The following is a 57671-nucleotide window of genomic DNA, read 5'->3' as shown; positions in this document are numbered from 1 at the left end:
CGCGGGTGTGGGGCTGCGCAGTGCAGGCCCGGGAGGGGCGCCTCGCGCGCAATTAGCGGATCAGGTCCTTGACCTTGCCTGGCTTGCCATTCCACTCGTCGGCGTCGGGCAGGGCGGGCTTGCGCTTGGTAATGCTCTTCCAGCCGTCAGCAAAAGAAAGGTCGGCGTTGAGCTTGATGAACGCGAGCTGGTCTGCCGGCAGGTCTTCTTCGGCAAAGATGGCGTTGGCCGGGCACTCGGGGATGCACACGGCGCAGTCAATGCACTCGTCGGGATCGATGACGAGCATGTTCGGGCCTTCGCGGAAGCAGTCCACGGGGCACACGTCCACACAATCGGTGTACTTGCACTTGATGCAGTTTTCGGAAACGACGTGGGTCATGGCAGGAATTGTGTGGGTCGGTGAAAACCCTTGATTTTAGAAGCTTTCACCGACGAGATTAAAGGGGCCTTGCGGTCAGTGTGGGTTCAGGGGATTGATGCAGGTCAGTTGACCAGCACGGCCCCAGCGGTTTTGTGGCTGGCAGTGTCCACCAGTATCAGTGATCCGAGCACGCGCGCTGTGCCAAATGCAGCCGCGGGAATGGCCTCTTGCAGCAGCAGATCCACATGGCCGATGGCATTGGGATCGAGTTGCGTGGCGGGCTCTTCGGCCAGCGTGTTGATGTTGAGCCGGTGCACCACGGCTTTCACCTTGGCCTTGACCCAGCGGTGGCCATGCAGCGCCCAGTAAACACGGCCCGCCACCAGGGGCTCGTCGTCCATCCAGGCCACGGTGGTGCGCAGCTCGCGGCGGGCGGGCCAGGCGGGCACAGCGGCGGGCGTGTCGAAATCGTCTTCGGCCGGGGCTGCCTCGGTGGGCGCAGCCACGATCCAGTCGCCGCGCGATACATCGACCTCGCGGTCCAGGATGATGCCGGCGCTGGTGCCCGCAGGCACGTCGCCGGGGCGGCGGGCATGGTCGAGCACCTGGGCCACGGTGGCCAACTGGCCGCTGGGGAAAATTTGCACCGGCGTGCCAGGCGCTACGTTGCCTGCTGCCACACGGCCCCAGAACACGCGGCGGCCCTGAGAGGTGTCAGAGGACGAGGACGAGGATTTTTCGACCCACTGCACCGGGAAAGCCAGCGGCAGTGCCGTGTCGGCAGGCGTGTTGGGCAATGCTTCAAGCACCTGCAGCAGCGTGGGGCCTTCGTAGCCGCACCAGCCAGAGTGGGCGTCCACCACGTTCCAGCCCTTGAGGGCAGACACAGGCACAGTGGCGCACACGTCAATGCCTGCGGCTTGGGCAAAACGGGCCAAAGCGCCCTGGATGTGCTTCCAGGCCAGCACCGGGTCTTGCACCGCGTCGAGCTTGTTCACAGCGAACACCAGCGCGTTTACGCGCAGCAAATGGGCCAGCAGGCTGTGGCGGCGGGTTTGCGGCAGCAGGGCGAGGTCGGGGTTTTGCCAGTCGAGCTTGGTGGCATCGACCAGCACCACGGCGGCATCGGCGCTGCTGGCGGCGGTGACCATGTTGCGCGTGTACTGCTCGTGGCCCGGCGCGTCGCCAATGATGAACTTGCGCGTTTCGGTGGCGAAGTAGCGGTAGGCCACGTCGATGGTGATGCCTTGCTCGCGCTCGGCTGAGAGGCCATCAGTCAGCAGGGCCAAGTCGGTCTCGCCGCCGCGCTGCACGCCGGCCAGGTGGTCTTGCAGCACGGCCTTGCTGTCCACCAGCAGGCGGCCAATCAGCGTGCTCTTGCCGTCGTCCACGCTGCCGCAGGTAATGAACTTCAGCGCGGAAATAGGGTCATTTGTGCCGTTTGCGCTTACTGGTATTGCGCCAGCAGCTATTGAATTCATAGTAGTCATCAGAAGTACCCGTCTTTCTTGCGCTTTTCCATCGAGGCGTCGGAGGTCTTGTCGTCCATGCGGGTGGCGCCGCGCTCGCTCACGTCGGCGGCCAGGGTCTCGATCACGATGTCGGCGGCTGTGGCGGCAGGGCTTTCCACCGGGCAGGTGCAGGTGATGTCGCCCACGGTACGAAAGCGCACCTGGCGCGTTTCCACCACTTCACCGTCGCGCGGTGGCGTGAGTTCGGTCACGGGCACGAGCAGGCCCTTGCGTTCGACCACCTGGCGCTGGTGGGTGTAGTAGAGCGACGGCAGGGCAATCTGCTCGCGGTCGATGTATTGCCACACGTCCAGCTCGGTCCAGTTGCTGATGGGGAACACGCGAAAGTGCTCGCCGGGCTGCAGGCGGGTATTGAACAGCGTCCACAGCTCGGGGCGCTGGGCCTTGGGCTGCCATTGGCCGAAGCTGTCGCGGTGGCTGAAGATGCGCTCCTTGGCGCGTGCCTTTTCCTCGTCGCGGCGGGCGCCGCCGATCAACGCGTCAAAGCGGAATTCTTCAATCGCTTCGAGCAACGTGACCGACTGGTGCACGTTGCGCGACTCGCCCGGGTGCGCCAGGCGCACGGTGCCGCGCGCCATCGAATCCTCGACGCTGCGCACGATGAGTTCGGCGCCCAGTTCCTTGGCGCGGAAGTCGCGAAAGTCCGTCACCTCGGGGAAGTTGTGGCCCGTGTCGATCATGAGCAGCGGGTACGGAATGCCGCCGCCGCTGGCTTTGGTGCCAAAGGCCTTTTCGGCGCACTTGAGCATGACCAGCGAATCCTTGCCGCCCGAGAACAGCAGGGCGGGGCGCTCGAAAGCGGCAGCCACCTCGCGCAGGATGAAGATGGTTTCTTCTTCCAGCGCGTCGAGGTGGCGGTTGCTGAGGTGGCTCAGCGTGGAGGTGTCGATACGGGCGTTCATGGGTGAATGTGCTCAGTGGTTCGGTTCAATGTCCGGGACGTATGCAACTGGCGCAGTCCAGGCGAGGGCAGCCGCGCAAGGGCCGCCCCCGCTGCGTTGGCTGCGTCCCCCTGCCCGCATGGCGCAGCCATGCGAGAGCGGGGCGAAGGCGCGAAGCGACTCAGGAGGGTGGTAATTTCAATGCGCCAGGTGCAGGCCGCACTCGCGGTTGTCTTCGCCCTTGGTCGGATCCACGTAGTCGAAGTTGTTGGGCAGGCCGTGCTTCACGCAGTATTCGTGCAGGTCTTTGGATGACCAGTGCAGCAGCGGGGCGACCTTGATCAGGCCATCGGGGTTGATGCTGACGGGGTCCATCTGTGCGCGCACGGCGGTGTCGGTGGCGCGCAGGGCGGTGAACCAGACTTGCGGTGCGGTCTCGCGCAGGGCGCGGGCAAAGGGTTCGAGCTTCACCTCGGCGGTGAAGGCGGCGTGGCGTGGATCATGAAGCGCAGGCGTTGCGCCCTCCACCGCCTCGCGGTGCGCGCGGGAGCGGCGTGGCAGGTAGATCTTGAGGTTCAGCCCCAGCTGTTTCGTCACCTCGTCGGCGAAGCGGTAGGTGGCTTCAGTGTTGTAGCCGTTGTCCATCCAGACCACGGGAACCTGGGGGTTGACGCGCGTCACCAGGTGCAGGATCACGGCCTCGAACGGGCGAAAATTCGTGGTGACGATGGTGGGCTGGCCCAGGCCCACGGCCCACTCCACCAGGGCCGGCGCATCGCGGCCCCAGCGGGCATTGACCTGCGCCAGGTCGAGCTCGCGCACCGCACTCATGCCGCCTCCCGTGCGAAGAGCGGGCGCGGCTCCAGCGCATCGCCCTGGTAGAAGGCGCTGTAGCGCGCAAACTGGCGCTCGGCGGCCGCCAGGTTCTGGCCCTCGGCCAGCACTGCGCTCGTGAAGCCGCTGCGCGCCATCTGCACCAGCTGGTCGATCAGCACATCGCCCGTGGCGCGGAGGTCGCCCGCAAAGCCATGGCGGCGGCGCAGCAGCACGGCCTGGCTGAACGCGCGGCCGTCGGTGAACTTGGGAAAGTGCAGCTCGATGCGCTCCACGCCCTGCAGCGCGCCGCTGGCGACGATGTCCGTCAGTTCGGCGTCGTTGGCGATCTGCAAGGTTTTTTCGGTTTCAGCGCTTGTGGGTAAAGTGCTGGCAGCTATTATTTTCATAGTGATCTGGATTTATTCGGTGATGGCTTCTTCTTGCGCCTGCTTGGGGTGGCGCGCGCCGTTGGCGGCGTCCTTGAACGGGTCGTGGCCGATGCGGCGCAGCGCATCAATGAAGAACTCGCCAGGCTTGCGCAGCGCGCGGAAGGTGGTGAGCACGGCCTCGATCACGTCGGGCACTTCGGAGGCCGTGAACGAGGGTCCGACCACCTTGCCCGCCAGGGCCGGGCCCGACAGGCGCGTGCCGTCGGCACCGCCCAGCGTGATCTGGTACCACTCCTTGCCGTCCTTGTCGACCCCGAGGATGCCGATGTGCCCGCTGTGGTGGTGGCCGCAGCTGTTGATGCAGCCACTCATGTGCAGGTCGATGGGTCCCAGGTCGAAGACTTCGTCGAGGTCCTGGTAACGCTCAGTGATGGCCGCGGCAATGGGCAGGCTGCGCGCATTGGCCAGCGAGCAGAAGTCGCCGCCGGGGCAGGCGATCATGTCGGTCAGCAGGCCGATGTTGGGCTGGGCCAGGTCCAGTTTGCGCGCGGCTTCGTACAGGGCGGGCAGGTCGCTTTCGAACACCCAGGGCAGCAGCAGGTTCTGCTTGTGCGTCAGGCGCGCCTCGCCCGCGCTGAACTGGTCGGCCAGCTGTGCCAGCGCGCCCATCGTGTCGGCGTCGGCATCGCCGGGTGCAAAGCCCACGCGCTTGAACGACAGCGTCACGGCGCGCATGCCGGGCAGGCGGTGGCCGGTGACGTTTTGCTGGAGCCAGCGCTGGTAGAGCTGGCCGTCGGTCTTGACGCTGCTGGGCAGGTTGGCGGGTTTCAACTCGGGAACCACAAAGTTGGCTTGCACGCGGTCCAGTTCGGCCTGGGTGATGGTGTGCGGGGCGCCGTCCTGCTCCACGATAGCCTTGTACTCGGCCTCCACTGCGTCGATGAATTGCTGGCCCTCGGCCTTCACCAGGATCTTGATGCGCGCCTTCCACTTGTTGTCGCGGCGGCCGTAGCCGTTGTAGACGCGGATCACGGCCTCGATGTAGTTGAGCAGCTGGTTCCAGGGCAGAAACTCGCGCACCACGGCGCCGATGATGGGCGTGCGGCCCATGCCACCGCCCACCTTGACGGTAAAGCCCACTTCGCCCGCACTGTTCTTGAGCGCCTGCACGCCGATGTCGTACCAGCCGGTGGCGGCGCGGTCTTCGGCGGAGCCGTTGAACGCGATCTTGAACTTGCGCGGCAGGAACGCGAACTCGGGGTGCAGCGTGCTCCACTGGCGTGCGATCTCGGCGAAGGGGCGCGTATCAACGATGCCGTCTTCCGCAATACCTTCATACGCCTCGGTGGTGATGTTGCGGATGGTGTTGCCGCTGGTCTGGATGCCATGCATGCCCACGCTGGCGAGCAGGTCCATCACGTCGGCGGCCTTGGTGATGGGGATCCAGTTGAACTGCACGTTGGTGCGCGTGGTGAAGTGCCCGTAGCCGTATTGGAGTGGCGCTGCGTGCAGTGTCAGGCCGGGCTGGGCGGCCTGCAGTTCGTCCTGCGTGGCCTGGGCATGGGCCAGCAGCTCGGGTGTGGGCTTGTCGTAGTCACGGGCGATGCGGGCCAGCATGCGCAATTGCGTGCTGCTGATTTCGCCGTAGGGCACGGCAATGCGGGCCATGGGGGCGTAGCGCTGGATGTACCAGCCGTTTTGCAGGCGCAGCGGCAAAAGCTGTTCGTCGGTCAGCTCGCCGCGCTGCCAGCGCTCGAGCTGGTCGCGGAACTGCTGGGCGCGCAGTTGGACGAATTGCTTGTCGAAGTGGGTGTATTGGTACATGGGGCAATGAGCCTCTTAAATCAAAACAAGTTTGGCGCCCGCCCAGGCGAGCAGCACGGAAAGGGCCGAGCGGATCAGGCGCTCGGGGGTGCGGGAAACCAGGCGCGAGCCCAGCCAGATGCCGGGCAGCGAACCGGCCAGCAGTTGCAGCAGCAGCGGCCAATCGACGGAGCCCAGCGACGCATGGCCGAGGCCCGCTACCAGCGTCAGCGGCACGGCGTAGGCAATATCGGCAGCAATGATGCGCGGCAGCGGCAGGTGCGGAAACACCAGCAGCAGCACGGTGACGCCAATGGCCCCCGCGCCCACCGAGGTGAAGGTGACCAGCGTGCCAATCACCGCGCCCAGCAGCACCGGCAGGCTCCAGTGGCGTGGCTCGGCGGCGTTGGCCGCATTGGCGCGGCGGGCAGCCACCTCGGCAGCCTGGCGCTGGGGCGAAAACGCCAGCACCTTGTAGGCCGTGGCTGCGGCCGTGAGCAGCAGGGCAATGCCCAGCGTGCTCGTCATGAGGTGCTGGGCCTGTTCGGTGGCTGGCCCCATGCGGTGCAGCAGCCACAGCGCAGCCAGTGCCGCCGGAATGCTGCCCGCACACAGCAGGCCCACCACGCGCCACGGCACCAGGCGCTGGCGCGCCATGCTCACGGTGCCGCCCATCTTGGTGAAAGCGGCAAACAGCAGGTCGGTGCCAATGGCCAGGTGGGGCTTGACGCCAAAGAAGAAGATGAGCACGGGCGTCATGAGCGAGCCGCCGCCCACACCGGTCAAGCCCACGATGAGCCCGACGGCAAAGCCCGCAAAAACAAACGCCAAATCATGCATGGCTGCGAATGTAGAGGCCCGGCTTATGAAAACAAACGATTGTTTAGTGCTGCCCTTATGCGAATAAGCTTATGCACGAGCTGTGGCGCGGGTTGCGCGGGGTTTGGTGGGGTTTTGTGCCTTGTTCTTTTGCGTCCCAGGCGAGCCGCTACCGTGCAAGCGCCACCCGCTGAACTGGTGGCGTCCCGCTTTCCGCGCGCAGCGCGAAGAAAGGCGGAAAGGCGCGAAACGCCACGGGAGGTTATTTCTCCAGCCGCGCCGTGCCCATGGCGCGCGCCAGACGCGCATCCAGTGGCAGCGGCTCGGCATTCACCAGCGCGGCCAGCAGTTCGCCGCACAGCACGGCCCGCGTGAGCCCGCGCGCGCCCATGGCGGTGCAGACCCACAGGCCGGGCAGGGCCTGGGCATCGACAGGGCCGACGATGGGCAGGCGGTCGGTTGCGGTGCAGCGCACGCTGGCCCAGGCGCGCACTGCGGCAGTATCCGAGGGCGATGTGCTGGCAAACGCCGCCTGCAGCGTGGGCGCCGCGTTGGGCAGCAATTCCTGCAAGCGCCGCCAGTTGGTGGCATGGGCAGCCGCCACTTCGGCGGAGGTGAGCGGCAAGGCGTCCACATCCCGTTCAAAGGTGGAACCCATGTGCCAGGCAAGGCCCGCGTCTCGCTGAACATGGGCGACCAGGCCGCCATTTCCGTTGACCGGAAAAGGGGGCAGGGCAGCAGCCCCCGTGTCTTGCCGACCCCACGACAACTGACCGCGCACGGACTGGAGTGGCAGGGTGGGTGCTGATGAGGCTGCAAGCAACGCATTGCAGGCCGGGCCTGCGGCCAGCACCACGCATTCAGCCTCGGCAATGGTGTGGCCGTGGTCATCCAGTGCCTGCCATATTCCGGTGGCGGTGCTGTCCCCGGTGGCGGCGCTGTCGGTCGCCGGGCTGCGCTGCAGCCGCGCTACCGATTTGCGGGGGCACCACTCGATGCCGGGCTGCGCCAGCAATGCGCGGACCAGGCGCGCGGGTTGCACCCAGCCCGCTTTCGCATGCCAGCAGGCGGGGGTGTCTTGCGCCAGCCCGGCGGCTTGTAGGGTGGGCGCGCTGGCTGCCTGGCTCCAGTCGGCACCAGGGCTTTGTTCCCAGCCTGCGGGCAGGCCCAGGTTCTGCTCGGGCCGACGTTCCAGCACGCCGCAAGGGTTCCAGTCCACACCCTGCTGTAACAGCACCTTCGACTGCTGCAGCATGGCGCGCACGCCACTGCGCGACACGCGCGAGAAAACGTTGTCGTCCGGGGAGAGATGGGGGGCGAACAGACCCACCGGCAGTCCGGAGGCCCCCGCCGCCGGTGCATCGCCCATGTCTAGCACCTGCACCTGCCAGCCGCGCCGCGCCAGGCTGGCTGCCGTGGCGGCGCCCGCCAGACCTGCGCCAATCACCAGGCAGCGGGCAGGTGCAGCGCGCACGGGGCGGGTAGGGGGCGTGCGCGAAGTGCGCGGCTCCCACCGAGGATCGAAGGTGGCTTGCAGGTTGTCGCGCTTGGGCGGCACGCCCGGCACCTTCTCTACATGGAAGCCGCATTGCGTGAGCGCATCGCGCACTGCGCGCGCAATGGTCCAGGTGGCCAGGCGCGTGCCCCGGCGGCAGCAGCGCGCCACGGCCTTGAGCGTGTGCAGGTTCCACAGATCAGGGTTGTGCTGGGGGCTGAATCCGTCCAGGTAAACCGAATCCACGGTCCATTCCTGCTGGCGCAGCACCGTTTGGGCGTCGCCAATGCACAGTGTCAACAGCACGCGCCCGCCATCAAAGGTGAGGCGGTGCACGCCCGGCAACAGCCCCCAGAACTGGTCGTGCAGTTCCTGGGCCAAGGGCGCAAGTTCCGGGTGGGCCGAGGCAGCGCGCAGCAGGTCAGCGGCACTTACAGGCCAGGCCTCTGTCGAGATGAAATGCAGCAGGCGGGGGCGCTGCGCATCGGCCCGCCACGCCGCCCAGGTGACCAGAAAATTCAGCCCGAAGCCGAACCCGGTTTCGAGAATGCGCCACTGGGCACTCCCAGCCCAAGCTGCAGGCAGGCCGCAGCCGTGCAGGAAAACCTGGTGCGCCTGATCCAGCCCACCGTTTTCACTGTGATAACGGTCGCCGAAGCGGGGGCTGTACGGGGTGCCGTCCGGGAGCCAGTCAATGGGTTCGGACATGGGGAGTGATGAAAAAAGACGCAGGTGTCCTGTGGCTCGCAGGCCGAGGCCTGACCGGCACCGTTACCCCATTACCGTTGTGAACGAAACAGCTTATTGCAGCACTCGACTGCATTACGCGCTGGGCGGCACGTAGCCTGCAGCGGCGTGTGCGCCACCGCCAAAGAAATGGTTTTGACGAACCCACTTTTTGCAGCGCTGCACTGCGTTACGCGCTGGGCGGGACGTATCCCGCTGCGGCGTCTGCGCCGCCACCAAAAAAGTGGTTTTCCATCTGTCGGGCGAGGTATTGGCGGGCGCGGGCGTCGGCCAGGTTCAGGCGGTTTTCATTGACCAGCATGGTCTGGTGCTTGATCCAGTCCGCCCACGCCTGCTTGCTCACGTTTTCCCAGATGCGTTTACCCAGTTCGCCAGGGTAGGGAGGAAAGTCGAGACCTTCGGCTTCCTTGCCGAGCTTGATGCATTGAACGGTGCGTGCCATGGGATTTCCTTGTGTGATGTGCGAGCAAAAGGGTTGCTCAGATGATTTGGGTATAAAGAACTGAAATCTTAGTCGTTCCAGTTTTGAAGATGGCCTTCCAGAATGCGTTTCATCGGTGTTTTGCACCGCAACCCATTCATAAAAGAGGCTTTCAATGAACTTTCGCCGCAACTTTATCAAGTTTCCCTTCGCCGTCGCCCTGGCTGGCAGTTTGGCCCTGACAGCATTGCCGTCGTTTGCACAGTCTGTGACGCTGCTCAATGTGTCATACGACCCCACCCGGGAGTTGTATGTGGAATTCAACCAGGCCTTTGCCAAATATTGGAAGGGCAAGACCGGCCAGGACGTGACCATCAAGCAAAGCCACGGCGGCTCGGGCAAGCAGGCGCGCTCCATCATCGACGGGCTGGACGCCGATGTGGCCACCCTGGCGCTGGCGGGCGACACCGATGCACTGCACAACAATGGCGGCTGGGTTCCGAAAGACTGGCAAAAGCGTCTGCCGCACAACAGCTCGCCCTACACCTCCACCATCGTGCTGGTGGTGCGCCAGGGCAACCCAAAGGGCATTAAGGACTGGGATGACCTGGTGCGCGCCGATGTGAAAGTGATCACCCCCAACCCCAAGACTTCGGGCGGTGCGCGCTGGAACTACCTTGCGGCGTGGGAATTCGCCAAGCGCAAGTTCGGCAGCGATGCACAGGCCAAGGATTTTGTTGCCGAGCTGTACGGCAACGTGCCCGTGCTCGACACCGGCGCGCGCGGCTCCACCATTACCTTTGCACAGCGCAACCAGGGCGACGTGCTGATCGCCTGGGAAAACGAGGCCTACCTGCTCGAAAAGGAATTTGGCACCAAGTTCGATGTGATTGCGCCCTCGATTTCCATCCTCGCCGAGCCTGCCGTCACGGTGGTGGACAAGAACGTGGACAAGAAGGGCACGCGCGCCGTGGCCGAGGAGTACCTGAAGTTCCTCTACACCGAAGAGGGCCAGGACATCGCCGGCAAGAATTTCTACCGTCCGGCCGTGTCCGATAAGGCCAAGGCCAAGTACGCCAAACAGTTCCCCAAGCTGAACCTGTTCACTATTGATGCCGCTTTTGGTGGCTGGAACAAGGCGGCCAAGGACCACTTTGCGGACAACGCGAGCTTCGACCAGATCTATTCGCGCAAGTAAGCCGCCGCCCCATGACTCCCCGGTCGGCCTGGCCGCAGGTGCCACGGCTGGGCACGGCGCTGTGGTGCGAACGAGTTGAGGATATTAAGCGAAAAAGGCCTTTAGCCCTTGTCGGTAAAGCGGTAGAAGCTATAAAAATAATAGCAATTCGTAGCGCTGATCAATGGCTGCGCGCAAAACGCCTCTGCATCCAGTTGCTTCGTATTAAACGGCCAAGTCCGTAACGCGGCCGGGCGCGCGAGGCGCCGCTCAGAGTTTCATACCTGGCGGGTTGGCTGGTGGGTGCGGGGGGGCAAAGAGGTCCCAGCTGGCGATGAACAAGGCGGCAATCGCCGGGCCGATGACAAAACCGGTCAGCCCGAACATGGCCATGCCGCCCAGCGTGGAAATCAGCACCACGTAGTCCGGCATCTTGGTGTCCTTGCCTACGAGTATGGGCCGCAGGACGTTGTCCACGAGTCCGATCACGCCAACGCCATACAGCGTGAGCACCACGCTCTGCCACACGGCGCCGGTGGCCAGAAAGTAGAGTGCCACCGGCCCCCACACCAGTCCGGCGCCCACTGCGGGCAGCAGCGACAAAAACGCCATGGCCACACCCCAGAGTACGGGGCCCTGAATGCCCAGAATCCAGAAAATCAGGCCCCCCAGCGCACCCTGTGAGGCCGCCACCACGATGTTGCCCTTGACGGTCGCGCGGATGACGGTGGTGAACTTGCTGGACAGCTGGTGCTTGTGTTCTTGGGCCAGGGGGATCGCGTTTCCGATGCGTGTTGCCAGCGCCGCGCCGTCGCGCAGCAAAAAGAACAGCAGGTACAGCATGATGCCAAAGCTCACCACGAACTCCAGGGTGTTTTGCCCGATGTTCAATGCCTTGGTGGCGACAAACTGGCTGGCCTGTACCGCCACAGACGACAGCTTTTGCTGCAGCTCGTCCAGGGTTGTGAGGTGAAAGCGGTCCAGCAGGCTGGCGGCCCAGGCCGGCAGGGCGGCAATGATCTGCTGCAGATACTGGCCAAAGTTCAGCTCGCCTGATTTCATGCGGTCGTAGATGCCTGTGGCTTCCTGTGCCAGGGACAGCATGATCAGGGTCATGGGCAAAATGACGATCAGCATGCACAGCGCCAAAGTGGCAAGGGCCGCGCGGTTGGGGCTGCGTGGCATGCGGTGCAGCAGCCTGCGGTGCAGGGGCGCAAACAGGATGGCCAGCACCAGTCCCCAGAACACCGCGCCATGAAACTGCCAAAGGATGGCCCCGAAGGCGACTGTGACCAGCGTCAAGAGAATCAGGAACACGCGGTTCTGAAAGGGTGAGGGTGGCATGGAGGTGCAGTGGCAGTGGAATGCCCGGACTGTACGCGAGTGAATAGCCTCCAACCCGCTGCGGTGTCTGCGGGTGGGTAACCCCGGGGGGCGCCGGCTGGAGCGTCTGACGGTTCGATGGCACAATACCGCTCGTACAAAGGCCCTTCCCCAGCCACAGTCGCATCCGCAAATCGGTCCAGCCGTGTCGCGGAAGGTTTCTCAACCAGCTAATGCTTCCCCAAGGGAAGCGGAGGTCAGCGGAATATGAGCGATACGACATCCGTCTATCAAGCCTACCAAGGCAACACCTACCTCTTCGGCGGCAATGCGCCCTATGTCGAAGAGATGTATGAAAACTATCTTGCCAACCCTGGCAGCGTGCCCGACACGTGGCGCGATTATTTTGATGCGTTGCAGCATGTTCCCGCTGTCGACGGATCCAATGCCAAGGACGTTCCGCACCTTCCCGTGATCAATGCCTTTGCCGAGCGCGCAAAGCAAGGCGGCACCAAGGTGGTGGTTGCCAGCAACGATGCCGAGATGGGCCGCAAGCGCACCGCCGTGCAGCAGCTGATTGCCGCCTACCGCAACGTGGGCCAGCGCTGGGCCGATCTGGACCCCCTCAAGCGCACCGAGCGCCCCGCCATTCCCGAGCTGGAGCCCTCGTTTTACGACTTCACCGATGCAGACCAGGAAACGGTCTTCAACATCAGCAACACCTTCTTCGGCAAGGACACCATGTCCCTGCGCGAATTGCTCAACGCACTGCGTGAAACCTACTGCGGCACCCTCGGTGCCGAGTTCATGTACACCAGTGACCAGGCGCAAAAGCGCTGGTGGCAGCAAAAGCTGGAAAGCATTCGCAGCAAGCCCCAGTTCAATGCCGACAAGAAACGCCAGATCCTTGACCGCCTGACGGCCGCCGAAGGCCTGGAGCGCTTTCTGCACACCAAGTACGTTGGCCAAAAGCGCTTCTCGCTGGAAGGCGGTGAGAGTTTCATCGCCGCGATGGACGAGTTGATCCAGTCGGCCGGCGCCAAGGGCGTGCAGGAAATCGTCATCGGCATGGCCCACCGCGGCCGCCTGAACGTGCTGGTGAACTCGCTGGGCAAGATGCCCAAGGATCTGTTTGCCGAATTCGACCACACGGCGCCTGAAGACCTGCCCGCCGGCGATGTGAAGTACCACCAGGGTTTCAGTTCTGACGTGTCCACTGCGGGCGGCCCCGTGCATTTGTCGCTGGCCTTCAATCCCTCGCACCTTGAAATCGTGAACCCGGTGGTGGAAGGCTCGGTGCGCGCCCGCATGGACCGCCGTGACGACCCCAAGGGCAGCCAGGTGCTGCCGGTGCTGGTGCATGGCGATGCGGCCTTTGGTGGCCAGGGCGTCAACCAGGAAACCCTGGCGCTGGCCCAGACCCGTGGCTACACCACGGGCGGCACGGTGCACATCATCATCAACAACCAGATCGGCTTCACCACATCGGATCCGCGCGACATGCGCTCCACCGTGTATTGCACCGACATCGTGAAGATGGTCGAAGCCCCGGTGCTGCACGTCAACGGTGACGATCCTGAAGCCGTCGTGCTGGCCACTCAACTGGCGCTGGAATTCCGCATGGAGTTCCGCCAGGACGTGGTGGTGGACATCACCTGTTTCCGCAAGCTGGGCCACAACGAGCAGGACACTCCCATGCTCACGCAGCCTCTGATGTACAAGAAGATCGCCGCCCACCCCGGCACGCGCAAGCTGTACGCCGACAAGCTGGCCGCGCAAGGCCTGGGCGAAACGCTGGGCGATGACATGGTCAAGGCCTACCGTGCCGCCATGGATGCCGGCAAGCACACGGTTGATCCTGTGCTGACCAACTTCAAGAGCAAGTACGCCGTGGACTGGAGCCCGTTCCTGGGCAAGAAGTGGACCGACGCTGGCGACACCGCGATCCCGCTGACCGAATGGAAGCGCCTGTCCGAAAAGCTCACCACCATTCCCGAAACCGTCACGCCGCACCAGCTCGTCAAGAAGGTCTATGACGACCGCGCTGCCATGGGCCGTGGCGACACCCCCGTGGACTGGGGCATGGGTGAGCACATGGCTTTTGCGTCGCTGGTGGCCAGCGGCTACCCGGTGCGTCTGTCGGGCGAGGACTGCGGCCGTGGCACGTTTACGCACCGCCATGCCGTGATTCATGACCAGAAACGTGAGAAGTGGGACACCGGAACCTACGTGCCGCTGCAGAACGTTGCAGAAAACCAGGCACCGTTCGTCGTGATTGACTCCATCCTTTCCGAAGAAGCCGTACTGGGCTTCGAGTATGGCTATGCGGGCTCCGACCCCAACACGCTCGTCATCTGGGAAGCCCAGTTTGGCGACTTCGCCAACGGCGCACAGGTCGTGATCGACCAGTTCATCGCCTCCGGTGAGGTGAAGTGGGGCCGTGCCAATGGCCTGACGCTCATGCTGCCGCACGGCTACGAAGGCCAGGGCCCAGAGCACAGCTCTGCCCGCCTGGAGCGCTTCATGCAGCTGGCGGCAGATGCCAACATGCAGATCGTGCAGCCCACCACGGCCAGCCAGATCTTCCATGTGCTGCGCCGCCAGATGGTGCGTGACCTGCGCAAGCCGCTGATCATCTTCACCCCCAAGTCGCTGCTGCGCAACAAGGATGCCACCTCGCCGCTGTCCGAGTTCACCAAGGGCAACTTCCAGACGGTGATTCCCGAGCAGAACGAGGCCATCGACAAGAAGGCCGACAAGGTCAAGCGCGTGATTGCCTGCTCTGGCAAGGTCTATTACGACCTGGTGAAGAAGCGCACCGAGAACGAGGCCAACGACGTGGCGATCATCCGTGTCGAGCAGGTCTATCCGTTCCCGCACAAGGCATTTGCCGCCGCGATCAAGAAGTACCCCAACGCCGTGGACATCGTCTGGTGCCAGGATGAGCCGCAAAACCAGGGCGCATGGTTCTTCATCCAGCACAACATCCACGAAAACATGCTCGATGGCCAGAAGCTGGGCTACTCCGGCCGCGCGGCGTCTGCTTCGCCTGCCGTGGGTTATTCGCACCTGCACCAGGAACAGCAAAAGGCGCTGGTGGACGGCGCGTTTGCCAAGCTCAAGGGTTTTGTCCTGACCAAGTAAGGCCGGCAATCCCCCTCCAGAACAAAACCCCATTCCGAAAGAATTGATATGGCTATCGTAGAAGTCAAAGTACCGCAACTGTCCGAATCCGTGGCCGAGGCCACCATGCTGACCTGGAAAAAGAAGGCCGGTGAGGCAGTGGCCGTGGACGAAATCCTGATCGAAATCGAAACCGACAAGGTTGTGCTGGAAGTGCCCGCACCTGCTGCCGGCGTGCTGGCAGAAATCGTCCAGGGTGATGGCGCCACCGTGGTGGCCGAGCAGTTGATCGCCAAGATCGACACCGAAGGCACAGCCGGTGTCGCCGCTCCTGCCGCTGCGCCTGCTGCTGCAGTTGCCGCGCCTGCAGCTGCTGTGGCCGTGGCCGCTGCTGCAACGGGTGGCTCAAAGGCCGATGTCGCCATGCCCGCAGCGGCCAAGCTGCTGGCCGACAACAACCTGTCGGTCTCGGCTGTGGCCGGCACGGGCAAGGATGGCCGTGTGACCAAGGGCGACGTGCTCGGCGCGGTGGCGGCTGGTGCGGCCAAGGCCGTGGCGCCCAGCGCCATTCCCACCGGTGTGCCCACCAAGGCATTGCCGCAAGTGGCTGCTCCGTCGGCTGCACAGAACCTGGGCGATCGTCCCGAGCAGCGCGTGCCCATGAGCCGCCTGCGCGCCCGTGTGGCCGAGCGTCTGCTGCAGTCGCAATCGACCAACGCCATCCTGACCACGTTCAACGAAGTGAACATGGCCCCTGTGATGGATATGCGCAAGAAGTTCCAGGACGCGTTCACCAAGGAACACGGCGTGAAGATCGGCTTCATGAGCTTCTTCGTGAAGGCGGCCGTGCATGCGCTCAAGAAGTACCCGGTGCTCAATGCCTCGGTCGATGGCAACGACATCGTCTACCACGGCTACTTTGACATCGGTATCGCCGTGGGATCGCCCCGTGGTCTCGTGGTGCCCATCCTGCGCAACGCCGACCAGATGAGCTTTGCCGAAATCGAGAAGAAGATCGCTGAATTTGGCAAGAAGGCTGCAGAAGGCAAGCTGGGCATCGAAGAGATGACCGGCGGCACCTTCTCCATTTCCAACGGCGGCACCTTCGGCTCGATGATGTCCACCCCCATCATCAACCCACCTCAGTCGGCCATTTTGGGCGTGCACGCCACCAAGGACCGCGCCGTGGTCGAGAACGGCCAGGTTGTGGTGCGCCCGATGAACTATCTGGCGATGTCGTATGACCACCGCATCATCGACGGTCGCGAAGCCGTGCTGGGCCTGGTGGCCATGAAGGACGCGCTGGAAGACCCCTCGCGCCTGCTGTTCGACATCTAAGCGCTGAGCGCTGAAAGCATCGACCCACCCATGTGGCCTGGCCTGCGCTGGAGCCCGTCGGTGGGTCTTTCACCAACTGATTGAGTGAGATTTCCCCATGAGCAAACAATTTGATGTCGTCGTGATCGGCGGCGGCCCCGGTGGCTACATCGCTGCCATTCGCGCAGCGCAGCTGGGCATGAACGTGGCCTGTATCGACGAATGGAAAAACGACAAGGGCGGCCCGGCCCCCGGCGGCACCTGCACCAACGTGGGCTGCATTCCGTCGAAGGCGCTGCTGCAGTCGTCCGAGCATTTCGAGCATGCCAACAAGCACTTTGCCGACCACGGCATCACCGCCACCGGCGTGAAGATGGACGTGTCCAAGATGGTGGCCCGCAAAGACAGCGTGGTCAAGCAGAACAACGACGGCATCCTGTACCTGTTCAAGAAGAACAAGGTCAGTTTCTTCCATGGCCGTGGCTCGTTCGTGAAGGCGGCGGCCGACGGTGGCTATGAAATCAAGGTGGCGGGCGCCACCGAGGAAACTCTGGTGGGCAAGCAGATCATCATTGCCACCGGCTCCAACGCGCGTGCTCTGCCCGGTGCGGAATTTGATGAAGTGAACATCCTGTCCAACGACGGCGCTCTGCGCATCGGCGCGGTGCCCAAAAAGCTCGCCCTGATCGGCTCGGGCGTGATCGGCCTGGAGATGGGCTCGGTCTGGCGCCGCCTGGGCGCGGAAGTGACCGTGCTCGAAGGCCTGCCAACTTTCCTGGGTGCCGTGGACGAACAGATCGCCAAGGAAGCCAAAAAGGCGTTTGACAAGCAGGGGCTCAAGATCGAACTCGGCGTGAAAGTCGGCGAGATCAAGAACAGCAAGAAGGGCGTCAGCATCGCCTACACCAACAGCAAGGGTGAAGCCCAGACCCTGGACGCAGACAAGCTCATCATCTCGATTGGCCGCGTGCCCAACACCATCGGCCTGAATGCCGAATCCGTGGGCCTGCAGCTGGACGAGCGCGGTGCCATTGCGGTGGACGGCGATTGCAAGACCAACCTGCCTGGGGTGTGGGCCGTGGGTGACGTGGTGCGTGGCCCGATGCTGGCGCACAAGGCCGAGGAAGAGGGCGTGGCCGTGGCTGAACGCATGGCCGGCCAGCACGGGCATGTCAACTTCAACACCATCCCCTGGGTGATTTACACCAGCCCCGAAATCGCGTGGGTGGGCCGCACCGAGCAGCAACTGAAGGCCGATGGCGTGAAGTACAAGGCTGGCACGTTCCCGTTCCTGGCCAATGGTCGCGCGCGGGCACTGGGCGACACAACGGGCATGGTCAAGTTCCTGGCCGATGCGGTGACGGATGAAATCCTGGGCGTGCACATGGTGGGGCCGCAGGTTAGCGAGCTGATTGCCGAAGCCGTGGTGGCCATGGAGTTCAAGGCCAGCGCAGAAGACATTGCCCGCATCTGCCACGCGCACCCCAGCTTGAGCGAAGCGACCAAGGAGGCCGCCCTGGCCGTGGACAAACGCACGCTGAATTTCTGATTCTTTGAGTCAAATTGGCTGCTAGCGCTTATGCAGTAAGCGCTAGCAGCTATTTATTTTATAGCATCATAGTATCGGGGCATCTTCAACGTGACTGTCAAACAGACCTATCTCGCAGAACTTGCCGCCAAGGGTTTTCAGAGCGATCCGGCGCAATTGCGCGCGGTGGACGCCCTGCAGCGCTGCGCTCAGGACTGGGCGGCGTACAAGTCGCGCCGCTCCAACGCCCTTAAAAAGATCATCAACCGCCCCGAAGTTCCGCGTGGCGTATACATGTATGGCGGGGTCGGGCGGGGCAAGAGCTTTCTCATGGATTGCTTTTTCAACGCCGTGCCACTCAAGCGCAAGGTGCGACTGCATTTTCACGAGTTCATGCGCGAGGTGCACCGCGAGCTGGCTGGCCTGCAGGGCACGGTGAACCCGCTGGATGTGCTGGGTGCGCGCATTGCCAAGCGCTACAAGCTGATCTGCTTTGATGAGTTTCACGTCGCCGACATCACTGACGCGATGATCTTGCACCGCTTGCTGGCGGCGCTGTTTGACAACGGGGTGGGGTTTGTCACCACCTCCAACTTCAAGCCCGACGATCTGTACCCCGATGGCTTGCACCGCGACCGTATCCTGCCCGCTATTGCGCTGCTCAATGAAAAGCTGGAGGTCGTGAATGTGGACAACGGCACGGACTACCGGCGTCGCACGCTAGAGCAGGTGAAGATTTATCACACGCCCCTCGGTCCCGAGGCAGATGCCGAAATGAATGCTGCCTTTGACCAGTTGGCCGAGGTGCACGATGAAGACCCCGTGCTGCACATCGAAGCGCGCGAGATCCGGGCGCGGCGCAAGGCGGGGGGCGTGGTGTGGTTTGACTTCAGGACGCTGTGCGGTGGCCCCCGGTCGCAGAACGACTACCTGGAGATTGCCACGCAGTTCCACACGGTAATGCTGTCGGATGTGCCCTATATGCCGGTCAACATGGCGTCGCCTGCGCGGCGCTTTACCTGGCTGGTGGACGTGCTGTATGACCGGCGGGTCAAGCTCATCATGTCGGCTGCTGTGCCGCCAGAGCAGCTGTACACCGAAGGACCTCTGGCCCACGAGTTTCCGCGCACGGTGTCCCGGCTGCACGAGATGCAGTCCAAGGAGTTTCTCGCGCTGGATCGCCGCACTGTTGAGACGGGACTGACGTAATGAAAAAGGCATGGGCAATTGGCGGGCTGGTCTGTTTGATCGCCGGGCCTGCGATGGTGCAAGCGGCGGATCCTGCCCCGCCTGAAAATCGTTACAGCGCCGTGCAGGCACAACGGCAGGCCGAGCGCGAGCATATTCACCAGGAGCGCCAGGCCATCGCGGCCACGCGAAAGCGTGAGGAGACCGCGTGTTATCGCCGGTTTGCGGTAGAAGACTGCCTGCGCGACGTGCGAACCCAGGCGCGCAGGGCAGAACTGCAACTGCGCGGGCGCGAGTTGCAACTCAATGACGCAGAGCGCAAGGAAAAAGCCGCCGAGCGGTTGCGCTCGATCGAAGAAAAGCAACGCGTGGCTCCTGACCGTTCGCAACCCCAAGGCTCGGCACGAGGGGAGGGGCGTGGTGCTCCCGTCGGCGTGGAGGATTTGCGCACGCAGCGTCAACGAGACGCACAGCAGCGGGCCGAGCAGCAGCGGGCCCGCCGGCAGTCGAGCGCTGCAAACCAGGCGCAGCGTGCCAGGCAAAGCGCTGAGCGGGCGGCCACGGCGCAGTCCCGCCATGCTGAAAACGTGAAATCCGCGCAGGAGCGGCGCGAACGGGTGCAGAAAATGCAGGCCGAGTCTGCCGCCGCAGGGCGCCAACCGGCTGCTCCCCTGCCCGCGTCGTCGGGGCTGCCGCCCGTTCAACCCTGAAGTGCGGGGTGACGGGGACTAAGGGAAGCACGCGCCCGCGCCTGCGAGCTGGCCCTGCGCGCTTCAGGCGGTTTTTGAGGAAATGGGGCTCAGTCGTCCCATTTTTTTCTCTTCTTCCAGGGCTTCAATCTTCACGACGACCAGCGACAGGTTATCGCCACCCCCGCGTGCGCGCGAGCGTGCCTTGTCGATCAGAAATTCGGTGGCCTCGCGCGGCGACAGGGAATCGACCACCGAGGCCAGCTCGGTGGGAGAAAAGTAGTGCCATACACCATCGCTGCAGGCCAGCAAAACATCGCCTGGCTGCAAGTGCTGGATGGTGTGGGTGGTGGTGGGTGGATCGCTCTCGGTGCCCAGGCAGCCCACCAGAATGTTGGAATGCGGATGGATGTTGGCCTCGGCTTCGGTCAGCTCGCCACGATCGACCAAGGCCTGCACATAAGAGTGGTCGCTGGTGCGAAAGGTCAGCCTGGCACCCTCAAAATGGTAAATGCGCGAATCGCCCGCATGAACCCAGTGGCAGTCACCGCGCGGGTTGATCAAAAACGCCGCAATGGTGCTGTGGGGTTCCTGTTCGGATGAAATGGCCGTGAGGCGGATGACGATGTGCGCCTCTTCCACCATGTTCTTGAGCATTGCGGCAGGGTCGTCGGACTCTGGCGAGTAGCGTTCGAACAACTGGCGGGCCGTCATCATCACCTGGTCGGATGCCTTGCGCCCACCACTGCGACCACCCATGCCGTCAGCGATCACGCCCAGCACGCAGCCGTTGTAGCGTTCGTGGGAGATCAGGGCCACTTGGTCTTGCTGGTATTCGCGGTCACCCTTGTGGATGCCGGTCGAGGCGATAAGGCGGAACGCTTTGGTCATGCTGGTGATTGTGGGGGGCGGCGGCTCAAATACGCATCGGCGCAGGGCGCCAGACCACGTATTATTCATTCGCGTGTGGCATTTTTGCCATGCCCGTGAGCGCTTGGCGCCGTCAATGCCTTGAAATCGAACCTCCACTCCTTGCCTCGTCCGTTGATTGTTTTGCGTATGGCCCCTGCCGTATTGAACGTGCGCATCGATGAGGGCCCGCAAGAACGACTGCCAGACGACGTTTTGCGCAGGCGCCTGAAGAACCGCCGCATGGCGTTGCGCAGCGCAATCGGCTGTTTCGCGCGCGCGCTCCAGCCCCAAGAACCTGCGTGATGAGCCTGGTGGAAGCCGTGCACGCGGTATTTGAGCCCCAAGGGGTGCTGGCGCAGATGGGGTCGCACTACCTTGCGCGAGATGGCCAGATCCGCATGGCCGAAGCGGTGGCCCGAACCATTGTGCAGGGTGGCGCCCTGGTGGTGGAAGCGGGTACGGGTGTTGGCAAAACATTCGCGTACCTGGTTCCGGCGCTGCTCAGCGGAGAGCGTGTCTTGCTGTCCACGGCCACCAAGGCCTTGCAGGACCAGCTCTTTGCCCGGGATCTCCCCCAATTGGTTTCTGCGCTGGCCTTGCCGGTGCGCACGGCCCTGCTGAAAGGGCGCGGGAGCTACCTGTGCCTGCACCGGATGGAACAGGCACGCCAGGATGATGAGCTGCACGACCGCACCATTCAGCGGGTGCTGGCCAAGGTAGAGGTGTGGTCGCACAGCACGCGCTCGGGGGATCTGGCGGAACTGCCGGGTCTCGACGAGCGCTCGCCCGTCATTGCGCTGGTTACCTCCACCCGCGAAAACTGCCTGGGGGCCTCGTGCCCGCGTTTTCGCCAGTGCCACGTCAACCTCGCACGGCGTGAAGCGCTGGCGGCGGATGTGGTGGTGGTCAACCACCATTTGTTCTTTGCCGATGTGGCCGTGCGGGAGTCGGGCATGGCCGAGTTGTTGCCAACCGTGCGGGTCGTGGTGTTTGACGAGGCGCACCAGATCAATGAAATCGGCGTGCAATTCATGGGCATGCAGCTGACCACGGGGCAACTGCTGGATTTTTCCCGTGACATTCTGACAGCTGGTTTGCAGCATGCCCGTGGTTTGACCGACTGGAACACGGTGGCGGGCCGCATCGAGCAGGTCGCTGCCGATTTGCGGATTGCCGTGGGGCCGGGCGTACCAGGAACCAAGCTACGCTGGCTTGGGGATGTGCCAGAAACCGTTGCACCCGGCGGCTGGCACGAGGCCTTTCGACGGGTATCTCTTGCCTGTGCACAAGCCCTGGAAACACTGGACCCGTTCAGCGAGACATCCCCGGACCTCATGCGCCTGTATGAGCGCGGCTCGGAGATTCTGGCGCGCCTGGGACGCTTTGCAGCACCCTGCAGCCCGGATGCGGTGCGCTGGGTAGAGGCAGGTGGGCAATTGCGGCTGGTGGAATCGCCGCTCGATATTGCGCAGGCCATGCAAACCCGGTTGCTGGCGGCTCCTGCCGAAGCTTGCGAAGGCTATGGCGAAGGCTATGGCGAAGGCGAAGGCGACGAGTGGCCCGCGCCGTCGCAGCATGCTGGGCGGGCCTGGATTTTCACGTCTGCAACCCTGGGCGACGACGCCGGGCTGACGTGGTTCACCGAGCGCTGTGGCCTGCAGGATGCTGAGATCTTGCGGGTGGAAAGCCCCTTCGACTATGCCTCCCAGGCCGCGTTGTATGTGCCGCGGCATGTGCCAAAGCCTTCTGATCCCGGGCACAGCATCGCCGTAGCCCGGTTGTCGGGGGCCGCTGCAGACCGCCTTGGCGGGCGCACGCTGGTGTTGACCACAACCCTGAAGGCTTTGCGGGTGATTGGGGACATTCTGAAAGACCGGTTCCGCAGCACTGAAGGGCTTGAAGTGCTGGTGCAGGGGGACTGGCCAAAGCGCCATCTGATGGAACGCTTTCGCGAGGGGGCGACAAGCGGCGGGCGCGGCTGCCTGCTGGTGGCCTCGGCCTCATTCTGGGAAGGTTTTGATGTCCCAGGCGACGCCTTGCAGCTGGTCATCATCGACAAGTTGCCCTTTCCTGCGCCCGGCGATCCGCTGATGGAGGCGCGAAGTCAACGCATTGAGGTCGCCGGTGGGCGTTCGTTTCAGATGCTTGCGGTGCCCGAGGCCGCTGTGGCACTCAAGCAAGGTGCGGGGCGGCTGATACGGCGGGAATCGGACCGGGGCGTGCTGGTCGTGTGCGACACGCGGCTGGTGACCATGGGCTACGGCAAGCGGCTGATGCGCGCATTGCCTCCCATGCGTGTTCTTGAAAGTCCTGAGGAGTTTGAGGCCGCGCTGGATGCGCTTACCAGAACTTCCACCAAGGATTGGACTTTGCCTTGACGGTGCCCGTGGCGTAAGCGCCTTGGGGATAGGAAGATTGCATGACCCGGCGTGCGTCGTCGCGCAGCTGGGTCATTCCGAGGGCATCGTAGGACTGGATCAGGATGTAAAGCGCCTCTTCGAGTGCGGGCACACCCTGGTAATCGGCCAGCGCGGCCTGCGCGCGGCCAATGGCTGCCACATAAGCGCCGCGCTGGAAGTAATAGCGGGCGACGTGCACCTCATACTGGGCCAGCGAATTGACGATGTAGGTCATGCGCTGGCGAGCGTCTTTGGCATAGCGGGAGTCAGGGAAACGCGTGGCCAGTTCGCTGAACGACTCAAAGGAGTCCTTGGCCGCTTTCTGATCGCGTTCGGACAGGTCCTGCTGGGAGATCCAGGAAAAAAGACCCAGGTTGTCGTTGAAGTTGACCAGGCCTTTCAGGTAGAGCGCGTAATCCAGTGCCGGGCTGGCCGGGTGAAGCTTCATGAAGCGATCGAGCGTGGCGATGGCCTGTGCCTTTTCGCCAGCCTTGTACTGCGCATAGGCCTTGTCCAGCTGGGCCTGCTGGGCCAAGGGTGTGCCTGCTGCGCGGCCTTCCAGCTTTTCGAGCAATGGCACCGCCTTGTCGAAAGCGCCGCTATTGAGTTCGTCCTTGGCTTCCGAGTAAATGCGGTTGGGGCTCCAGCCCGCTGTCTTGTCTTCCGGAGTGCTCGAGCAGCCCGCAAGCAGGCCGGCGGTCAGCAGGGCAGTGATAAAAGGCAGTGAGGCACGCAGCATTGCAGGCAGCTTTCAGGCTAAAGGTGAACGTGTGTCTTGTGAGGGGCTGTAAAGGCTGCCGCACCGATAGGGTGCGGCTTGGCCTGCGACAGAACCTGGACCGACGCTGGCATTGTACCGACGCACGCTGCCGAGCTTTGCGCGCTGAATCGGGTCATTTTCGATGCCGGACCAGGTGGGGCTTCCTACAATGGGGCCCATGTTTGTTCACCTTCGCCTGCACACCGAGTTCTCCGTCGTTGACGGCACCAATCGCATCGATGAGTTGGCCAAGGCAGCGGCCAAGGATGGCCAGCCCGCATTGGCCATTACCGATCTCAGCAACCTTTTTGGTGCCATCAAGTTCTACAAGGAAATGCGCGGCAAGGGCGTCAAGCCGATTCTGGGCGCCGAAGTGTTCGTGGAAGGCGAGGCCGGAGCGGCGCCGTCGCGCATATTGCTGCTGGTGCAGGGGCACCAGGGTTACCTGAATCTGTCTGAATTGCTGGCGCGCGCCTGGACCCGCAACGTGGTCAAAGCCCAGGCCATTTGCACCTGGGAGTGGTTGCAGGAGCTGGGCGAAGGGTTGATCGCGATCGCCGGGGCCCAGGCGGGGCCAGTGGGGCAAGCCCTCATGAAAGGCGATGACGCTGGTGCGGCGCACCTGGCGCTCCGGCTGGCCGGCATCTTCCCGCACCGTTTTTATATGGAGGTGCAACGGGCGGGACGCGCCGACGACGAGGCCCATGTCGTGGCCGCAGTGCAACTCGCGGCTCGGCTCAATTTGCCGGTGGTCGCCACGCATCCCGTGCAGTTCGCCACCGCCGACGATTACGAGGCCCATGAGGCCCGGGTCTGCATCTCCGAGGGCGAAATTCTGGGCAACCAGCGGCGGGTGCGCAAGTTCACGCGCGAACAATATTTCAAGTCGTCGGCGCAAATGCAGGCGCTGTTTGAAGACCTGCCTGCCGCCCTGGCCAATTCGGTGGAAATTGCCCGCCGTTGCAACATCAGCCTGGTGCTGGGCAAGCCGCAATTGCCCAATTTTCCCATCCCACCCGTGAACGGGCAGGTGCTGTCAGTGGAGGATTACTTCCGCCATGTTTCGTTTGAGGGGCTGGAAGACCGCCTCAGGCTGCTATTCCCCGACGAAGCCAAACGCAATGCGCAGCGGCCGCGCTATGTGGAACGGCTCGAGTTCGAGCTCAACACCATTCTCAAGATGGGGTTCCCGGGCTACTTTTTGATTGTGGGCGACTTTATTCAGTGGGCCAAAACCCACGGTTGCCCCGTGGGGCCTGGCCGGGGCTCAGGTGCGGGGTCTCTGGTGGCCTATGCGCTCAAGATCACCGATCTGGATCCGCTTGAATACAACCTGCTGTTCGAACGGTTTTTGAATCCCGAGCGTGTGTCGATGCCCGACTTCGACATTGACTTTTGTCAGGCGAACCGCGACCGCGTGATCGACTACGTGAAGGACAAGTACGGCAAGGATGCGGTAAGCCAGATCGCCACCTTCGGCACCATGGCCGCCAAGGCGGCCATTCGTGACGTGGGCCGGGTGATGGACATGAGCTACACCTTTTGTGATGGCATTTCCAAGCTGGTGCCCAACAAGCCGGGGCAGTCCTATACGCTGGCCTACCCACCTGACCCCAAGAAAGAGGGCGACAAGAACAACTACGCGCTCGAACTGGAGCCGCTGCTGGCGGAGCGGGTGCAAAAGGAAGAAGACGTCAAGACCGTCATCGAGATGGCGCAAAAGCTCGAGGGTTTGACGCGCAACATCGGCATGCACGCCGGTGGGGTGCTGATTGCGCCGGGCAAGCTCACTGATTTCTGTCCGCTGTACCAGCAGCCGGGCAGTGAGGCGGCCGTGAGCCAGTACGACAAGGATGACGTGGAGGCCATCGGCCTGGTGAAGTTCGACTTTCTGGGGCTGGCGACACTCACCATTCTGGAGATTGCGCGCGAATTCATCATGAAGCGCCACAAGGGGCAGGAGAACTTCAGCTTCGAGACCATTCCCCTTGACGATGGGCCCACCTACAAGCTCTTTTCCGATGGCAAGACCGAGGCGGTGTTCCAGTTTGAAAGCCGCGGCATGCAGGGCATGCTGCGCGAAGCCAGGCCCAGCCGCCTGGAAGACCTCATTGCGCTGAATGCCTTGTACCGTCCGGGCCCGATGGATCTGATACCGAGCTTTGTGAACCGCAAACACGGCAAGGAAGTGGTGGAGTATCCCCATCCGCTGGTCGAAAAGGTGCTGTCAGAGACCTACGGGATCATGGTGTACCAGGAGCAGGTGATGCAGACCGCTCAGGTGCTGGGGGGCTACTCTCTCGGTGGCGCCGACATGCTGCGCCGGGCCATGGGCAAGAAAAAGGCCGAGGAAATGGCCGAGCACCGCGCCATCTTCCGCAAGGGGGCTGCAGAAAAGAACATCAGTGAGCAGAAGGCCGACGAGGTGTTCGACCTGATGGAGAAGTTCGCGGGCTACGGTTTCAACAAGTCGCACGCGGCTGCCTATTCGCTGCTGGCCTACCACACCGGCTGGCTCAAGGTGCATTACACGGCCGAGTTCTTCTGCGCCAACATGACGGTGGAAATGGATGACACCGACAAGCTCAAGGTTCTGTTTGAAGATGCGCAAAAGAATTTCGGACTGACCTTTGAGCCACCGGATGTCAACCGCGGCACTTACCGTTTCGAACCAGTGACCGACAAAGTCATTCGCTACGGTCTTGGGGCGGTCAAGGGCACGGGCCAGCATGCCATCGATGCCATCGTTGCGGCCCGAGAGGGGCGGGGCCAGGGGCCGCAGGGCTCCACCACGGGTCCGTTCAAGAGTCTGTTTGATTTTTGCGTGCGGGTGGACAAGGCGCGCCTGAACAAACGCACGGTCGAAGCGCTCATCAAGGCGGGGGCCTTTGATTCACTCAACCTCAACCGTGCTGCCATGGTCGCGTCGATTGACCGAGCCTTTGACTTTGCCGCTGCCACGCTGGCCAATGTCAACCAGGGTGGGCTGTTCGACATGATGGGCGACGACGCCCACGGATCGAGCACGCAGGAGCCTGACCTGGTGGACGCGGTTCCCTGGGGTATCAAGGAGCGCCTCACCCAGGAAAAAACGGCCGTGGGTTTTTATCTGTCGGGCCATCTTTTCGACGAGGTGGCGCAAGAGGTGCGTCGCTTTGTTCGCACCCAGATCGACGAATTGCTGGACAGCCGCGAGCCCCAGATTCTTGCGGGCATCGTCAGCGATTTCCGGGTGATCAACGGCCAGCGGGGCAAGCTGGGCTTGTTCCGGCTGGACGATAAGTCGGGCGTGATCGAGGCGTCGGCCGACGAAGCCCTGCTCAATACCTACCGCAACCAGCTCAAGGAAGACGAGTTTGTGGTGATGATGGGGCGCCTGCAGCTGGACCATTTCAGCGGGGGGCTGCGCGTGAAGGTTCAGCAGGTTTGGGATATGGCCGGTGCACGCGCACGGTTTGGCAAATACCTCCATGTGGTGGTGGGGGACAAATCGCCCGAAGTGCCGCGTCTGGTACAGGAGTTTCCGCCCTGCCGTGAAGAGTCGGAGCAGGGCACTGTGCTGCATGGACTGCGCGTGCGCATGGGCGTGCGCTGTGTCGCAGAGCAGGGCGCTGCGGTGGCCGAACTGCAACTGGGCGATGCCAGCCGGTTTTATCCCACGGACGCGGCACTGGCAGCTTGGAGCGCCCAGGTGGGCACGGGCTCGGCCGTTGTGATCTATGAGTGACCCCGGCATTTTTTGGTGGGCACTCCGGACGTGGTTGAAAAACACCCGGCCGTCATCAGATATCACTGTCGGCAGCGATGCTCCCGGGTCGCTAGAATGAAATTCATGGCAACAAAACCACCTTCTCCCCCCGTCGCGCTGCCCGTTACCCGGCCAGCGAAGGATGATGGCGGTTCGGTCGTGCTCGAAAGACGCGTGCAAAAGACCCGGCCGCCGCAGATGTACCAGGTGGTCATGCTCAATGACGACTACACCCCCATGGAGTTCGTCATCGTGGTGCTGCAGGAGTTTTTCAGCAAAGACCGCGAGCAGGCCACCCAGATCATGCTGAAGATACACCTCGACGGCAAAGGCGTCTGCGGCGTGTATTCACGCGATGTGGCTGCCACCAAGGTCGACCAGGTGCTGGAGGCCGCGCTCAAGGCCGGCCACCCGCTTCAATGCGTCAGTGAGCCTGTTGAATAACAGGTTTCTCGTCCCGATCTACAGTTATCTCTTCCACGCAAGCACAAAGGAGTTCACATGATTGCCCAGGAACTGGAAGTCAGCTTGCACATGGCCTTTGTTGAGGCCCGCCAGCAGCGCCACGAGTTCATCACCGTGGAGCATCTGTTGCTTGCACTGCTCGATAACCCCAGCGCAGCCGAGGTGCTGCGTGCATGTTCGGCCAATATCGATGATTTGCGGTCATCGTTGTCTAACTTCATCAAAGACAACACGCCGCAGGTTGCCGGATCGGACGAAGTGGACACCCAGCCCACACTGGGTTTCCAGCGGGTGATCCAGCGCGCCATCATGCATGTGCAGTCCACCGGCAACGGCAAGAAAGAGGTCAACGGTGCCAACGTGCTCGTGGCCATCTTTGGCGAAAAAGACTCGCACGCCGTGTACTACCTGCACCAGCAGGGCGTGACGCGCCTGGACGTGGTCAATTTCATTGCCCACGGCATCAAAAAGGGCGAGCCGCCAGAGCCCGCCAAGGCCGAGAACCAGGCCGAAGGCGAGGAGGGCGGCGGTTCGGAGCGCAGTGAGAAAGCGTCTCCGCTGGAGCAGTTCACCCAGAACCTGAACCAGCTCGCCAAGGAAGGCAAGATCGACCCGCTGATTGGCCGCCACTACGAGGTAGAGCGCACGATCCAGATCCTTTGCCGCCGTCGCAAGAACAACCCGCTGCTGGTGGGCGAGGCCGGCGTGGGCAAGACGGCGATTGCCGAGGGCTTGGCCTGGCGCATCACGCAAAACGACGTGCCTGAAATTCTGGCCGAGGCCGTGGTGTATTCGCTCGACATGGGCGCGCTGCTGGCGGGCACCAAGTACCGCGGCGATTTTGAGCAGCGCCTCAAGGGCGTGCTCAAGTCGCTCAAGGACAAGCCCAACGCCATTTTGTTCATCGATGAGATCCACACCCTGATCGGTGCGGGTGCTGCCTCGGGCGGCACGCTCGATGCGTCCAACCTGCTCAAGCCGGCGCTTTCCAGCGGCCAGCTCAAGTGCATTGGCGCCACCACCTTCACGGAATACCGTGGCATTTTCGAAAAAGACGCTGCGCTGTCGCGCCGGTTCCAGAAGGTGGACGTGGTCGAGCCCACGGTAGCCGAAACCATCGACATCCTCAAGGGCCTGAAGTCGCGCTTTGAAGAGCACCACAGTGTGAAATACGCTGCGGCCGCCCTGCAGGCTGCGGCCGAGCTGAGCGCCAAGTACATCAACGACCGCCACCTGCCCGACAAGGCCATCGACGTGATCGATGAAGCCGGTGCGGCCCAGCGCATCATGGTGCCGAGCAAGCGCAAAAAGACCATCGGCAAGGCCGAGATCGAAGAGATCGTGGCCAAGATCGCGCGCATTCCTCCCGCCAACGTCAGCAACGACGACCGCGGCAAGCTGCAGACGCTGGAGCGCGACCTGAAAAGCGTCGTGTTCGGTCAGGACAAAGCCCTGGAAGTGCTGGCCAGCGCGGTCAAGATGGCGCGCTCGGGTCTGGGCAAGGGCGACAAGCCGATCGGCTCGTTCCTGTTCAGCGGCCCCACCGGCGTCGGCAAGACCGAGGCGGCCAAGCAGCTGGCCTACATCATGGGCATCGAACTGATCCGCTTTGACATGTCGGAGTACATGGAGCGCCATGCCGTGAGCCGCCTGATTGGCGCGCCTCCTGGCTATGTGGGGTTCGACCAGGGCGGCCTGCTCACCGAAGCCATCACCAAGAAGCCGCACGCCGTGCTGCTGCTCGATGAAATCGAGAAGGCGCACCCGGACATCTTCAATGTGCTGCTTCAGGTAATGGACCACGGTACGCTGACCGACAACAACGGGCGCAAGGCAGACTTCCGCAATGTGCTCATCATCATGACCACGAACGCGGGCGCCGAGACCATGAACAAGGCGACCATTGGCTTCACCAACCCCCGGCAGGCGGGCGACGAAATGGGCGACATCAAGCGCCTGTTCACGCCTGAGTTCCGCAACCGGCTGGACGCCATCGTCAACTTCAAGGCGCTCGACGAGCAGATCATCCTTCGCGTGGTGGACAAGTTCCTGCTGCAGCTCGAAACGCAGTTGGCCGAGAAGAAGGTGGAGGTCACCTTCACCGACACGCTGCGCAAGCACCTGGCCAAGAAGGGCTTTGATCCGCTGATGGGCGCCCGCCCGATGCAGCGCCTGATCCAGGACACCATTCGCCGGGCCCTGGCCGATGAGCTGCTGTTTGGCCGCTTGCAGGATGGCGGCCGCCTGACCGTGGACATCGAGGTCAAGACGGACGACAAGGGCGTGGAAACGTCCGAAGTGATGCTGGACATCCAGCCGCTGCCCAAGAAAGAGCGCTCGGCCAAGTCGGAGCCCGCTGAACCCGAAGAGGCCACTGCCGACTGATTGCGCTACGACCCCGCTCGCAGCTGGTGTGCCGCGATCGCGAGGCACACACCCCAAAGCCCGTGGCGCAAACCCCGGGCTTTTTTTATGGTGGCAGAGCGTTCTGAACTGGTGCTGCGCCTGTGCGCGGCGCGCTGTTTACCGGGGTGCCTGTAGCCGCTCAAGCAGCGCGTGCGTGGGATATCCGTCGGCCATGGTGCCGATGCTCTGCTGAAAACGGCGCAGGCCTGCGCGTGTTGCCGGGCCCATCACGCCGTCTGGCACACCCGCGTCAAAACCCTTTGCATTGAGTGCCTCCTGCAGCTGGCGCAGCTGGTCGCGATTCAGGGGGGCAATGTCGCGGGGCCACGCCCTGGCAACGGGTGGGCCACCGTCGATCTGGCGTGCCAGAAGGCCCACGCCCAGCGCGTAGTTGACGGAGTTGTTGTACCGCAGGATGGTGCGGAAATTGGTGCCCACCAAAAACGCTGGGCCGCGTGCACCTGCGGGCGTGATGATGGAGGCCTCGCCCACTTCGGGCAGGGGTTGCCCGTCCAGCGTGCGAACGCCTTCTGCCGCCCATGCTGCGCTGTTCTGGCGGGTGCGGATTTCGGTGCGTGCGTAGTCAAACCCGGCGGGCAGTTGCACTTCGACGCCCCAGGTCTGGCCGCTTTTCCAGCCCATGCGCGCCAGAAAATGGGCCGTGGACGCCGTGACATCGGCAATGCTGCCCCAGATGTCACGATGGCCGTCGCCGTCGGCATCCACGGCGTAGGCCAGAAACACCGAGGGCAGAAACTGCGTGTGCCCCATGGCGCCCGCCCAGGAGCCGATCATGCGATCGGCCGGGATGTCGCCCTGGTCCACGATGCGCAGCGCGGCCAGCAGCTCGGCTTGCGCCCAGGCGCGGCGACGTCCGTCGTAAGCCAGCGTGGCAAGCGCGTCCACCGCGCGGTAGGTTCCAAAGTTGCTGCCGTAGTTGCTCTCCATGCCCCAGATGGCCGTGATCACTGCGGCGGGTACCCCGTGGCGAGTGGCGGCAGCGTCCAGTGCGGCGTGGTGCTCCGCCCGCATGGCCTGGCCCTGTGCAATGCGCTGCGGCGACACGGCGCTGTCCAGGTAGGCCCAGGGCGTGCGGGTGAATTCGGGCTGGGCACGGTCCAGCTCCACCACGCGAGGTTGCCATTGTGCGCTGCCCAGCACTTCGCGCACGGTTTGGGGCTCAATACCCGCCGCCAGGGCTTGTTTCGAAAAAGCGGTGCGCCAGGCGTCGAATCCTTCTTCAGGGGGTACTTCGGAAGCCGTGTCAACTGGCGCGGAGACCTGCGCACTGTTGGCCGCAGGCGCCAAGGCCGTTGGCTGCGGCTTTGCCAGCCTGTCGGGGAGGCTTTCGGAAGCCGGCGCCGAGGCGCAACCTGCCAGGGCCATGGCCGCCACCAGTGTGGCAAGCGAGAGTGGCGCCACGAGGGGAGTGCGGTGGCGAGAGGAGCTGGAGGGGGCGTTTGGGGGGCTGTGCATGCGCCATTGTCCCGTGTAGCAGCGCGGGTGCAGCGTTGCAGGTGTATCACGGCGTGATGTGGTGGCAATCCTCTGGACCCACTTTCACTACTATTTTGATAGCTGTTCGCGCTTTATCTGTATGCGCTAGGGGCAAAAATAGCCTCTAAACCCGGTTACAGTTGGCCCTTCGCCCTTGTTTGCCCCTAGACCATGGCCCCCCACACCTTTCTCTGGCACGACTACGAAACCTTCGGTGCCAACACCCGGCGCGACCGGCCGGCGCAGTTTGCGGCCATCCGCACCGACGCCGCACTGAACGAAATCGGCGATCCGCTGATGCTTTACTGTCAGCCGGCCAACGACTATCTGCCAGACCCGCAGTCTTGCCTCATCACCGGCATCACGCCGCAGCTGTGTCTGGAAAAGGGCGTGCCCGAGCACGCCTTTGCCAATCGCATCGAGGCCGAATTTGCGCAGCCGGGCACCATTGGCGTGGGCTACAACACCATCCGGTTTGATGACGAGATCACGCGCTTCATGTTCTGGCGCAACCTCATCGACCCCTACGCGCGCGAGTGGCAAAACCAGTGCGGCCGGTGGGATCTGCTGGACGTGGTGCGCATGACCTATGCGCTGCGGCCGGACGGCATTGCCTGGCCCAAAAAGGAAGACGGCACGCCCAGCTTCAAGCTGGAGCATCTGTCCAAAGCCAACGGCCTGTTGCACGAGGCTGCGCACGATGCGCTGTCGGACGTGCGCGCCACCATTGCGCTGGCGCGGCTGATCCGCCAGCACAACCCCAAGCTGTTTGACTTTGCCCTGTCGCTGCACAAGAAAGACCGCGTGGCCGCCGAGTTGCGCCTGCCGGCAACGGCCCTCACGGCACGGCCGTTTTTGCATGTCTCGGGCATGTTCCCTGCCGAGCGCGGTTGCCTCGCAGTGATGTGGCCGCTGGCCAGCCATCCCACCAACAAGAACGAGGTGATTGCCTGGGATCTCGCCCATGACCCGCGCGAACTGGCCACGCTGGGGGCTGACGAGATCCGCTTGCGCATGTTCTCCAGGGCGGCCGACCTGCCCGAGGGCACCACGCGCCTGCCCATCAAGACCATCCACCTGAACAAATCACCCATGGTGGTGGGCAATGTGAACACGCTCACCCCTGCGCTGGCGCAGCGCTGGGGCATGGATCTGGCCCAGGCGGCGCAGCATGCCGACATGGCGCGGACCTTGCCGGACATGAGCGGCATCTGGCCCGCCGTGTTTGCCCGCCCGGCCGAGCCCGCCCCCGATGTGGACCAGGACCTGTATGGCGGATTTGTGGGCAACAGCGACCGCCGCCACCTGAACGACTTGCGTACCCTGTCAGGGGCGAAACTGGCCACCGCGCGCACGGGCTTTGATGACCCGCGCCTGGCCGAGCTGGTGTGGCGCTACCGGGCCCGCAACTTCCCGGACACCCTGTCGCCCGAAGAGGCCGAGCGCTGGGAGGCGCACCGCGCCGCCTGCCTGTTCGACGGTGCGGGCGGGGCGCGCACCGTGGAGCAGTTGTTCACCGAGATCGACCAGATCTCGGAAACCGCCGACGACGACCGCACCCAGGAGATTCTGGGCGCCCTGTACGATTACGCCGAGCACATCGCGCCGGAGAGGTGACTCCCCCCTGAGGCGCTGCGCGCCTTCCCCCCTGAGGGGGGACCCACCCGGTGGCCTGGCAAAGCCAGTTCCACGGGTGCGCTGGCGTAGAGCTCGCGCCAGTGTTCGTCGCCCCACTTTGCACGTAGACCAGCAGAAACAGCGTTGATTTTTATGACGACACCGCACACCCCCCATTTCACCACCCAGATCGTGCATGCCGACCGGCGGGGCGGTGCCGAGCATGGCGCCATTCACCAGCCTGTTCACACGTCGGTGCAATACGGCTTTGACAAGGTGGAAGACCTCATTGCCGTGTTCCAGGGCACCACCAAGGGCGGCTTCAACTATGCCCGCCAGGGAACCCCCACCACGGCGGCGCTGGAGGCCAAGCTCACGCAGATGGAGCAGGGGCAGGGCGCCATCGTCTTTTCCACCGGCATGGCAGGCATCTGCGCCATTTTTCTTACGCTGCTCAAGGCGGGGGACCATCTGGTGGCCAGCAAGTTCGTGTTTGGCAACACCAACAGCGTGTTGGGCACCCTGGCCGACCTGGGCATCGAGGTCACCACGGTGGACGTGACGGATGCCGCGCAGGTGGCTGCCGCCGTGCGGCCGCACACGCGCATGGTGTTTGTCGAAACCATCGCCAACCCCGGCACGCAGATGCCCGACCTCGAAGGCATCGGCGCACTGTGCAAAGAGCGCGGGCTTCTCTATGTGGTGGACAACACGGTGGCCTCGCCGTATCTGTTTCGTCCGGGCACGGTGGGGGCGGGGCTGGTGGTGCATTCGCTCACCAAGAGCATCGGTGGGCAGGGCGATGCGCTAGGCGGCGCCGTGATCGACACCGGCGTCTTTGACTGGAGCACTTACCCCAATATCTTCGCGGCCTACCGCAAGGGCAATGCCAAGGGCTGGGGCCTGCAACAGGTGCGCAAGAAAGGCCTGCGCGACATGGGCGGCGCCTTGTCGTCCCATGCCGCGCACCAGATTGCGCTGGGCGCCGAGACGCTGGCCTTGCGCATGGACCGCACCAGCGCCACCGCGCTGGCCCTGGCCCGGTGGCTGGAGCAGCACCCTGCGGTGGCGCGGGTGCATTACCCGCTGCTGGAGTCGCACCCGCAATATGCGCAGGCCAAAAAGCACCTCAAGGCGGGCTCGTGGCTGTTGTCATTCGAACTGCGCGACCCCGCCCAGTGCCTGCCGCTGTGCAACCGCCTGCAGCTGCCCATCAAGGCCACGGGCCTGGCCGACACGCGCACGCTCATCATTCCGGTGGCGCACACCATCTTCTGGGAGGCGGGGCCTGAAGTGCGGGCCGCCATGGGCATTGGCGACAGCATGATTCGCCTGTCGGTCGGCCTGGAAGAGCTTCAGGACCTGCAGGCCGATTTTGAGCAGGCGCTGGCCGCCATTGCGGCGGTCTGATTGCTCGCCACTGCGCCCTGTGTCTGGGTCAACCGCTGCCAGACCATTCGCAGGGGCCGCAGCCTCGGGTGCCAAAACCCTTGGTTGCTATATTAATAATAGCTGCTTGCGCTTTATGGATAAGGGCTAGAGGCCAATTTGGCTTGAACTTCAGCCAAAAAAACGATAGCACACCACAATGGCGGCCACCACCCCGGCCAGCTCTGCCAGCAGCGCGCAGGCCACCGCATGGCGCGCGCGCTGTATGCCCACGGCGCCGAAGTACACCGCCAGTACGTAAAAGGTGGTTTCGGTGCTGCCCTGGATGGTGGCGGCAGCCAGCGCGGCGAAGCTGTCCACACCCTGGCTCTGCATGGTCTCGATCAGCATGGCGCGGGCCGCGCTGCCCGAAAACGGCTTGACCAGCGCCGTGGGCAGGGCATCAACAAAGCGCGCATCCATGCCCAGCAGCTCCACGCACCAGCGGATGGCATCCAGCACATAGCCCAGCGCACCCGAGGCGCGAAACACCCCCACCGCGCACAACATGGCCACCAGGTAGGGCAGCAGGCCCTTGGCTACATCAAAACCCTCTTTGGCGCCGTCGATAAACGCCTCATACACGGCCACCTTGCGCCAGGCGCCCACGCATACAAACAGCACCACCAGCGCAAACAGCGTGAGGTTGCCCAGCAGCGAAGACAGCTGCGCCAGCGCCGCCGCGCTCAGCGTGGTCAACAGCGCCATGAAGCCTGCCAGTGCCAGGGCCACCGGCAGCAGATAGGCCAGCACCACCGGGCTGAACAGGGGCAACCGCTGCACCGCCGCCACGCTGAGCAGCCCCACCAGCGTGGAGGCAGACGTGGCCAGCAAAATGGGCAGGAACACCAGCGTCGGGTCGGGCGCGCCCTGCTGCATGCGGTACATGAAGATGGTGACCGGCAGCAGCGTGAGCGATGACGCGTTGAGCACCAAAAACAGAATCTGCGCGTTGGTCGCGGTGTCGGGATGCGGGTTCAGCTCTTGCAGCGCGCGCATGGCCTTCAGACCCATGGGCGTGGCGGCGTTGTCCAGCCCAAGCGCGTTGGCGGCAAAGTTCAGCGTCATCAGGCCCAGGGCCGGGTGGCCGCGCGGCACGCCCGGCATGAGCCGCGTAAACAGCGGCGCCAGCCAGCGCGCAAGGGCATTCACGATGCCGGCCTTTTCTGCAATGCGCAAAAAACCCAGCCACAGCGTGAGCGTGCCAAAAAGCAGCACCATCACCTCGACCGACAGTCTGGCCATGGAGAACAGGGCTTCGACCATGGCTGCAAAGATCTGGGCGTTGTCACCCACCAGCCATTGGGACAGTGCGGCGATGGCTGCGGTGACAAAAAAACCCAGCCAGAGGGTGTTGAGCAAGGAAGAAACTCCGTGTGGATGGTGGTCAGAAAGCGTCCGTTGGCGCCCGCTGGTATCCATTGTGCAGATGGGCCCGTTGCAGCGGGGTGGGGCCGCGCTTGCCAGTGCCCTGTCGAACTGGAGGCGCGGAGGGCAGTCAGCAGGTTAACCCGCTTCGTTCACTCCACATGCCAAAAGATGAGGCGAATCGCCGGGTGGTAATCTACAGGGTTCGGTTGCGTGCCAGGTTTTCTCTGGAAACTCCCGCGTGCAGCCGGCCCAGACACAAAACCAGGCGCCATTGAACAGGTTCATGGAGCGCCACAACACCAAGGAACATTCGCCATGGGCGCCCAGTGGAAAGCAAAAGGTAAGGCACAAGTCGCAGACGCCAGAGGAAAGCTGTTTGGCAAGCTGGCCAAGGAAATCATGGTGGCTGCGCGTGGCGGGGCCGACCCTGCCGGCAATTCGCGCCTGCGCCTCGTGGTCGAGCAGGCCCGCAAGGTCTCGATGCCCAAGGACACCCTGGAGCGCGCCATCAAGAAGGGTGCCGGTATCGGGGACGAGGCCGTCCATTTCGAGCGCGTCATCTATGAGGGCTTTGCCCCCCACCAGGTGGCCGTGATGGTCGAATGCCTGACCGACAACGTTAACCGCACCGCGCCCGAGATGCGCGTGCTGTTTCGCAAGGGCCAGCTGGGCACCTCGGGGTCGGTGGCATGGGATTTCAACCATGTGGGCATGATCGAAGCCGAACCCACTACCCCCGGCGCCGACCCCGAGCTGGCCGCCATTGAAGCCGGCGCGCAAGACTTTGAAGCGGGCGACGAAGAAGGCACCACCACCTTCTGGACCGACCCGACCGACCTCGACCTGGTCAGCCGCGCGCTACCGGCGCAGGGCTTTAACGTGCTGTCGGCCAAGCTGGGCTACAAGCCCAAGAACCCGGTGAACCCCGCCAACCTGACGCCCGAGCAGCTCGAAGAGGTTGAGAGCTTTCTGGCGGCCATTGATGCCAACGACGACGTGCAGAACGTCTTTGTGAGCCTGGGCAGCTGACTGCCTATTTCCGCCCTGGCGCGCTGGCCATTACACCGGCCAGCGCGCCCATGTAAGCAATCCATGACCGCAGACCATTACGCAGCCCTTGGGCTGAGCGCCAACGCGTCGCTGTCCGACATCAAGAAGGCCTTTCGCCAGAAAGCCTCCTTTTATCACCCGGACAAGAACGATGCGCCCGACGCGGCACAGCGCTTTCAGGCCGTGCAAAAGGCCTACGAAGTCCTGTCGGACGACGAGGCCCGCCAGGCTTACGACGACAACCGCCGCCGCAACCTGCTGGACGACCCGCTGCAAACCGCGCAAGACATCTGGCAAACCTATTTCAAGAGCATTCTTCCTTCGTGAAACTTTCTTCCTACTTTTATGACTTGCGTTCGGCCTACCAGGCCGAGCTGGACGACCTGGTTTCGGACTCGGAGGGCAAGGATGTGCTGCGCAAGCGGCTGGCAGAAAAGCGCTCTGAAATCGGTTTCCTGGTGAAGATGATGGAGCTGGCGCCCGAGATGGTGGCGGTGGTCTTTCATCAGGGCTTCCGTTTTGCCAAGCCGTCGGTGATGGAGCACTTGCTCAGCCAGGGGGCTGACAACCTGCCCGAGTGGGGCACGCTGACGGGCGCGGTCTCGCTGGAACCTTGGGCCGCCAGCCTGGCTCAAACCGTTTTGCGCGAGCCCGGAGGAACCGCTTTCATGGTCGTGGCGGCAGGGCTGGAGTATCTGCACCAGCATGCCCGTCTGGCACCGGCGGCCGCGCAGGGCGATACCGATCACGATACTGATGAAGATTCTGAGGATGGGGCCGAGCACGACGATGACTACAACGCCCTGAGCGCTGATGATGCTGCCGACCCGCACAACAGCCGCACCCGCGACGAGGCCAGCTCCAACTGGCTGGCCGAGGTAGGCTTTGACCGCAAAGACTGAGATTTTCCGTACATGAACCACCTGGCCCTCATCACCAAAACCACCAGCCTGATTGCCGCCGGCGACATCGTAGGCGCCGAGTCGGCGCTGGCCGACCTGGCCGACACCGAAGGCGACAACGCCCTGATGGTCGTGCTGGACCAGCTGGCACCCAAAGACGTGCTGGCCGTGATGCGCGAGTACGACGATTCCAAGGCATCTGTCGTCAACCTGCTGGTCACGCCCGAGCAGTTTGCGCGCGCCATGGTGCTGGAAAAGCAATACAAGGATCTCACCCACACGCACCTGCGCAACATGGTCAACGCCGTTATTTTTCGGGACGACGCCGACCCGGTGGAGTTTTTGACGGCGATTGGTGATCTGGAAGGCGGCAGCGAGGCCCTGGCCAATTACTTTGCCGAGAAGTGGAGTCGCATCGAGGCTTTTGCCCGCACCGGCACTTTTGACGCCACCGAAGACTACGGCCCCACCTTGAGCGATGACGAGTTGCTGGCATCGGGCTACGTGCAGCCCCGCATCGACCAGGACGAAGTGGCCGACCGCGACTGGATGCAGCTGGCCTGGCTGCTGCGCTACGAATGCCGCGACCTCTTTATCGAAACGCTGCTGGTGCTGCGCGCCAAGGCGCGTGCCCACGACATGGGCCTGGAAGAGGGCGATGAGCTGGCCGAAGAAGACGACGGCAAGTTTGAAACCAGCGACACCGATCGCGGCAAGGCGACCCCGGCGGCCCGCGCTTCTGACGAAGAATCCGCGATTTAGCATGTCGCCCCTGAGTCGCTTCGCGTCTTCCCCCAGAGGGGGACGCCGCCAGCGCGGCGGGGCGGCCCTTGCGCGGCGGCCGCTCGTCTTTGCCGCGCCAGTTTCAACGGCCTCGGGCGTCGCGTTGCGCCTTGAACAACTGGTATCGAAATGATGGCATCTACTACTGCGGCGCTGCAACTGCACGACGCCCGCCCGTTCTTTGAAAAAGCGCTGGTGCACGGTGTGCAGCACGGCATTCTGGATGCGGCAAGGCTGGTCGCCATCTGCGCCGATGCCCCCAAAGGCATGGTGCAGATCGCCCGCTACTTTGGCAGTGAATTTTTGCGGCCCGAACTCGAAAAAGCCCGTGACCGCATGGTCAACCTCATCAGCCTGTATTTGCTCGACACCACCGATGGTGATCTGACCAAGGCGGCCATCTCGTTGCGCGACCATTCGTTCCTGTCGCGCTCCAAGGGCGGCTCCGACATGCTCAAGCGCCTGATCGCCATGCCCGAGAGCAGCAATTTCGGCATGGCCGGTTACGCCGATGCCCAAACGCCTCTGCTGGCTTTGTGGTCGCTGCGCAGTTACACCGACTACCAGGCCGAACTGGCTCGCCGCAGCCAGATTGCCCACGCCATCCGTGCCGCACAGTGGCTGGCCGAGCAATTCGAGCTGGATACCGACGAGCTGGAAGCCGCAGGCGCCGATGCCGAGGCCGTCATCCGCACCGGCCTGCTCATGCAGGCCCTGGCGCCCAAAGCCATGCAGCTGGGCGAGTGGCCCAACGCCGTGGCCCTGGAGAAGCTGGTGACGGCGCTGCGCAAGAAAAAGCTGGCGGCGCCCAAGCAACTGCTGCTGCCAGCCGGCTTGCCCGCAGACCTGCGCGCGGTGATGCAGACGCATTGCGCCAGCGTGCTGGCCGACCTGCCCAAGTTGCTGGATGCCACCAATCCGCTGCGCAGCCTGCTGCGCCCGACCGGCGCTTTTCGTGCCCGATACTTCTTGCTCGACGACCCGCTGGCCGAGGTGGACCACTACCATCGCAGCCTGGATGCGCTGCAAGAAGGCGGTGAGCCTCCCCAGCCCGCCAGCAAGACGTGGACAAAAACCACCCAGGGCAACGAAGACGAGCACTCGCTGCTCACGCTGTTCCTTTGCCTTGCCGCAGGAGCACCCAAAAAGACGCTGCTGACCGAAAAAACCGCCGCCAGCCTTGTGCGCAAGATCCGTAAAAGCGGACTGCAACCCGAACTGGCGATAGACTTTATTCGCAGCCATGCGCCAGGCGCGTATCAGGCAGACTACATCGATATGTGGAACAGTTTTTTGCAGGACTCGGCCAAAACACTGGGCAGCGACATGGACTACCAGATGCACGACGCGCTGGCCCTGCTGCGCCGCGAGTGCCATGTGGCGGGGTGAAGCTGTGAAGGCGGGCGGCGTTGCGGTGGCCGGCCTGGCGTTCGCGTGCCCCCTGGTCGCCATGTGCCCGAAGGTAAGCACCTTCCGGTGTGTCTTGACATAAACGCCTACCGTATCGGCGCCCGCGAAACCGTTCGCACTCCACCCGATTTTTCTCTTTTTTGGTCCACAGTCCGGCGACGCAAGGTGGACTGGCGCAGGGGAGTGGCTGCTCGCGATCTTTTTGCCACGCTGGTATGGCGCCCCGCGCATGGCGCGCAGGCGATTCGCCGTTCTGTCATGCCCCTGTGATCTGGCCATGCGATCTTTTCCTCTTCATTCAAAAGAGAGGAGTCTTCATGCAAAAAATCACAATCGCAACATTGGTGGCTGCCGCCATGCTCAGCGCCTGTGGCGGTGGCGGGGAAGTTGCCGAGCCCGCGGTCCAGGGCGGTAGCACCAAGGCCCTTGGGGCCAGCACCTACTGGAGCGGTATCAGCCGCGCCTTGCCCACGACCCCCTTGGGCCACCAGGTGGCCATGTCGTGCCACAACTGCTACGGCGACAACACTGCGCAGACTGAGGCAAAAGTGTCGAAAGCGCTGGGCCGTGGCTTTGACCTGGTGGAACTGGACCTGACCATGCATGCAGACGGAAAGGTGTATGTGGAGCACAACGATGGCGAAATCGCGCACGGCACGTTCGATGCGACGCTGGCCAATGCCAGCTTGCAGCAAAGCGACCGCATGCTGTTTCTGGAGGTCAAGGAAACCTATTCATCCCCGGCATTCAGCGATTCGCTGATGCGGAGCGTGCTGCGCACGGTGCGCGACAAGGGCTATGCCGCAGCCGGGCGCCCCGTATTTCTGCGCGCTTTCATGGATGGTCGCCACCAACACCTGGTGCGGGCCCAGGCGCTATTGGCGACCAGCGAATTTGCCGGTATCCGCGACCATATCCGCCTCCATACGCTGATTGAAAGCGATATCCGCAACAACATTCGCGCGACCAAGAGCCTGGGCTTTGACGGCGTGGAACTGCAATACCAGACTTCAGATCTGTTCGGCAAACTCGAGCAAGCCAGGCAACTTGGGCTGGGTGCAGGCATCTACACGGTACCCGCCAGCATGGGGGAGGCCTTTATATCGGCGCTGCGTGAAGATGTGGATTTCATCACCACTGACTACGATCTGGCCGCCACGGCCCTGTCGTCAAATGTGCGTGCGTTGGTGCAGGAGAACACCTCGCTGGTTTATCTGAACGCCGCCCGCCAAAGCGCCTATCCGCTGAGCTACTGCCGCACCAATACGGCGGACTATGCTTTGGCCAGCAGCAACACCATGCCCGGGCTGGAGTGGCTGTCCGTCACCAGTGATGAAGACCGCATTGGCGGCAGCATGGTGTTCACGGGCACCCAGAGCCTTACCACCTGGGATGCGGACAACGCCACAGACGGCGGCTTTCTGGTGACGGCCGTGGTGAACTTTGACGACTTGACCTCGGGGGGCACGGCGAGCATCGTGGCCAAGAGCGACGCAGGCGGTTTTGCACTGGAGCAAGCCGGAATGCAGCTGCGGTTTGGGGTGCATGTGAATGGCGGTTATTCCTATGCCACCACCCCGCTCATCGGTTTGAACGGAACCAACTCCTACTTCATCATCGGCGCGTACGACGGCAACGGCGCTGTGCGCCTGTGGGTCAACAACGTTGAGCGCATGGCCTCTGCGTCGATCTCCGGCGGTGTCACACTGAACAACAGCCCGGTGGTGATCGGCGCCGACCCTCAGGGGGCGACGGACCGCCGCTACTTCTTCAAGGGCAAGATTCAGCAGGTGATGGTGCAAAAGTGGCGTAACCACTGAGCGTTGTTGCGTGTCGCCACGCGGCACGGAACAACGCGGGGGTGCCTTAGCCTTGGTGGCGGCAGGCGGTGTGTCTTTGTTTCTGCACGTTCCGCGCTGCCTGCAAGTTTCATCAGGTGGCCGTGCCTGCCTTAGAAATCCATTACCAGTGATGCCTTCAGGCTTCGGCCTGGCTGGGTGTAGGCGTCATTCACGGTGCTGGACGCGGCCAGGCCATAGACGTCGGGCCAGAGCCAGTATTTGCGGTTGGTGACGTTGGTTACGGCAACGTTCAGCCGCAGGTCCTTGCGCAGGCGCCACTGGGCCGACAGATCGAGCGTGGTGGCCTGCCCAATGGTGAACTGCGTGTTGGGCGCCTTGACGGCGGAGGCGCTGTCGATGTCGCTGGCCTTTTTGGCGCCGTGGTGGCGCAGGTCGGCACGCAGGCCCCAGGCGGCGGTGTCGTATTGCACCCCCAGGCTGATCTGTTGGGGGTCGATGGAGTTCAGTGGTGCGCCGGTGGCACGGTTCACGCCCTTGGCGCGGCCCCAGCTAAAGGGGGTGCTGACGCGCCCGCCCGCGATGGGGCCCCAGTCGTAGATCCCTTTGACCTCGATGCCGGTGATGCGGGCCCGCTCGGTATTGAGGGTCTGGAAAACGCGGGGGTCGGCGGCTGTACCAGTGCCGCGGATGAGCACGGTGTCCATGATGAGGTTGGAGTACTGGTTAGCGAAGATGGCCGCATCCAGTTTCAGGCGGTCGAACCGACCGCGCGCACCCAGCTCCAGGCCCCGGCTTTTTTCAGGCTTGAGGTCGGGGTTGGGAATGATGGTGACCTGTTCGGCGGCGTTTTCGTAGTAGCCGTTGATCTGCGCTGCATCGGGCGCGCGAAACCCCGTGGCATATTGTCCAAACACGCTCCACTGTGAAGTGGCGCGGTACAGCACCCCCAGCTTTGGCGACAGCGCCGAGCCCGAGAGCGACTGGCCGGGTTTGGCGGCGGGCGGGTAAAAGCCGGCCTGGGTGGTCACGTCCAGCGCAAAGTGGTCCCACCGCAGCCCCGGGGTGATGCTCCATCGGTCAATGACGGATTCCGCCTGAACATACACGGCGCTGCTGGTCTCGCGCGTGTCCGGAAAACGCTTGAGCGGAAACACCTCGGGCGGCAGCGGGGCGACGCCTGTGTAGACATTGCTGATGTCGCTGCGGATATGGTCGATGCCATAGGTGAGCTTGTGAGCCCAGCCGCCGGGTGTGCGCAGCGTTTTTTCGGCCTGCAGGCCTGCCTGCCAGGTGTCTTCGGAATAGGAGTTGTCGCGAACGCGCAAGGGCAGGGTGTTGCGCACGCTGGTGCCTACCTGGCGGGAACTGGCGTGCTGCACGGCCAGCACCGTCTGCAGCTGGTCGGCCCAGCTGGCACCCAGGGTGTAGCGGCCATCCCAGGTGAAGCGGCTGCGGTCCATGGTGCGGCTGGAGTTTTCATCCCTGACGGCGCCGGCGATGGCGGTTGGACTGCCCGTCAGCGGCAGGGGCGCGCGGCTAGACAACAGGTTCACGTCGGCCTGCTTTTCCACATGTTCCAGGGTGACAACATGGCGCTGCGCGGCCGAAGGTCGCAACACCACCTTGGCCAGCACGGCGTTGTCTTCGTTGTGCTGCGGGTTGGGTGTGGTGCGGCTGGTGTCAGAGGTATCGCGTGTGCCCATGTTGTCCATGGCGTGCGAGCGGCGGGCGTTGGCGGTGACCAGCCATTGCACGGTGTCGCTGGCAGTGCCCGCCACCGTGGCCGCCAGCGCACGGCCGTTGTCGTCGCCGCTCCAGCCGGCAGAAATACGCCCGCCCACCTGTTTGGGCGGGGCGCCCTTGGCGCTGGTCAGAAAGTCCGCTGGCTCGTGGGTGATGAAGTTGACCAGCCCCGCCATGCCGTCGGAGCCATACAGCGCAGATGCCGGCCCGCGCACTACCTCGATGCGCTTGAGCAGCTCCATGGACAGGTATTCGCGGTCGAACGTGGTGGTGCGAAAAGCATAGCTGCGGGGCACGCGGATGCCATCGACCAGCATGAGCACGCGGTTGCCACCCAGCCCGCGGATGTTCAGGCCCACATTGCCGTCGCGGCCGGTGCCCACGGTGTTGGCGCCCCCCACCGTGGTGCGCGGCAGAGGATGCTTGACGGAGGTGTTGGGCAGGTCGCGCAGGGCCTCGCGCACGTCGCGGCTTTGCTGGTCACTCAGGGCGCGGGCGTCAATCACATCGATCGACAAGGGCAGCTCGTCGCTCAGCTGCTCGCTGCGCGAGCCGCTCACCACCATTTCGGCCATCAACGGTGTGCTCTGGGCATGAACGCCGGTGGGCAGGCAGGCCACCGCGGTAAGCAACGCCACGCTGTGCAGGGCTCCCAAACTGTGGCTTTGACGCGAAAGATGAGGGGGGGCCAAACGATGCGATTTCATAAGTGTTGGTTTCCGGTGGCGGTTGTGGGATTATTGGAAGGCTGGTAGGGAATTGATTCACGTTAAGTGAATGTATTTGATGCGTATCAAAGTGATCCCGCGGCACCCGTCGAAAAATCGATACCAAGCCTGCCGAAACTATATTGTCGCAGCCCTCGGCGGGCAGTCCTGCGGGATGGAATTAGCGCATGGGCTGCGGCACACAAGGAGTTCCCATGACAACCCGAAAGCTGGCGCGCCTTGCGGCCCTGGCACTGTCCACCCTGGCCCTGACCGCTGTGGCGCAAGAGAAGAAGGACGTCTCTACGCCTGAAATGAACTACCAGGCGGGCTCGTCCCCTCTGGCTGATGTGCCGATGTACCAGGGCACGAATCCCAAAGCGCCGAAGATGACGCAGGCCGAGTTCGATCGCGCTCGCCAGATCTACTTCGAGCGTTGCGCTGGCTGCCACGGTGTGCTGCGCAAGGGCGCCACCGGCAAGCCCCTGACCCCTGACATCACCATGGCCAAGGGCACCGACTACCTGAAGGTGTTCATTGCCTACGGTTCGCCCGCTGGCATGCCCAACTGGCAGACCTCTGGTGAAATGGATGAAGCCACGGTGGACCTGATGGCCCGTTACATCCAGCATGACGCGCCGACGCCACCCGAGTGGAGTCTGGCCGACACCAAGAAGACCTGGAAGGTAACGGTTGCGCCCAAGGACCGTCCGACCAAGAAGATGAACAACTTCAACATCGAGAACATCTTCTCCACCACGCTGCGTGACACGGGTGAGATTGCGTTGATCGATGGTGACACCAAGGAAATCATCAGCATCATCAAGACCGGCTATGCGGTGCACATCTCGCGCATGTCGGCTTCCGGACGCTACCTGTTCGTGATTGGCCGCGACGCCAAGATCAACATGGTCGACCTGTGGATGGCAAAACCCGACAGCGTGGCAGAAGTGCGCATCGGCCTGGAAGCCCGCTCGGTGGAAACCTCCAAGGCCAAGGGCTACAAGGACAAGCTGGTGATCGCTGGTGCTTACTGGCCGCCCCAGTTCACCATCATGGACGGCGACACGCTGGAGCCCAAGAAGATCGTCTCCACCCGCGGCATGGTCGTGGGCACGCAGGAATACCATCCTGAGCCCCGCGTGGCATCCATTCTGGGTTCCCACTACAAGCCCGAATTCATCGTGAACGTGAAGGAAACCGGCAAGACCTTGATGGTGGACTACTCCAATCTGGACGCCCTCAAGATCACCGAAATCGGTTCTGCTCCGTTCCTGCATGACGGCGGTCTGGATGCGTCCAAGCGCTACTTCATGGTGGCTGCCAACAACAGCAACAAGATTGCTGCGATCGATACCAAGGACGGCAAGCTGGCTGGCCTGACCGATGTGGGCAAGATTCCCCACCCCGGCCGTGGCGCCAACTTCACCCATCCGCAGTTCGGTCCCGTGTGGTCTACCGGCCACTTGGGCGACGATACGATCTCCCTGATCGGCACCGACCCCAAGAAGTTCAAGCAGTACGCTTTCAAGGAAGTGGCCAAGCTCAAGGGTCCTGGCGGCGGCGCTCTGTTCGTCAAGAGCCACCCCAAGTCCAAAAACCTGTGGTCTGATGCGCCTCTGAACCCCGATCCAAAGATCTCCCAGTCGATCGTGGTGTATGACATCAACAACCTGGACAAGGGCTACAAGACGCTTCCTATCGCCGAGTGGGCTGAACTGAAGGACGACGGTGCCAAGCGTGTGGTGCAGCCTGAGTACAACAAGGCTGGTGACGAGGTCTGGTTCTCTGTCTGGTCCGCCAAGAACAAGGAAAGCGCGATCGTGGTGGTGGACGATAAGACCCTCAAGCTCAAGAAGGTCATCAAGGATCCACGCCTGATTACCCCCACGGGCCACTTCAACGTCTACAACACGCAGCACGACGTGTATTGATGTCAGAAGCACTGCCGCCAAGCCCCCGGGCTTTGTGGCGGTGGCCAAAGCAAAAACCGCCGGCAGGAGCAATCCCGCCGGCGGCTTTTTTATCCTGGAAGCAGTGGTGGACTGCTGCTTCCAGTGGGTGATTTATTTGGTGCCAAAGATGCGGTCGCCCGCATCGCCCAGGCCGGGCAGGATGTAGCCGTGATCGTTGAGCTCGCGGTCAATGGCGGCGGTGAAGATGGGCACGTCGGGGTGGGCTTTTTGCAGCGTGGCCACGCCTTCGGGGGCGGCCAGAAGGCAGACAAACTTGATCGAACGGGGCTTGAGTTTCTTCAGTCGCTCCACGGCGGCGGCAGCCGAGTTGCCTGTGGCCAGCATGGGATCGACCACGACGATGTCGCGCGCTTCCATTTCTGCGGGCATCTTGAAGTAGTACTCCACGGGTTGCAGCGTTTCAGGGTCGCGGTACAGGCCGATATGGCCTACCCGGGCGCCGGGCACCACGTTGAGCATGCCGTCCAGAAAGCCGTTGCCCGCACGCAGGATGGAGACCAACACCAGCTTTTTGCCGTCAATGACCTTGCCGGTCATGGTTTCGAGCGGTGTTTCGATCTGCACGTCCTGCAGCGGCATGTCGCGCGTGACTTCATAGGCCATCAGCGTGGAGAGCTCGCCCAGCAGGCGGCGAAAGCTGTTGGTGCTGGCGTCCTTTTTGCGCATCAGGGTGAGCTTGTGCTGGACGAGGGGATGGGTGATGACGGTAACGTTGCTCATGGCTGGGGCCTGTATTTGTCTGATGGGAAGAGGCGGGCCTGTATTTTCACCCGCCGGGGCGTTGAAAATGGATGCGGCCCAAGACCAGTGATGCCGCTGAACCGGTTTTTCCGTGGCACCGGCATCGCCCGGTTGCGCCGCAAGGTGTCGCAGGCGCTGCGGGGCGGTGGGGTTAATCTGCAAGAAAACGGGCGTAGCGCGCCATGTCGACATTGCCGCCGCTGATGACAATGCCCACCCGGGCACCATGCACATCCACACTGCCGTGTTCTGCGCCGGCAAAGGCCAGTGCCCCCGTGGGTTCCACCACGATCTTCATGCGTTCGGCAAAGAACCGCAGGGCTTGCACCAGTTGTTCGTCGGTGGCGGTGACCATGTCGTCCGCCAGGCGCTGGATGATGGGGAAGGTGATCTGGCCCAGCGCCTGGGTTTGTGCGCCATCGGCAATGGTGTGGGGCGTGAGAATCTGCACGATATGACCCGCGCGGAAAGACTGTTGCCCATCGTTGCCCGCCTCGGGTTCTACGCCAACCACGCGGCAGTGCGGGGCCAGTGCCTCGGCGGCCAGCAGGCTGCCCGCCAGCAGGCCGCCTCCGCCCACACAGACAAAGAGGTAGTCGAGGTTGGGCACTTCTTCCAGCAGCTCTTTGGCCGCGGTGCCTTGCCCTGCAATGACGTGCGGGTGGTCAAACGGCGGCACCAGCGTCATGCCGCGCTCTTGTGCCAGGCGCCGGCTGATGGCCTCGCGGTCTTCGGTGTATCGGTTGTAGGTGACGACCTGCGCACCATAGCCACGCGTGGCCGCCATCTTGGCTGCAGGGGCGTCTTCGGGCATGACGATGACGGCGGGCATATCCAGCAGCCGGGCCGACATGGCAATGGCCTGGGCATGGTTTCCGGCCGAGAACGCCAGCACGCCGCCCTTGCGCTGTTCGTCGGTGAACTGGGCCAGGGTATTGAAGGCCCCGCGGAACTTGAAGGCGCCGGTGCGCTGCAGGTTTTCGCACTTGAAGAACAGCTGCGCACCCAGCCTTTCGTCGGCCGTGGTGGAGCGCAGCACTGGGGTGTGGTGCGCCATGCCGTGCAGGCGATGGGCCGCGTCGGCCACATCGGCGTAGGTGGGCGCGAAGGTGGGCACGGAAAAGGGTGTCTGTGTCATGGCGGCATCCTTGGCAGGCGGGACGCCGGGAAGCGGCAACCACGCCGTCGCATCATAGCCCGTTACAGCACGATTTCAAGCATAAATGCCCTCTAGCGCTTATTCCATAAGCGCGAGCAGCTATGAATTTTGATGTAAGAACCTGTTCAAGATTTTTTCATCGGGTCCGCATGGCTTCAAAACCGCCACGCTCTAGGCGCACGCCGCAGCCCATACCCATGTATGGGCTAGGTGGGCAACGACGAGCGTGGCGGTTTTGGAGCCATGCCCTTCGGGTTGCCCCGCAAAGGCTGCGTCCGCGGCGTTGCAAATCCTGGCCGGGCCACCAGCCCGGCTGTGGTTTGCGCCTTGCGGCCACAGCCTTTGCGGGGCAACGTAACCCATGAAAAAATCTTGAACTGGTTCTAAGCGCGGGTGCGGGCTGTGCGGCGCGCCCCCTGCGGGTGCCGCCAGGCCGTGGTGCCTGGCGCGGCCGACGCTTCAGCCCAGTTCGCTGAAGCGCGTCAGCGCTGCCAGCGCCCGGAAGTCGCCCGCGCGTTTTTGCTTCATGGCCGTGACCGATTCGCGCACATGCTGGTTGCTCCAGATAGCGCCCTGCAGCCAGCCCATCTGGCGCAGGCTGTCGTCCACGCTGTGGTCGCGGGCGTAGTTCACGGCCTGCTTGGTGCCCCAGATGGCCACAGGCGGCTTGCTGGCGATTTCTTGCGCACATTGCAGGGCTGCGGCCAGCATGGCCTCTGGTGTCTCGAAAACCTCATTGACCAGGCCGTAGCCGAGGGCCTTTTGCGCGGGCATACGGCGGCCGGTGTAGGCCAGCTCTTTCACCACGCCCATCGGAATGAGCTTGGGCAGGCGCTGCAAGGTGCCCACGTCGGCCACCATGCCGATGTTGATCTCCTGGATGCAGAAGAAGGCGTCCTGCGTGGCATACCGAATGCAGGCCGCAGTGACCATGTCCACCGCACCGCCAATGCAGCCGCCCTGGATGGCCATGATGACCGGAATGCGCAGGTTTTCGATGCGGGTAAAAGTGGCCTGTATGTCGGTGAGCAGGTCAAAAATGGCGGCGCGGCCCTCGGGGCTCTGGTCGTCCATGGTGATGGCGCCGCCAAAGGTTTCGAGTGCCATGCCTGCGCTGAAATGCTTGCCCGTGCTGCTGATGACCAGTGCCCGCGCTTCGCCCGCCTGGTGCAGGTGGGCCAGCACCTCGTCCAGCTCGCGCCAGAAGGTGGGGTGCATGGTGTTCATGGCCTCGGGCCGGTTCATCACCAGATGGGCCACATGGTGGGTGATGCTGAGGGAAAAGCAGGTGAGTGTGTTCATGGCTGTGGAATGTAGGTCGGTGGTGTTGCTCTAACTCGTCGCGCGGGCGACTTTGAGTGAAAAATGCCCCCAGCGCAAGTTGGTATTGCGTTGATTGCTATTAATTTATTGTCTTTTATCCGACTCCGCGCTGAATGGGCGGTGTGCCTGCATCAATCGCCGCCGCTACCTCCGCCACCACATCCGTTGCCGCCACCGTCGCCCGCACCGCCATCGCCGGCACTTGCGTCCGCGCTGTCCATGCCGCCGAAATCATCCGCGCTGCCAGTGAAGCTGCCATCCGAGAAGCTGGTGCCGAAATAGGTTCGGCCCCCATCGTGGTGGGGGTGCTTGCCGGGGCCGAGGTTGGCGCAGTCAGGGGCGTAGTGAAAACCGCCCGGAATGTCCAGTTTGGCATCCAGTGCAAACAGCAGCGGCAGGCGGCTGGGTGTGCGCGGGTTGATGGCCTCGTCTTTGCAGGCCCAGTACCAGGCGCGCCGAAGGCCGTCGTTGTGGCGTGCTTTCTTGCCCAGCACTTCAGCAGGGGTGTGGTCCAGAAAGAACCCCAATGCGTTGTCGCACCAGCTCTTGTAGGCCCGGGTGTGCAGGATGAACGCGTGCCACATGGCATCGACCGCTTGCGACGGCATGGCCACAAAATTTTTGTCGCTGCGCAGGCAAGCCAGGAAGAACTGGCGCAGGCCGCGCTCGACCAGCTCGCAATCCTTGGCGCTCAGGGCAGGGTAGGTTTCGCGCAGCTTGCGTTGCAGAAACTGGGGCAGTGCGGCCTCGCGAACAAAGCGCTCGCGCACCACCCGGGTCCAGCGCACCATGCTCACCGTGGCCAGCAGGGTGAACGCAACGTACACCCCCCACTGCCAGCGCACGGGCCACCAGCCCGCCAGTGCCCCTAGCAGCGCCAGCAGCCACAAGGCGATGATCCCCTGGACAAGACGGCGGGAGAACCGTATCAGCAGCTTTTCTAGCCAGGTCATCGGCGCCCGTCTAGCGTTTGCGTCCGCCGAACACGCTGCCCAGGACGCCGCGCAGGATCTCGCGACCAATGGTGGTGCCCATCGTGCGCACAGCCGACTTGGCCATGGTCTGCGCCAGGCCTTCTCGTTTGCCACCGCGCGGCCCGGTGCTGCCAAACAGTACGTCGTTGAGCCCGCCCAGCAGGCCACCGCCTTCATCGGCCGCTTCACCCTTGGCGCCCTTGCCGTTGCCCGCCGGGGCGCTGGCCTGTTCGCTCGCTTCGGCTGCCCGGCCCCTGAGTTTTTCGTAGGCAGACTCACGGTCCACCAATTTTTCATAGACGCCTGTCACCAGCGAGCCAGCCATCAGCGCCTTGCGCTGCTCGGGTGTGATGGGGCCAAGCTGGCTGCCGGGCGGCAGCACAAATACGCGCTCTGTCACGCTGGGGCGGCCCTTGGCGTCCAGAAAACTCACCAATGCCTCGCCCACGGCCAGCTCGGTGATGGCGGTCTCGATATCGAGGCCCGGCTTTTGCCGCATCGTGGTGGCGGTGGCCTTCACGGCCTTCTGGTCGCGCGGCGTGAAGGCACGCAGCGCGTGCTGCACGCGGTTGCCCAGCTGGGCCAGCACGCTGTCGGGGATGTCGAGCGGGTTCTGCGTGACGAAATACACACCCACGCCCTTGGAGCGCACCAGGCGCACCACCAGCTCAATGCGCTCGACCAGCACCTTGGGAGCCTCGTTGAACAGCAGGTGGGCTTCGTCGAAGAAGAAAACTAGCTTGGGCTTTTCGGGGTCGCCGATTTCGGGCAGTTGCTCAAACAGCTCGGACAGCATCCACAGCAAAAACGTGGCGTACAGGCGCGGCGAATTCATGAGTTTGTCGGCCGCCAGGATGTTGACCACGCCGTGGCCGTCCACTGTCTGCATGAAGTCCTGGATGTCGAGCATGGGCTCGCCAAAGAACTGCTCGCCGCCCTGGCTCTCGATCTGCAGCAGCCCGCGTTGGATGGCGCCCACGCTGGCGGCGCTGACATTGCCGTATTCGGTGGTGAACTCCTTGGCGTTGTCGCCCACGTATTGCAGCATGGCGCGCAGGTCTTTCAGGTCCAGCAGCAGCATGCCATTGTCGTCGGCGATCTTGAACACGAGGTTGAGCACACCGAGCTGTGTTTCGTTCAGGTTGAGCATGCGGCCCAGCAGCAGCGGGCCCATGTCAGACACCGTTGCGCGCACCGGGTGGCCCTGCTCGCCAAACACGTCCCATAGCGTGGTGGGGCAGGCCAGGGGAGTGGGCTTGGGGAGGCCGCGTTCCTTGAGCACGGCGGCCAGTTTTTCGCCGATCTCGCCCGGTTGGCTGGCGCCCGTAAGGTCGCCCTTCACGTCGGCCATGAACACCGGCACGCCAATGCGCGAGAAATTCTCGGCCAGGGTCTGCAGGGTCACAGTCTTGCCGGTGCCGGTGGCCCCGGTAATGAGGCCGTGGCGGTTGGCCAGGCCTGGCAGCAGGTGGCATTCGATGGTGTCGTGCTTCGCAATCAGCAGGGGTTCGGCCATTTCGGATTTCCTCGGGGGTCGGGTCGGGCAAAAAGTAAAATCAACTCAGTAGATTAAATCAATACAAAAGGATTTCCCGTGGCAGGACACAGTAAATGGGCGAATATCCAGCACCGAAAGGGACGGCAGGATGAAAAACGCGGCAAGATCTGGACCCGCATCATTCGCGAAATCACCGTGGCCGCGCGCTCTGGTGGTGGCGATCTGTCGGCCAACCCCCGTTTGCGCCTGGCGGTGGACAAGGCCAAGGCAGCCAACATGCCGGCGGACCGCATCAAATACAACATCGACAAGGCCACCGGCAACGCCGAAGGCCTGACCTATGAGGAAATCCGCTACGAGGGCTACGGCATTGGTGGCGCGGCCATCATCATTGACACCATGACCGACAACCGCGTTCGCACCGTGGCCGAAGTGCGCCATGCGTTCAGCAAGCATGGCGGCAGCATGGGCACCGAAGGCTCGGTGGTATTCCAGTTCAAGCACTGTGGCCAGCTGATTTTTGCGCCGGGCACGGGAGAAGACACGGTGATGGAAGTGGCCCTGGAGGCGGGCGCCGAAGATGTCATCACGGGCGACGACGGCGCCATCGAGGTGCTGACTGCACCTGCCGATTTCGAGGCGGTGAAAAATGCGCTGGAAGCCGCGGGTTTGACGCCTGAAGTGGCCGAAGTGACCATGCGCGCCGAGAACACCATCGAACTGGAAGGCGAAGACGCTGCCCGGATGCAAAAACTGCTGGACGTTCTGGAAGATCTGGACGACGCTCAAGAGGTCTATCACAACGCTGCGCTATGAAAGTTCTTGTCATTGGAGGCGGCGGCCGTGAACACGCAATGGCCTGGAAGCTCAGCCAGTCACCCAAGGTGACCAAGGTATTCGTGGCGCCGGGCAACGGTGGCACGGCGCTTTCGAACCAGTTCGAGAACGTTGCTATTGCCGATGTGCGCGAGTTGCGCACCTGGGCCCAGGCCGAGAAAATCGGCCTGACGGTGGTGGGCCCCGAGGCGCCGCTCGCTGCGGGCGTGGTGGATGAGTTCCGCGCCCACGGCATGCGCATCTTCGGGCCCAGCAAGGCCGCTGCGCAGCTGGAAAGCTCCAAGGCCTTCTCCAAGGCCTTCATGCGCCGCCACGGCATCCCCACGGCCGACTACGACACCTTTACCGACCCCGCTGCCGCCCACGCCTTTGTGGACCGCCTGGGTGCGCCCATCGTCATCAAGGCCGACGGCCTGGCCGCAGGCAAGGGCGTGGTGGTGGCCATGACGCTGCAAGAGGCGCACGATGCCGTCGACTTCATGCTGGTGGACAACAAATACGGCGTGGCCCACAACGAGGGCGCAGATGGGAAGGCCTTGCCGCGCGTGGTGATCGAAGAATTTCTCGAAGGCGAGGAAGCCTCCTTCATCGTGCTGTGCGATGGCAAAAACGTGCTGGCGTTGGCCACCAGCCAGGACCACAAGCGCCTGAAGGACGGCGACGAAGGCCCCAACACCGGTGGCATGGGCGCCTACTCGCCCGCGCCCGTGGTCACGGCCGACGTGCACGCTCGTGCCATGCGCGAGATCATCCTGCCCACCATCCGCGGCATGGAAAAGGACGGCATCCCCTACACAGGTTTTTTGTATGCGGGCCTGATGATTGACGCCAAGGGCCATCCCAAGACGCTTGAATTCAACTGCCGCATGGGCGACCCCGAGACGCAGCCCATCCTGATGCGCCTGAAGAGTGACCTGTTCGACGTGCTGGGCGCCGGTGTGGACGGCAAGCTCGACCAGATCGAGTTGCAGTGGGACCGCCGCACCGCTTTGGGCGTGGTCATGGCCGCGCACGGCTACCCCGAGTCGCCACGCAAGGGCGACACGATCACCGGCTTGCCTGCGGAGGCCGACGATGCCGTGGTGTTCCATGCAGGAACGGCGCTCAACCATGGTGTGGTCAGGGTCACCGGAGGCCGAGTTCTGTGCGTGACGGTGTTGGCCGACAGCGTCAAGCTGGCCCAGCAGCGCGCCTATGACGTGGCGCGTGGCATTCACTTCGACGGTGCGCAATACCGCCGTGACATCGGTTTTCGGGCTGTGAAGTGATTCCCTTCTGTGCCGCCTTTGGCGCCTTACCCCTGAGGGGGGCGCCACCAGCGCCGCGGGGCGGCCCTTGCGCGGCGGCCTTGCTCTGCGCCGCGCCAGTCTCACGGGTCGTGCGCGGTGCCCAGGGATGACCTGCACAACTCCCTGCGGTCTATGGCAGCGCGGTCTCGGGCGATCCGCTGCGTTGCTTTTCTTGCCAATAGCCCGGCTATTGGCTGCAAAAAGACGCCTTGCGGCCTATCCCGATCCACACTACCACCAACGCACGAGGGTTATGCAGGTCATCCCTGGTGCAATGGACTACTGCAATGCAATCAATTGAACTGAATCCGGCCGCGACCGTGGCAACTGTGCGCAGCTACCTGCAGGGCCTGCAGGCCCGTATCACCGATGCGCTGGAATCCGTGGAGGGCGAGGGCGGCGCCCGGTTTCTGGCCGACGCCTGGAGCAAGCCGCCCGGCGAGCCCCTTCAGGGCAATGGCATTACCAAGATCATGGAAGGCGGCCGGGTGTTTGAGCGCGCGGGCTGTGGCTTCAGCCATGTGCGCGGGCCGCAGCTGCCGTCATCGGCCACGCAGCACCGCCCCGAGCTGGCGGGCGCGCCGTTTGAGGCCATGGGCGTGTCGCTGGTGTTCCACCCACGCAATCCCTATGTGCCTACGGTGCACATGAACGTGCGCATGATCGCTGCTGGCCATCCTGGGCAAACGCCCACCTGCTGGTTTGGCGGCGGCATGGACCTCACGCCCTACTACGGCTTCGAGGAAGATGCGGTGCACTTTCACCGCACCTGCCGCGATGCCCTGAGCGCCTTTGGCGACGACAAGTATCCGCGCTTCAAGCAGTGGTGCGATGAATACTTTTACCTCAAGCACCGCGGCGAGCAGCGTGGTGTGGGTGGGGTGTTTTATGACGACTTCTCGGAGCTGGGTTTTGACCAGAGTTTGGCCATGACGCAGTCGGTGGGCGATGCCTTCCTCAAGGCCTACCTGCCCATCGTGGAGAAGCGCCAGAATCTGCCGTTTGGCGAGCGCGAGCGTGACTTCCAGCTCTACCGCCGGGGCCGCTATGTCGAGTTCAACCTGGTATGGGACCGGGGCACGCACTTTGGCCTGCAGTCCGGCGGGCGTACCGAGTCGATCTTGCTGTCCATGCCGCCGCTGGTGTCGTGGTCGTACCAGCGTTCCGATGCGGCAGATTCCGCAGAAGCCGAGCTCACCCAGCGCTTTCTGGTGCGGCGCGACTGGCTGACTGGCGGGGCTGGCGCTACCGCCTGAACGCCATGAAAAGCGCAAAAGCTATAATTTCAATAGCTGTCAGCGCTTTTCACACAAGCGCAAGAGGCCAAAAACACCTCAAACTGCCGCAGCGCCAACGTGCAACACCCAAGGCGCAGCCCGCTGGCTGTGTGCTGCGTTGCACGCTATATTGATTCCATTTCTTCTCTATTCACCGCCTGATGACCACATCCACCAAATCGGAAACCGCCGCCAAAAAAGACGTAACCAAGCTCCAGCGCGCCATCGTCGATGGTCTGGAGGACGTCAAGGCGCAAGACATCCAGGTCTTCAACACCGAGCATCTTTCGCCGCTGTTTGAGCGGGTGATCGTGGCATCGGGCACCTCCAACCGACAGACCAAGGCGCTCGCTGCCAGCGTGCGCGATGCCGTGCGTGAAGCGGGTTTTGTGAAGCCGCGCATCGAAGGCGAAGAAAACGGCGAGTGGATCATCGTGGACTGCGGCGCCGCCGTGGCGCACATCATGCAGCCCGCCATCCGTCAGTACTACCGTCTGGAAGAGCTGTGGGGCGACACTCCTGTGCGCCTGAAGCTGGGCGCAGCCAAGCCTGTCTCCAGCGCCGCCACGGAGCTGGCCGAGAAGAAGTCGGCCCAGAAGGCTGCCAAGTCGGACGCGAAGGCTGCTGGCAAGGCGCCCGCCAAGCCCGCAGCCACTTCTGCCAAACCTGTAGCCAAGACGACCGCAAAAGCACCTGCCAAAGCTTCCACCAGGGCTCCCGCAAAGAGCAGCAGCACTGCCAAGGCTGTACCGGCCAAGGCCTCCGCAAAGCCAACGGCTGCAGCCAAAAAGCCCGCAGCCACCAAGGCACCGGTCAAGACCGTGGTGGTCAAGCCATCGGCCCCTCGCAGCAAGACCGCTGCTGCTGCCAAGACCGGTGCAAAGCCCACCGCAGCACGCGGTGGCGCTGCCGCCAAGCCCGCAGCCAAGAGGGCTCCGGGCCGCAAGTGATGGGTGCCTTGGCCCCTCGACAAACCCTGCCCGCGCATAGCGCCTGAGCTGCCATGAAGCTGCTGATCGTGGCTGTGGGTCAGCGCGTGCCCGACTGGTCGCAGACGGCGTACGAAGATTACGCCAAGCGTTTTCCACCGGAGCTGAAGGTCGAGCTCAAGGCAGTCAAGACCGAGCCGCGCGGCTCGAAGACCCTGGAGACGCTTTACGCGGCCGAGCGCGAGCGGATCGAAGCCGCCATTCCGCGTGGCACCCGTGTGGTGGCACTGGATGAGCGCGGCACCAATCTCACCACCAAGGCATTGGCCGAACGGCTCAAGGGCTGGCAGCTGGGCGGCGACGATGTGGCGCTGGTCATCGGCGGCCCTGACGGCCTCGACCCGGCCTTTCGTCAGGCTGCACACGAACGCATCCGTCTTTCGGACTTGACGTTGCCCCACGCGATGGTGCGGGTGCTGCTCATTGAGCAGCTGTACCGCGCCTGGTCGGTGAATGCAGGGCACCCTTACCACCGCGAATGAGGGGAAAGGCCTGCTTCGGATGTGTGTGGTTTACTATCTTATTTATAGCAGCTGACGCTTGATGGGTAAGCGCTAGAGCCATTTTTAACTTAAAACGGCCATTAAAAAGCAAAGCGGTTCTGGCCAGGCGCTGTGTCACAGGCATGACGAGTCGTATGACAAGACGCGACAACGACGCCAGAAGCGTTGGGTTGGCCGCCCCAATAATCTGTTTATGCCCGACTTCATCTACCTCGCCTCCCAAAGTCCACGCCGCAGCCAACTGCTCGAGCAGCTGGGCGTGCGCCATGAACTGCTGCTGCCCAATGTGGACGGCGACGAGGCCGAAGACGCCGAGGCCATTGAGTCGGCGTTGGCCGGCGAAGCGCCCACCGCCTACGTGGAGCGCGTGACGGGCCTCAAGCTTGATGCCGCTGTAGCACGGCGCGCGCGCCGTGGTTTGCCCACTGCGCCCATCCTCTGCTCTGATACCACCGTGGCCCTGGGTCGAACCATCTATGGCAAGCCCGACGAC

45 protein-coding genes (1 of these 45 cut by a window edge) are annotated in these 57671 nt (G+C 63.3%); 25 read left to right on the top strand and 20 right to left on the bottom strand.

What is annotated here, in order from left to right; all coding sequences use genetic code 11:
* Nucleotides 1–52 precede the first annotated feature (52 nt).
* The 9 genes from fdxA to K226_RS0113165 form a co-directional block, all read right to left on the bottom strand.
* Complete coding sequence (gene fdxA, locus K226_RS0113205) at nucleotides 53–382, bottom strand: ferredoxin FdxA (RefSeq protein WP_024815265.1); 330 nt, start codon at nucleotides 380–382, stop codon at nucleotides 53–55.
* A gap of 104 nt (nucleotides 383–486) precedes the next feature.
* Nucleotides 487–1854: a sulfate adenylyltransferase subunit 1 gene (locus K226_RS0113200; protein ID WP_024815264.1), complete on the bottom strand. Its 1368-nt coding sequence runs from the start codon at nucleotides 1852–1854 to the stop codon at nucleotides 487–489.
* Complete coding sequence (gene cysD / locus K226_RS0113195; protein WP_024815263.1) at nucleotides 1854–2798, bottom strand: sulfate adenylyltransferase subunit CysD; 945 nt, start codon at nucleotides 2796–2798, stop codon at nucleotides 1854–1856. Before cysD ends, K226_RS0113200 begins: the two co-directional genes overlap by 1 nt.
* 177 nt (nucleotides 2799–2975) lie before the next feature.
* Nucleotides 2976–3608 carry a phosphoadenosine phosphosulfate reductase family protein gene (locus K226_RS0113190; RefSeq protein WP_024815262.1) on the bottom strand — a complete coding sequence of 211 codons (633 nt, stop codon included), beginning with the start codon at nucleotides 3606–3608 and terminating at the stop codon, nucleotides 2976–2978.
* A complete protein-coding gene (locus tag K226_RS0113185) occupies nucleotides 3605–4000 on the bottom strand; it encodes a DUF934 domain-containing protein (protein ID WP_024815261.1) in 396 nt (131 codons plus the stop codon). The genes K226_RS0113190 and K226_RS0113185 overlap by 4 nt, the downstream gene beginning before the upstream one ends.
* Before the next feature lie 12 nt (nucleotides 4001–4012).
* Nucleotides 4013–5806 carry a nitrite/sulfite reductase gene (locus K226_RS0113180; protein WP_024815260.1) on the bottom strand — a complete coding sequence of 598 codons (1794 nt, stop codon included), beginning with the start codon at nucleotides 5804–5806 and terminating at the stop codon, nucleotides 4013–4015.
* A gap of 15 nt (nucleotides 5807–5821) precedes the next feature.
* The gene (locus K226_RS0113175; RefSeq protein WP_024815259.1) at nucleotides 5822–6625 is read right to left on the bottom strand and encodes a sulfite exporter TauE/SafE family protein; all 804 of its coding nucleotides are present in this window, start codon (nucleotides 6623–6625) and stop codon (nucleotides 5822–5824) included.
* A gap of 241 nt (nucleotides 6626–6866) precedes the next feature.
* Nucleotides 6867–8807, bottom strand: a complete 1941-nt coding sequence (mnmC, locus tag K226_RS0113170) for an FAD-dependent 5-carboxymethylaminomethyl-2-thiouridine(34) oxidoreductase MnmC (RefSeq protein WP_024815258.1) — start codon at nucleotides 8805–8807, stop codon at nucleotides 6867–6869.
* A gap of 208 nt (nucleotides 8808–9015) precedes the next feature.
* Nucleotides 9016–9288 carry an oxidative damage protection protein gene (locus K226_RS0113165; RefSeq protein ID WP_005799545.1) on the bottom strand — a complete coding sequence of 91 codons (273 nt, stop codon included), beginning with the start codon at nucleotides 9286–9288 and terminating at the stop codon, nucleotides 9016–9018.
* Nucleotides 9289–9442: 154 nt separating this feature from the next.
* On the opposite strand from K226_RS0113165, the gene K226_RS0113160 reads away from it, so the two are divergent.
* The gene (locus tag K226_RS0113160; protein WP_024815257.1) at nucleotides 9443–10465 is read left to right on the top strand and encodes a sulfate ABC transporter substrate-binding protein; all 1023 of its coding nucleotides are present in this window, start codon (nucleotides 9443–9445) and stop codon (nucleotides 10463–10465) included.
* A gap of 249 nt (nucleotides 10466–10714) precedes the next feature.
* On the opposite strand, the gene K226_RS0113155 is transcribed toward K226_RS0113160, so the two are convergent.
* The gene (locus tag K226_RS0113155) at nucleotides 10715–11788 is read right to left on the bottom strand and encodes an AI-2E family transporter (RefSeq protein WP_024815256.1); all 1074 of its coding nucleotides are present in this window, start codon (nucleotides 11786–11788) and stop codon (nucleotides 10715–10717) included.
* Between the two features lie 246 nt (nucleotides 11789–12034).
* Here K226_RS0113155 and K226_RS0113150 point away from each other — a divergent pair, with 246 nt between their 5' ends.
* The 5 genes from K226_RS0113150 (at nucleotide 12035) to K226_RS0113130 (ending at nucleotide 19633) form a co-directional block, all read left to right on the top strand.
* Nucleotides 12035–14911: a 2-oxoglutarate dehydrogenase E1 component gene (locus K226_RS0113150; RefSeq protein WP_024815255.1), complete on the top strand. Its 2877-nt coding sequence runs from the start codon at nucleotides 12035–12037 to the stop codon at nucleotides 14909–14911.
* Nucleotides 14912–14959: 48 nt separating this feature from the next.
* Nucleotides 14960–16228 (top strand): 2-oxoglutarate dehydrogenase complex dihydrolipoyllysine-residue succinyltransferase, encoded by a 1269-nt coding sequence (odhB, locus tag K226_RS0113145; protein ID WP_024815254.1) that lies wholly within the window; start codon nucleotides 14960–14962, stop codon nucleotides 16226–16228.
* Nucleotides 16229–16325: 97 nt separating this feature from the next.
* On the top strand, nucleotides 16326–17756 hold the full coding sequence (lpdA, locus tag K226_RS0113140; RefSeq protein ID WP_024815253.1) for a dihydrolipoyl dehydrogenase: 1431 nt from the start codon (nucleotides 16326–16328) through the stop codon (nucleotides 17754–17756).
* A 90-nt stretch (nucleotides 17757–17846) separates the two neighbouring features.
* Nucleotides 17847–18944: a cell division protein ZapE gene (gene zapE, locus K226_RS0113135; RefSeq protein WP_024815252.1), complete on the top strand. Its 1098-nt coding sequence runs from the start codon at nucleotides 17847–17849 to the stop codon at nucleotides 18942–18944.
* Nucleotides 18944–19633 carry a hypothetical protein gene (locus K226_RS0113130; RefSeq protein ID WP_024815251.1) on the top strand — a complete coding sequence of 230 codons (690 nt, stop codon included), beginning with the start codon at nucleotides 18944–18946 and terminating at the stop codon, nucleotides 19631–19633. Before zapE ends, K226_RS0113130 begins: the two co-directional genes overlap by 1 nt.
* Nucleotides 19634–19696: 63 nt before the next feature.
* Here K226_RS0113130 and K226_RS0113125 read toward each other — a convergent pair whose 3' ends face one another.
* On the bottom strand, nucleotides 19697–20503 hold the full coding sequence (locus K226_RS0113125) for a PP2C family serine/threonine-protein phosphatase (protein WP_024815250.1): 807 nt from the start codon (nucleotides 20501–20503) through the stop codon (nucleotides 19697–19699).
* 323 nt (nucleotides 20504–20826) lie between these two features.
* Here K226_RS0113125 and K226_RS0113115 point away from each other — a divergent pair, with 323 nt between their 5' ends.
* Nucleotides 20827–22902, top strand: a complete 2076-nt coding sequence (locus K226_RS0113115) for an ATP-dependent DNA helicase (RefSeq protein ID WP_024815248.1) — start codon at nucleotides 20827–20829, stop codon at nucleotides 22900–22902.
* Here K226_RS0113115 and K226_RS0113110 read toward each other — a convergent pair.
* Nucleotides 22865–23662 carry an outer membrane protein assembly factor BamD gene (locus tag K226_RS0113110; protein WP_024815247.1) on the bottom strand — a complete coding sequence of 266 codons (798 nt, stop codon included), beginning with the start codon at nucleotides 23660–23662 and terminating at the stop codon, nucleotides 22865–22867. The genes K226_RS0113115 and K226_RS0113110 overlap by 38 nt on opposite strands.
* 199 nt (nucleotides 23663–23861) lie before the next feature.
* Here K226_RS0113110 and dnaE point away from each other — a divergent pair, with 199 nt between their 5' ends.
* The 3 genes from dnaE to clpA all read left to right on the top strand — a co-directional run bounded on the left by dnaE (nucleotide 23862) and on the right by clpA (nucleotide 30281).
* A complete protein-coding gene (gene dnaE / locus K226_RS0113105) occupies nucleotides 23862–27410 on the top strand; it encodes a DNA polymerase III subunit alpha (protein ID WP_024815246.1) in 3549 nt (1182 codons plus the stop codon).
* Between the two features lie 96 nt (nucleotides 27411–27506).
* Nucleotides 27507–27875 (top strand): ATP-dependent Clp protease adapter ClpS, encoded by a 369-nt coding sequence (gene clpS, locus K226_RS0113100; RefSeq protein ID WP_024815245.1) that lies wholly within the window; start codon nucleotides 27507–27509, stop codon nucleotides 27873–27875.
* Nucleotides 27876–27932: 57 nt separating this feature from the next.
* On the top strand, nucleotides 27933–30281 hold the full coding sequence (clpA, locus tag K226_RS0113095) for an ATP-dependent Clp protease ATP-binding subunit ClpA (RefSeq protein WP_024815244.1): 2349 nt from the start codon (nucleotides 27933–27935) through the stop codon (nucleotides 30279–30281).
* 138 nt (nucleotides 30282–30419) lie between these two features.
* Here clpA and K226_RS0113090 read toward each other — a convergent pair whose 3' ends face one another.
* Nucleotides 30420–31778, bottom strand: a complete 1359-nt coding sequence (locus tag K226_RS0113090) for a lytic murein transglycosylase (protein WP_081739381.1) — start codon at nucleotides 31776–31778, stop codon at nucleotides 30420–30422.
* Nucleotides 31779–31970: 192 nt separating this feature from the next.
* On the opposite strand from K226_RS0113090, the gene sbcB reads away from it, so the two are divergent.
* Together sbcB and K226_RS0113080 are read left to right on the top strand one after the other, a co-directional pair.
* Complete coding sequence (gene sbcB / locus K226_RS0113085; RefSeq protein WP_024815242.1) at nucleotides 31971–33416, top strand: exodeoxyribonuclease I; 1446 nt, start codon at nucleotides 31971–31973, stop codon at nucleotides 33414–33416.
* A gap of 153 nt (nucleotides 33417–33569) precedes the next feature.
* Complete coding sequence (locus tag K226_RS0113080; RefSeq protein WP_024815241.1) at nucleotides 33570–34826, top strand: cystathionine gamma-synthase family protein; 1257 nt, start codon at nucleotides 33570–33572, stop codon at nucleotides 34824–34826.
* 150 nt (nucleotides 34827–34976) lie between these two features.
* Here the strand turns inward: K226_RS0113080 and K226_RS0113075 are convergent, their stop codons facing one another.
* Nucleotides 34977–36206: a nucleoside recognition domain-containing protein gene (locus K226_RS0113075; RefSeq protein ID WP_024815240.1), complete on the bottom strand. Its 1230-nt coding sequence runs from the start codon at nucleotides 36204–36206 to the stop codon at nucleotides 34977–34979.
* Nucleotides 36207–36530: 324 nt separating this feature from the next.
* Here K226_RS0113075 and K226_RS0113070 point away from each other — a divergent pair, with 324 nt between their 5' ends.
* The 6 genes from K226_RS0113070 to K226_RS0113045 all read left to right on the top strand — a co-directional run bounded on the left by K226_RS0113070 (nucleotide 36531) and on the right by K226_RS0113045 (nucleotide 42180).
* Nucleotides 36531–37244, top strand: a complete 714-nt coding sequence (locus K226_RS0113070) for a YebC/PmpR family DNA-binding transcriptional regulator (RefSeq protein WP_024815239.1) — start codon at nucleotides 36531–36533, stop codon at nucleotides 37242–37244.
* A gap of 63 nt (nucleotides 37245–37307) precedes the next feature.
* A complete protein-coding gene (locus K226_RS0113065; RefSeq protein ID WP_024815238.1) occupies nucleotides 37308–37592 on the top strand; it encodes a DnaJ domain-containing protein in 285 nt (94 codons plus the stop codon).
* Nucleotides 37589–38167 carry a hypothetical protein gene (locus tag K226_RS0113060; protein ID WP_024815237.1) on the top strand — a complete coding sequence of 193 codons (579 nt, stop codon included), beginning with the start codon at nucleotides 37589–37591 and terminating at the stop codon, nucleotides 38165–38167. Before K226_RS0113065 ends, K226_RS0113060 begins: the two co-directional genes overlap by 4 nt.
* Before the next feature lie 12 nt (nucleotides 38168–38179).
* Complete coding sequence (locus tag K226_RS0113055) at nucleotides 38180–38929, top strand: hypothetical protein (protein WP_024815236.1); 750 nt, start codon at nucleotides 38180–38182, stop codon at nucleotides 38927–38929.
* 153 nt (nucleotides 38930–39082) lie between these two features.
* Entirely contained in the window at nucleotides 39083–40339 is a 1257-nt protein-coding gene (locus K226_RS0113050) for a hypothetical protein (protein WP_024815235.1), read from the top strand.
* 338 nt (nucleotides 40340–40677) lie between these two features.
* Nucleotides 40678–42180 (top strand): LamG-like jellyroll fold domain-containing protein, encoded by a 1503-nt coding sequence (locus K226_RS0113045; protein WP_024815234.1) that lies wholly within the window; start codon nucleotides 40678–40680, stop codon nucleotides 42178–42180.
* Nucleotides 42181–42311: 131 nt separating this feature from the next.
* Here K226_RS0113045 and K226_RS0113040 read toward each other — a convergent pair whose 3' ends face one another.
* The gene (locus K226_RS0113040; protein ID WP_238324226.1) at nucleotides 42312–44543 is read right to left on the bottom strand and encodes a TonB-dependent hemoglobin/transferrin/lactoferrin family receptor; all 2232 of its coding nucleotides are present in this window, start codon (nucleotides 44541–44543) and stop codon (nucleotides 42312–42314) included.
* 284 nt (nucleotides 44544–44827) lie between these two features.
* Between K226_RS0113040 and K226_RS0113035 the strand changes: the two genes are divergently transcribed.
* Nucleotides 44828–46546, top strand: coding sequence for a nitrite reductase (locus tag K226_RS0113035; protein ID WP_024815232.1), 1719 nt, complete (start codon nucleotides 44828–44830; stop codon nucleotides 46544–46546).
* A gap of 132 nt (nucleotides 46547–46678) precedes the next feature.
* Here K226_RS0113035 and upp read toward each other — a convergent pair whose 3' ends face one another.
* The 5 genes from upp to K226_RS0113010 all read right to left on the bottom strand — a co-directional run bounded on the left by upp (nucleotide 46679) and on the right by K226_RS0113010 (nucleotide 52301).
* The gene (upp, locus tag K226_RS0113030; protein WP_024815231.1) at nucleotides 46679–47308 is read right to left on the bottom strand and encodes a uracil phosphoribosyltransferase; all 630 of its coding nucleotides are present in this window, start codon (nucleotides 47306–47308) and stop codon (nucleotides 46679–46681) included.
* 172 nt (nucleotides 47309–47480) lie between these two features.
* On the bottom strand, nucleotides 47481–48467 hold the full coding sequence (locus tag K226_RS0113025) for a threo-3-hydroxy-L-aspartate ammonia-lyase (RefSeq protein WP_024815230.1): 987 nt from the start codon (nucleotides 48465–48467) through the stop codon (nucleotides 47481–47483).
* A 480-nt stretch (nucleotides 48468–48947) separates the two neighbouring features.
* Entirely contained in the window at nucleotides 48948–49790 is an 843-nt protein-coding gene (locus K226_RS0113020) for an enoyl-CoA hydratase-related protein (protein WP_024815229.1), read from the bottom strand.
* A 152-nt stretch (nucleotides 49791–49942) separates the two neighbouring features.
* The gene (locus K226_RS0113015) at nucleotides 49943–50764 is read right to left on the bottom strand and encodes a hypothetical protein (protein ID WP_024815228.1); all 822 of its coding nucleotides are present in this window, start codon (nucleotides 50762–50764) and stop codon (nucleotides 49943–49945) included.
* A 10-nt stretch (nucleotides 50765–50774) separates the two neighbouring features.
* Nucleotides 50775–52301, bottom strand: a complete 1527-nt coding sequence (locus K226_RS0113010; RefSeq protein WP_024815227.1) for a helicase HerA-like C-terminal domain-containing protein — start codon at nucleotides 52299–52301, stop codon at nucleotides 50775–50777.
* Between the two features lie 78 nt (nucleotides 52302–52379).
* On the opposite strand from K226_RS0113010, the gene K226_RS0113005 reads away from it, so the two are divergent.
* The 6 genes from K226_RS0113005 to K226_RS0112980 form a co-directional block, all read left to right on the top strand.
* On the top strand, nucleotides 52380–53099 hold the full coding sequence (locus K226_RS0113005) for a YebC/PmpR family DNA-binding transcriptional regulator (protein WP_024815226.1): 720 nt from the start codon (nucleotides 52380–52382) through the stop codon (nucleotides 53097–53099).
* Nucleotides 53096–54388 carry a phosphoribosylamine--glycine ligase gene (gene purD, locus K226_RS0113000; protein ID WP_024815225.1) on the top strand — a complete coding sequence of 431 codons (1293 nt, stop codon included), beginning with the start codon at nucleotides 53096–53098 and terminating at the stop codon, nucleotides 54386–54388. Before K226_RS0113005 ends, purD begins: the two co-directional genes overlap by 4 nt.
* Nucleotides 54389–54696: 308 nt before the next feature.
* Nucleotides 54697–55665 (top strand): oxygen-dependent coproporphyrinogen oxidase, encoded by a 969-nt coding sequence (hemF, locus tag K226_RS0112995; RefSeq protein WP_035241058.1) that lies wholly within the window; start codon nucleotides 54697–54699, stop codon nucleotides 55663–55665.
* Nucleotides 55666–55847: 182 nt separating this feature from the next.
* Complete coding sequence (rsfS, locus tag K226_RS0112990; protein WP_024815223.1) at nucleotides 55848–56636, top strand: ribosome silencing factor; 789 nt, start codon at nucleotides 55848–55850, stop codon at nucleotides 56634–56636.
* 53 nt (nucleotides 56637–56689) lie between these two features.
* A complete protein-coding gene (gene rlmH / locus K226_RS0112985; RefSeq protein WP_024815222.1) occupies nucleotides 56690–57157 on the top strand; it encodes a 23S rRNA (pseudouridine(1915)-N(3))-methyltransferase RlmH in 468 nt (155 codons plus the stop codon).
* Nucleotides 57158–57371: 214 nt separating this feature from the next.
* On the top strand, nucleotides 57372–57671 hold the beginning of the coding sequence (locus tag K226_RS0112980; protein ID WP_024815221.1) for a nucleoside triphosphate pyrophosphatase. Its footprint extends 315 nt past the window's final position; the window shows 300 of its 615 coding nt (coding positions 1–300); the start codon lies at nucleotides 57372–57374; its stop codon lies off the right edge, out of view.

It is taken from the genome of Acidovorax sp. JHL-3 (genome assembly GCF_000526295.1).
Lineage (GTDB): Bacteria > Pseudomonadota > Gammaproteobacteria > Burkholderiales > Burkholderiaceae_C > Acidovorax > Acidovorax defluvii.
The sequence above is the reverse complement of the archived record's forward strand: the minus strand, read 5'-3'. Positions and strand labels throughout refer to the sequence as shown.

What these genes read in the sequence shown, in the direction of transcription:
- fdxA (WP_024815265.1), bottom strand. Translation starts at nt 382, where the DNA reads ATGACCCACGTCGTTTCCGAAAACTGCATCAAGTGCAAGTACACCGAT.
- K226_RS0113200 (WP_024815264.1), bottom strand. Translation starts at nt 1,854, where the DNA reads ATGACTACTATGAATTCAATAGCTGCTGGCGCAATACCAGTAAGCGCA.
- cysD (WP_024815263.1), bottom strand. Translation starts at nt 2,798, where the DNA reads ATGAACGCCCGTATCGACACCTCCACGCTGAGCCACCTCAGCAACCGC.
- K226_RS0113190 (WP_024815262.1), bottom strand. Translation starts at nt 3,608, where the DNA reads ATGAGTGCGGTGCGCGAGCTCGACCTGGCGCAGGTCAATGCCCGCTGG.
- K226_RS0113185 (WP_024815261.1), bottom strand. Translation starts at nt 4,000, where the DNA reads ATGAAAATAATAGCTGCCAGCACTTTACCCACAAGCGCTGAAACCGAA.
- K226_RS0113180 (WP_024815260.1), bottom strand. Translation starts at nt 5,806, where the DNA reads ATGTACCAATACACCCACTTCGACAAGCAATTCGTCCAACTGCGCGCC.
- K226_RS0113175 (WP_024815259.1), bottom strand. Translation starts at nt 6,625, where the DNA reads ATGCATGATTTGGCGTTTGTTTTTGCGGGCTTTGCCGTCGGGCTCATC.
- mnmC (WP_024815258.1), bottom strand. Translation starts at nt 8,807, where the DNA reads ATGTCCGAACCCATTGACTGGCTCCCGGACGGCACCCCGTACAGCCCC.
- K226_RS0113165 (WP_005799545.1), bottom strand. Translation starts at nt 9,288, where the DNA reads ATGGCACGCACCGTTCAATGCATCAAGCTCGGCAAGGAAGCCGAAGGT.
- K226_RS0113160 (WP_024815257.1), top strand. Translation starts at nt 9,443, where the DNA reads ATGAACTTTCGCCGCAACTTTATCAAGTTTCCCTTCGCCGTCGCCCTG.
- K226_RS0113155 (WP_024815256.1), bottom strand. Translation starts at nt 11,788, where the DNA reads ATGCCACCCTCACCCTTTCAGAACCGCGTGTTCCTGATTCTCTTGACG.
- K226_RS0113150 (WP_024815255.1), top strand. Translation starts at nt 12,035, where the DNA reads ATGAGCGATACGACATCCGTCTATCAAGCCTACCAAGGCAACACCTAC.
- odhB (WP_024815254.1), top strand. Translation starts at nt 14,960, where the DNA reads ATGGCTATCGTAGAAGTCAAAGTACCGCAACTGTCCGAATCCGTGGCC.
- lpdA (WP_024815253.1), top strand. Translation starts at nt 16,326, where the DNA reads ATGAGCAAACAATTTGATGTCGTCGTGATCGGCGGCGGCCCCGGTGGC.
- K226_RS0113130 (WP_024815251.1), top strand. Translation starts at nt 18,944, where the DNA reads ATGAAAAAGGCATGGGCAATTGGCGGGCTGGTCTGTTTGATCGCCGGG.
- K226_RS0113125 (WP_024815250.1), bottom strand. Translation starts at nt 20,503, where the DNA reads ATGACCAAAGCGTTCCGCCTTATCGCCTCGACCGGCATCCACAAGGGT.
- K226_RS0113115 (WP_024815248.1), top strand. Translation starts at nt 20,827, where the DNA reads ATGAGCCTGGTGGAAGCCGTGCACGCGGTATTTGAGCCCCAAGGGGTG.
- K226_RS0113110 (WP_024815247.1), bottom strand. Translation starts at nt 23,662, where the DNA reads ATGCTGCGTGCCTCACTGCCTTTTATCACTGCCCTGCTGACCGCCGGC.
- dnaE (WP_024815246.1), top strand. Translation starts at nt 23,862, where the DNA reads ATGTTTGTTCACCTTCGCCTGCACACCGAGTTCTCCGTCGTTGACGGC.
- clpS (WP_024815245.1), top strand. Translation starts at nt 27,507, where the DNA reads ATGAAATTCATGGCAACAAAACCACCTTCTCCCCCCGTCGCGCTGCCC.
- clpA (WP_024815244.1), top strand. Translation starts at nt 27,933, where the DNA reads ATGATTGCCCAGGAACTGGAAGTCAGCTTGCACATGGCCTTTGTTGAG.
- K226_RS0113090 (WP_081739381.1), bottom strand. Translation starts at nt 31,778, where the DNA reads ATGCACAGCCCCCCAAACGCCCCCTCCAGCTCCTCTCGCCACCGCACT.
- sbcB (WP_024815242.1), top strand. Translation starts at nt 31,971, where the DNA reads ATGGCCCCCCACACCTTTCTCTGGCACGACTACGAAACCTTCGGTGCC.
- K226_RS0113080 (WP_024815241.1), top strand. Translation starts at nt 33,570, where the DNA reads ATGACGACACCGCACACCCCCCATTTCACCACCCAGATCGTGCATGCC.
- K226_RS0113070 (WP_024815239.1), top strand. Translation starts at nt 36,531, where the DNA reads ATGGGCGCCCAGTGGAAAGCAAAAGGTAAGGCACAAGTCGCAGACGCC.
- K226_RS0113065 (WP_024815238.1), top strand. Translation starts at nt 37,308, where the DNA reads ATGACCGCAGACCATTACGCAGCCCTTGGGCTGAGCGCCAACGCGTCG.
- K226_RS0113055 (WP_024815236.1), top strand. Translation starts at nt 38,180, where the DNA reads ATGAACCACCTGGCCCTCATCACCAAAACCACCAGCCTGATTGCCGCC.
- K226_RS0113050 (WP_024815235.1), top strand. Translation starts at nt 39,083, where the DNA reads ATGGCATCTACTACTGCGGCGCTGCAACTGCACGACGCCCGCCCGTTC.
- K226_RS0113045 (WP_024815234.1), top strand. Translation starts at nt 40,678, where the DNA reads ATGCAAAAAATCACAATCGCAACATTGGTGGCTGCCGCCATGCTCAGC.
- K226_RS0113035 (WP_024815232.1), top strand. Translation starts at nt 44,828, where the DNA reads ATGACAACCCGAAAGCTGGCGCGCCTTGCGGCCCTGGCACTGTCCACC.
- upp (WP_024815231.1), bottom strand. Translation starts at nt 47,308, where the DNA reads ATGAGCAACGTTACCGTCATCACCCATCCCCTCGTCCAGCACAAGCTC.
- K226_RS0113025 (WP_024815230.1), bottom strand. Translation starts at nt 48,467, where the DNA reads ATGACACAGACACCCTTTTCCGTGCCCACCTTCGCGCCCACCTACGCC.
- K226_RS0113020 (WP_024815229.1), bottom strand. Translation starts at nt 49,790, where the DNA reads ATGAACACACTCACCTGCTTTTCCCTCAGCATCACCCACCATGTGGCC.
- K226_RS0113015 (WP_024815228.1), bottom strand. Translation starts at nt 50,764, where the DNA reads ATGACCTGGCTAGAAAAGCTGCTGATACGGTTCTCCCGCCGTCTTGTC.
- K226_RS0113010 (WP_024815227.1), bottom strand. Translation starts at nt 52,301, where the DNA reads ATGGCCGAACCCCTGCTGATTGCGAAGCACGACACCATCGAATGCCAC.
- purD (WP_024815225.1), top strand. Translation starts at nt 53,096, where the DNA reads ATGAAAGTTCTTGTCATTGGAGGCGGCGGCCGTGAACACGCAATGGCC.
- hemF (WP_035241058.1), top strand. Translation starts at nt 54,697, where the DNA reads ATGCAATCAATTGAACTGAATCCGGCCGCGACCGTGGCAACTGTGCGC.
- rsfS (WP_024815223.1), top strand. Translation starts at nt 55,848, where the DNA reads ATGACCACATCCACCAAATCGGAAACCGCCGCCAAAAAAGACGTAACC.
- rlmH (WP_024815222.1), top strand. Translation starts at nt 56,690, where the DNA reads ATGAAGCTGCTGATCGTGGCTGTGGGTCAGCGCGTGCCCGACTGGTCG.